The organism is Paucilactobacillus nenjiangensis, from assembly GCF_005405445.1.
GTDB lineage: Bacteria > Bacillota > Bacilli > Lactobacillales > Lactobacillaceae > Paucilactobacillus > Paucilactobacillus nenjiangensis.
The window spans coordinates 1-41,658 of sequence record NZ_BJEB01000012.1 but is presented as its reverse complement, the minus strand read 5'-3'; the positions used below and the strand labels follow the sequence as shown (position 1 = coordinate 41,658).

Genomic DNA, 41,658 nt, shown 5'->3' with positions numbered 1-41,658 from the left:
GCTCCCTTTCGATTTTTTATGTTAGCTTCGACACCTTCATTCTAAATCTGATGGGGGCATTTTTGTATAACCCATTTGCTCTCCACCCGCATAGCAGGTGGCTTTTTGTTTCGCACACTTGACGTGCTCAACCAGGTCTAAAGACGCAAAAAAAGGGTGAAATCAACGATTTCAGCCCTTATATCAGGTGGTGATTTAGTAATTTATTTTGCTTCTTCAGAAGTAGCATCACTTGCTGATTCAGCAGGTGTTTCTTCAACTGCTTCAGCTGAACTTGCAGGTTCTTCACTAGAATCAGCAGGTTCTTCGGTTTCAGCTGTTTCACTAACAACTGGTGCAGCAGGTGCTGGAGCGTCAGCTGGAACGACACTAGCAACAGCAGCTAAATCAAATGTTAAATAAATTCCTTCAACATCTAAAACAACTGTCTTGTTAGTGTTATCAACTGAATCAATCACACCATGAAGACGACCAATGGTAATCACTTTATCGCCTTTTTTAAGGGCACTAACCATATTTTGATGTTGCGCACGTTGCTTTTGTTGTGGACGGATCATTAAGAAGTACATTACTGCTACCATCACAACGATTAAGATAATTCCTGAGTAACTTTGCATTAATTTGAACATCCTTTCAGTTTTACTATCTCTACTGTATCAAAAAAACTTATAAAACACGAGTCAATTTACTAAAAGTTACGTGCATTTTCTTCATTAAACCCATATTGTTCAAAAACCATTTCACGAAATTCTAGTACTTGATCGTTTTTGATTGCTTCACGCATATCTTCCATCAAATGAATTAAGAAATACAAATTATGATAACTCGTTAATCTGATTCCAAAAGTTTCATTGACATGAATCAAGTGTCGAATATAAGCTCTGGTGTAATTACGACAAACATAACAATCACAATTGTCATCTAATGGATTAAAATCACGGGCATATTGAGAGTTTTTAACAACTAGCCGTCCATGTGATGTCATACAAGTCCCATTTCTAGCGATTCGCGTGGGTAGCACACAATCAAACATGTCAATTCCACGAATAACGCCATCGATTAAGGAATCAGCTGTCCCAACACCCATTAAATAACGTGGTTTATTTTCAGGTAACAATGGAGTTGTGAACTCCAAAACGCGATTCATTTCTTCTTTGGATTCCCCAACTGATAACCCACCAACAGAGTATCCTGGAAAGTCCATCGAAACCAAGTCACGAGCACTTTGTTGACGAAGCGCTTTAAACCCAGCTCCTTGCACAATTCCGAATAATCCTTGCGTGGATGGATTTTGATGGGCTTTTAATCCTCTTTCAGCCCATCTTGATGTCCGTTCCACAGACTTTTTAATGTAGTCGTAGGTCTCAAAATATGGGGGACATTCATCAAAACTCATCATAATATCTGGACCTAAAGCATTTTCAACTTGAATTGCTTTTTCAGGCGACAAAAACATTGTCCGACCACTAGAAGGATCTTTAAATGTAACTCCTTCTTCTTTAATATCGCGATGCTTGGCAAGTGAAAACACTTGAAAGCCACCAGAATCGGTCAAAATTCCTTTGTCCCAATTCATAAATTTATGCAGGCCACCAGCCTGTTCGACCAAATCTTCACCTGGTTGCAACCACAAATGATACGTATTTGCCAAGATAATGCCGGCACCCATTTCATTCAGTTCTTCGGGGGCAATACTTTTAACAGTTGCTTGTGTCCCGACTGGCATAAACATTGGGGTTGGGAATGTGCCATGCGGAGTGATGATTTCACCAGTTCGAGCTCCAGTATGCTTATCTTGGTGAATCAATCGGTACTTAATTGCGGGTTCCATAAAATCTCCATTTCATCATTTAACTGTAAATTCCAGTTAATAGTATAACAAATAATTCATTTAATTTGGAACAATGTGTTTTAGGCTGTCGGTTTATTTGACAAACATTGCATCCCCAAAACTGAAGAAACGATATTTTTCCTTAATTGCATGTTCATAAGCATTTAAAATCTTATCACGACCAGTGAACGCAGCCACTAGCATCACTAAAGTTGATTTAGGTAAATGGAAGTTGGTGATGAAGGCATCTACGACAGTCCATTTATAACCGGGCATAATAAAAATATCAGTCCATCCAGAATCAGCTTGTAATTTGCCATTAAACTTTGTGCCAATGGTTTCAAGAGTACGGATTGAAGTTGTTCCAGTCGCGATAATGCGACCTCCATTGGCACGAACATCATTCAACGTCTTTGCAGACTCTGCATCCAATCGATAAAATTCACTATGCATCACGTGATCTTCAATTCTCTCTTCATCGACTGGACGAAAAGTACCAAGACCCACATGCAAAGTTAAATAAACAAGTTTAACACCCTTATCTTCAACCTTTTGCAATAATTCTTTTGTCCAATGAAGTCCTGCCGTTGGTGCTGCCGCTGAACCATTTTCTTTAGCATAAACGGTTTGATAACGATCTGGATCATCCAATTTTTCTTTAATATAAGGTGGTAATGGCATTTCACCTAATTTTTCCAGAACCTCTAAAAAGATTCCTTCATAGTGAAATTCAATCATCCGACCACCGTGATCAAGTTCTTCAGTAACTGTGGCAGTTAATTCACCGTTTCCAAAAGTTAAGACTGTCCCGATTTTAATTTTCTTACCTGGTTTAACTAATGTTTCCCAAGTGTCACCCTCAGTATTGTTTAACAACAAAACCTCCACATGAGCACCAGTATCAGCTTTAATTCCATAAATTCGTGCTGGTAAGACACGCGAATTATTCATAACAACGGCATCCCCAGGATTTAATTGATCAATTACATCATAAAAATGTTGATCTTGCATCTCACCGGTTTTGCTATCCAAAACAAGTAAGCGAGAAGTATCTCTTTTTTCAATTGGGGTTTGTGCAATTAATTCGTGTGGTAAATCATAATCAAAATCATCAACAGTTAAATCTGACATTAGTGCTATTCTCCTTTAATTTCGGGTATTCCTAAGTGTTTATACGCCAGGGAAGTAGCAATTCTTCCTCGCGGTGTTCGTTTAATAAAGCCAATCTGTAGTAAATATGGTTCATACATTTCTGAAATTGTATTGGGTTCTTCACCAATGTTGGCTGCTAGTGTACCTAGCCCTACTGGGCCGCCTTGATAAAACTCAATCATCGTACGTAACAGTTTCAAATCAATTTCATCTAAACCGCGATTATCAACTCGCAGTAAGTCCAATGCATATGAAACAATCTCTTGATCCACATCATCACGATTTTCGACCTGAGCGAAATCTCTCACTCGCTTCAACAATCGATTGGCAATTCGTGGAGTCCCTCGTGAGCGTAAAGCTAACTCGTGCGCCCCACTGGCGACCATCGTGATTTGAAAAATTTCGGATGATCTAAAAATAATTTGCTGCAACTCTTCAATCGTGTAGTAATCCATATGTTCCACAATTCCAAAACGATCGCGTAATGGCGCCGATAATGAACCCGCCTGTGTGGTAGCACCAATTAAAGTAAATGGAGGTAATGGAAAATGAATTGGGTGCGCTGTTGGGCCTTGCCCTACGACAATATCAACAAAAAAATCTTCCATGGCTGAATAAAGCATTTCTTCAACAATTTTTGGTAACCGATGAATTTCATCAATAAACAAGACATCCCCCGGCTCTAATTCATTCAATAATGCCACCAAGTCACCTGGCTTTTCGATTGCTGGCCCACTCGTTGTCCGGATATTTACTTTCATTTCATTGGCAATCACCATTGCCAACGTTGTTTTCCCAAGCCCTGGAGGCCCATAGAGGAGTACATGATCTAACGCTTCTTCACGTCCACTAGCAGCTTGAATATAGACATCTAATTCATGTTTAATTTTCGTCTGGCCGATATATGCATCTAACGTTTGAGGCCGTAATGACTTCTCAAGCGAGTTTTCTAGTTCATCCTCACTTTGTCCAGATAAAATATTTTCATTGTCATCATCCATCAAAACGACCTCCCTTCATCTATTTGGTTAATAATGTTAAGCCTTGTCGTAAATAATCATCCGTGGTAGTTTCTGGAATCTCACGTAATTTTTTTGCGACTTTTTCGACATCTTTAGTCCGATATCCCAGTGATTCAAGTGCCGATAATGCATCTGATAATGCCAAGATATCATTTGACACTTTGACAATTTCACTGCTGTTTTGACTTCCAGTATCTAGCTGTAAAATTTTATCCTTCAAATCTAAAACAAGTTGACCAGCTGTTTTTTTACCAACACCTGGAAACTTAGTCAGATATGCCGCGTCATCATTCGCAATCGCATTGATTAATCCACTGTGGTCTGCATTGGCTAAAATAGCGAGTGCACTCTTGGGACCAATTCCTGACACGTTAATTAGTTGCTCAAATAGCTGCTTTTCCGCTTGGTCAACAAACCCAAATAAGGTTAGCTCTGTTTCGCGGACTGCTTGATAAATATAAACCCTTACCACTGAATCTTCAGTGTATCGGTATGGGTTAGCAGTTAATACTCGATAGCCGACCCCTTGTACGTCAACAACAATATAGCTTGGCGTGACAATTGTGATTTTACCTTCTAGATATTCGTACAATTGGTATTCCTACTCTTCCCTAAATTTACTTTAATAATTCTATCATAAAGTTATGTATGGCACAGAAGAGATTTATCATCTAATCTGTTAAATTAGTCCACAATCAACTTAAAACTCATGGTCATTAAATTCACCAGCATAGGCACTGTGTGAGTCTTGAATTCGTTTAAACATTTTTTCAAGTTCTGGTTCACTAAATTGAATGACGACTGGTCGACCATGAGGACAATTAAAAGGATTCTCGCATTTAGGTAGCGCGACCAACAGCGCTTTAGCTTGATCATCATTCAGATAATGGTTGGCTTTAATCGCTCGTTTACAGCTCATCATAATGGCCGTCTTCTCACGAAATTGAGCCACGGTTAAATGACCATCTGTAATAATCCAATCAACCATTTCTCGAATTGTTGACTCTTCTTGTCCTTGCTTAAACCACGTAGGATGTTGGTGAACCACAAAACTGTTTTGTCCAAAGGGTTCCAATTCCAGCCCTAAACTTTTCAAAACTTCCATATGTTCCATAATCATCATTGCATCAGCAGTTGGATAATCTAAGACAATCGGTACCAACATTGTTTGCGCATCTTCACTAACTTTGCCGATTTCTTCACGATAATACTCATAATTAATGCGTTCTTGGGCGGCATGTTGATCGACTAAGTATAAGCCATCCGCTGCGGAGGCCAACAAAAAAGTCCCACGAAACTGACCAATAAACTGTAATTCAGGAAACCGTTCTTTACTTCGATCAGTTTTATCGTTTAAATCTAATTCAAGATTCTCTTGTTGATGCTCAACTTCAGGCTCCGGTTGTCCATCACCAAAAACAGAAACTCCGGTTTCAGCATGATATTTTTCATCAAAATTTTTAACCAACGGATCAGTTAATTCATCTGATTTAACAATCGTAATGGGCGCAACCGGTTCAACGATGGTTGGATCAGCAGTTTCTTGCGTTGTAATTTTGGGCGCAGTATAGCTACTAGAAGCATCATTGAGGCTGGATTTTAAATCATCAAAATCAACTTTTTCTTCCGTATTTAACTCACCTAAGGCATCCGGTATCAAATTTTCTTGAGCAATCGATTCTTGTAAGGCGGTAGCAATCAATTGCCCCAGTTGGTCTTCTTTGCTAATTCGAACTTCTCTCTTAGCTGGATGGACGTTTACATCAACTAAAATTGGATCCAGTTCGATGTTAATCACACTAATTGGATAACGACCCACCATTAACTTAGAACCGTACCCTTGAATAATTGATCTGGTGAGCTGGTAATTCCGAATATAACGACGATTAATCAGAATCGTGATGTATTGACGCGATGCTCGGGTGACGGCTGGTAAGGACGTATATCCCGTTACCCGGAAATCAGCATCTTCATTTTCAAAGTCTACCATTTGTCGAGCATTTGAAATCCCGTAAATTGCAGCAATCACTTGTTGTAAATTACCATTACCAGCCGTTCTTAAAATTTCATGCTGATTATGAGTAAACGTAATCGCCACATCCGGGTTGCCTAGAGCTAATCGATCGACAATATCAGTGATTTGAGCTAATTCGGTTTGGGGTGATTTTAAATATTTCAATCTGGCCGGTGTATTGAAAAATAAATCTTTCATGAAAATATCCGTACCTTGGCGAACTGCGGCCACCGAGTGCTTAATAATTTCACCACCGCGAATATTAATTTCCGTCCCGGAATCAGTTCCGTTTGAGGTAATCATTGTGACATCTGAAACCGACGCAATGCTTGGTAAGGCTTCGCCTCGAAAACCTAAGGAAGCTACTTTAAATAAATCCTGTCGCGAACTAATTTTACTGGTTGCATGCCTCTTAAATGCAGTCAAGACGTCGTCTGATTCGATACCATCGCCATCATCAATAATTCTGATACTATCAAAGCCTGAATTTTCAACAATAATGTCAATTTGTCGACTGTGGGCATCAACTGAATTTTCGACCAATTCTTTCACAATCGACGCTGGACGTTCAATCACTTCTCCAGCCGCAATTTGATCAGCGAGGACCTCTGTCAGTTCATGAATTTTTGCCATTAATTGGTCCCCTTTCCAGCTTAATATTTGAGCTTATAAAATTTCCTTTTGCCATTCATAAATTACATTCATAACATCCATAGGCGTCATGGACATCAGATTTAATTTTTTAATTTGTTCAATCACTTGTTCATACTTTGGATCAAGCTCCACTGTTTGGAATAATTCCATTTGACCTTTTGTTTCGTCAGGTTCTTTGGTTGCAGCTTTGGGTTCCTCAACAGTTTCATGAACCGCATCTGGAATGGTCACTTCTTCGCCCTCTAATTGAGACAAAATTGAAGTGGCGCGAGCCAACAGTGACTGAGGCATCCCGGCCAATTTAGCAACATGGATCCCATATGATTGATCTGCCGGTCCATCTTCCACCTTGTGTAAAAAGACCAATTCTCCGTTCTTTTCAACGGCGCCCACATGAACATTTTTTAAGTTTTCAAGAGACTTATCTAAAACTGTCAATTCATGATAATGTGTTGAAAATAAAGTCTTAGCGTGAACTTTTTCATGCAAATATTCAATAATTGATTGCGCCAATGCCATCCCATCAAAAGTCGCGGTTCCTCGACCCAGTTCATCAAATAAAATCAAGCTATTTGAGCTGGCATGACTGAGTGCATTATTGGCTTCCTGCATTTCAACCATGAAGGTACTTTGTCCAGAAACCAAATCATCGGCTGCCCCAATTCGTGTAAATATTTGATCAAAGATTGGAAGTGTGGCCGCTTTAGCTGGTACAAAGCAACCCATTTGTGCCATCACAACTGTCAAGGCTAATTGACGCATATACGTACTCTTACCAGACATATTTGGACCAGTAATCAACAAGATGTTCGTTTCACTGTCCATTGATACGTCGTTCGGCACATACGACTGATGCCCCATAAATTTTTCTACGACCGGATGGCGTCCGTCGGTGATTGACAGGTTATGTTCCGCACTAAATTCTGGGCGAACAAAATGATACGTTTCACTGACCACCGCAAAGCTTTGAATGACGTCTAATTCAGAAACTACTTTGGCGAGCTTTTGCAATCTAGCTATTGATGATTTCACGTTTTCACGAATTTGAGTAAATAGCTCATATTCCAGCGCTGTAGATTTGTCTTGAGCTTCTAAAATTAAAGTCTCGCGTTCTTTCAACTCTGGAGTTGCAAACCGTTCGGCATTTGTTAGTGTCTGTTTACGCTCGTAACGTCCCTCAGCAAGTTTATCAACATTTCCCTTTGATACTTCAATATAGTAGCCAAAAACACGGTTAAAACCGATTTTAAGGTTGCTGATACCAGTTGCTGCTCTTTCTTGGGCCTCCAAGTTAGCAATCCATTGTTTACCATTTTTCATTGCATCACGGTATTTATCAAGTTTTTCATTATAGCCATCTTTGATTACTCCACCATCCGTAATTGAGACTGGTGGTTCTTCCGCGATAGATTCCTTAATCAAGTCAGCAATATCAGTCAATGGATCCATTCCTTTGAGTAAAGTGTTGAAAGTTTCAGAATCAAGACTTTCTAGCACATAACTAATCTTTGGAATTTGTTCAAGTGAGGTTAACAATTGAATCAAATCACGACCATTAACGCTCCCATAAGCGACTCGACCGGCCAACCTTTCTAAATCATAAACTTTGGTTAACTCTTCTTGTAAATTACTGCGTTCAAAATAATGGTTGAGTAACTCTTGAACCTTATCTTGTCGGCTTTCAATGGCTGACTGATCTAATAATGGACGGTCAAGCCATTGTTTTAGCAATCGGCTCCCCATCGCTGTTCTAGTTTCATCCAACAACCAACTTAAAGTACCTTGTTTTTTACCACTTCGTATATTTGTGGTTAGTTCCAAATTGTACTTAGAATAATGATCCATTTTGAGAAAATAGGAAGTCTCGTATGAAACGGCACGTTGTAAGTGATCTAAGGCTCTTTTTTGTGTTGTGATTAAATACGAAATAAGTAATCCTACCACGTGTTCTTCAGTTGATTGATCCAGATCTTGAATTAGAAAATTTAATTCTGAGCTTTCTGAAATTGAATTTTGATGTGAGATTAAGATTGATTGCTGAGTAATTTTATTGATTAATTCATCATTAATTGAGTCGTCAACAACAACTTCTTTAGTTCTTAGATTAATCATCTCGTTTAAAACTGCATTTTGGTCTGACAAAAATGTTGTCTTTAATTCACCAGTTGATAAGTCGGTATAAGCTAGGCCAAAACTTTTATCCTCTGACATAATCGCCGTTAAATAATTGTTGTCATGTGTTTGGTCACCTTTGACATCCATTTGTGTTCCAGGAGTGACTAATCGGGTAACTTCACGTTTTACCATCCCTTTAGCTTCTTTGGGATCTTCAACTTGTTCACAAACCGCGACCTTATAGCCCTTATCAACTAAAATATCAATATAATTTTCTGCAGCATGGTGAGGTACTCCACACATTGGAATTGGATCAACCGCACTTTTATTTCGTGTCGTTAACGTTAGCTCAAGAATTTGAGAACCTTTAATTGCATCATCATTAAATAACTCGTAAAAATCTCCGAGTCGATAAAATAAAAATGCATCTTGATATTGATCTTTAATCGCCTGATATTGTTGCATCATCGGCGTTTCTTTAGTTTTTTGTGGCACGCAAATTCACCTCATCTGTCATTTGGAAATACTCCTATAATTTTACCACGATTTACGATTTAAAGTATAAATTTACCCAGGCGACAAAAAAGGATTGCCCAGAAAATTCTGGGACAATCCTTACTTTGCGTAATCAATTGCGCGAACTTCACGAATAACAGTCACTTTAATATGGCCTGGATATTCAAGTTCATCTTCAATCTCATTCTTAATATCATGAGACAAGGCTGTTGCTTCCAAATCTGAAACGTTTTTTGGCTCTACCATTACACGAACTTCACGTCCGGCTTGGATTGCATAACTATGATCCACGCCAGCATGCTTGTTAGCAATAGTTTCCAATTGTTTCAATCTTTGAATATAATTCTCGAGCGATTCGCTTCTTGCTCCTGGACGGGCTCCAGAAATTGCATCCGCGGTTTGCACAAGTACAGCAATAATGGATTCTGGTTCGACATCTCCATGATGAGAAGCGATGGTATTAATTACCACAGAATTTTCCTTGTACTTCGTTGTTAATTCAACACCTAATTCTACGTGTGAACCTTCAACTTCATGATCAACTGCTTTACCTATATCGTGTAGTAACCCTGCGCGCTTAGCTAAAGTAACGTCTTCACCAAGTTCGCCAGCCATAATGCCAGCAATCTTAGCAACTTCAATTGAATGATTTAATACGTTTTGACCATAACTAGTTCGATACTTCATGCGTCCAATAATCTTGATTAAATCTGGATGGATAGAATGCACTCCCAAGTCAAAGACTGTTTGTTCCCCAGCTTCACGAAGCTGTTGATCCATGTCTTTTTGAGCTTTTTCTACCGCCTCTTCAATTCGTGCCGGATGAATTCTTCCGTCTTGAATCAGTTTCTCAAGGGCCATCTTAGCAATTTCACGTCTAATCGGATCAAATCCGCTTAAAACGACAGCTTCAGGAGTATCATCAATGATTAAATCGATTCCCGTTAATGTTTCTAAGGTACGAATATTACGACCTTCACGACCAATAATTCGGCCTTTCATGTCATCATTTGGCAAAGTAACAACTGAAACGGTTGTTTCAGATACCATGTCTGCCGCACTTCGTTGAATAGCAGAAACAATTAACTCTTTTGCTTTTTTATCGGCAACTGCTGCTGCTTCCTGTTCACTATCACGAATCATAACTTCTCGTTCGTGAGTAAGGTGCGATTTCACATCATCTAAAATCAATGTTCTCGCATCATCTTTAGACATTTCAGCAACAATTTGTAAGTCGGCCTGTCGTTGTTCAATTAATTCAGTTACATGTTGTTGATCTCTTTGAATTTGTTCTTTGCGTGTTGCATTTTCTTGTTCTCGCTCACTTAGAACATTTTCGCGTTTTTCAATGGCGTTATCTTTGTGATCCAAGGTTGTTTCACGTTGAAGGAGTCGATCCTCTTGTTTTTGCAATTCAGATCTACGTTCTTTTAATTCTTCTTCAATGCTAGCCCGATACTGATGACTCTCCTCTTTAGCCTCGATAATAGCTTCTTTCTTGGCAGTCTCAGCGTCCTTTTTTGCACTCGAGATAATTCCTTCGGCACTATTACGTGCTTGATCTACTTTTTGTTCGTAAGTTGACTTACGGACGAAGTAGCCAATTGCACCACCGACAACTATAGCGATCGCGGCGAGAACTATGCTTAAAGCACTCATTGTTTCACCTCCGCATCACTTATTAATTTGTTGTTTGGTTAATAATCTTAAAATTTTTGAATGTGTTAAATGATTATTCACACACACTTAATTTTAATCTTGAGTGGATGGCATGTCAATAAATTGTATGAACAACAAACAAAGCTGATTTAATATTTTCATATGCTTTTTAACATTAATTTTTGCTTAAAGCCTAATTAAGTAACGTTTTGATTACTTAATCCGAACTCCGATAGTCATAATAAATTTTTTTATATTTATCGATAAAAGACAACAAAAGAGGAGCCGCAGAATAAAACTAACGTTTTGTTCAACAACTCCATCTTTTGATATAAACTATTTACGAATCAGTTCGATAAGTCAAAACACTACACGATATCCATGATTTGTTCGACTGATGTCACACAACTCCAATTAATTATTCTTGTTCTGCTGGTTGTTCGCTTACTTCTGGTTCAGCAGCTGTATCACTGATACCATCCATTCCATAAGCTGCACGAACCTTGGCATTCAACTCTGCCATTGCTGCAGGGTTATCAGCAAAATATTGTTTTGCATTCTCACGGCCCTGACCAATTCGGTCATCACCGTATGAATACCAGGCACCACTCTTGTTAACCAAGTCTTTTTCAACTGCCATATCGAGCAATTCACCAGTCTTAGAGATTCCTTGTCCGTACATGATATCAACTTCGGCACGGCGGAAAGGAGGTGCGACCTTATTTTTAACAACTTTAATCTTGGTACGGTTACCGATAACTTCAGTGCCATCCTTGATTTGTTCCCCACGTCTGATTTCAAGTCGGACAGTAGAATAGAACTTCAGTGCACGACCACCAGGCGTTGTTTCAGGGTTACCAAACATAACCCCAACTTTTTCACGAATTTGATTAATGAAAATTGCAATCGTTTTGGTTTGATTAATAGATCCTGATAACTTACGTAGTGCTTGTGACATCAATCGTGCTTGAAGTCCGACATGGGCATCACCCATTTCTCCTTCAATTTCTGCACGAGGTACAAGTGCAGCAACGGAATCAACGACAACAATATCGATGGCTCCACTAGAAATTAAAGCATCAGCAATTTCCAAGCCTTCTTCACCAGTATCTGGTTGAGAAAGTAATAAATCGTCAATATTAACACCTAAAGCTTCAGCATATTTTGGATCCATGGCATTTTCAGCATCGATATAGGCAGCTGTTCCACCTTTTGCCTGAACTTCTGCAACTGCATGAAGCGCAACGGTTGTTTTACCAGAACTTTCAGGGCCATACATTTCAATAATCCGTCCCTTAGGGTATCCACCTACTCCAAGAGCTTCATCAAGTGCAAGTGATCCACTGGAAACGGTAGCGACATTCATGTCACTTTTTTCACCCATTCGCATAATAGATCCCTTACCGAAATTCTTTTCAATTCTTTTAAGAGCAGCATCTAAAGCTGCTTGACGTTGATCTGCCAACTTTTCGTTCCTCCTCAGATTGGGGTAAATCTCTCTTAACTATCATATCAGTTAGAAATAAAAATGCAAGAAAAATCGAACAAAGGTTCGTATTTTATTTTAATTGCAACCAAATCATTTGCAACGCAGACATAACACTTTTTTCTCTAATTGAGTTACGCGATTCTGTTGTAGCAAATTGAATTTTTTTTGTAATTGTCTCTCCAAAGCCTGCTAAACCTAACCAAACTGTCCCTGCCGGGTTACCTTCTAAACTATCTGGCCCAGCTACGCCCGTGAAGGAAACTCCAATATTTGAATGCATAATTTTACTGGAATTATCTGCCATATATATGGCAGTTTCTGCGCTAACCACGCCATTTTGATTAATAATTTCTGCCGGAATACCAAGTAGCTGTTCCTTAACTTGATTCGAATAAGTCACAAACCCACCTGTGAAAATTTGAGATGCACCAGGCACTGAAGCAATTGTGCTTTGAAACATTCCTGCTGTTAAACTCTCAGCGGCGGTAATTGTCTTGTGCTTTGATTTAAGCAACTGAACTACAATTGCAGCTAAACTTTCTTGAACGTTATCTGAAAAGTAATAACTCGGAAAACGCTGTGCAATGGTCTGTTGTACCTGATCAATTATTTGCTGAGCATCATCTTGTCCATCATCAAAAATAGTTAGCCGTAACCATATCTCATTACCTTTTCCATAAGATGCAATCGAAACTCGACTTGACTCACTTACTAAATCATCCAATTCAGACATTAATTGTGATTCAGAAATACCGTAAAATTTCATTACGGTCGAAATCAATTGATGTTTAAGGTGATAGCTATCAATCAAAATTGGTACGAGTTCATCCATCATTGGTTCCATCTCAGATGGCGGACCTGGTAATAACACCACATCAGTTCCGGCCTCATTTTGATAAAAGTCTCCAAGAGCCAAACCGTGATGATTTAACAGTTTCTGTCCACCGGCCAAGTACTGGGCTTGCCTAATATTGGTTTCGACAAATTGACGATTCTGCTCCACAAATTTTTGCTTAATTCGGTCTAATTGCTGATCATCAAGAATTAAATTTGTTTTGAGGAATTCAGCAACGGCAGGTTTCGTCATATCATCCAATGTGGGACCCAATCCACCACTCATAATAATCAAATCGTTGCGTTGACTCGCAATCTTCAAAGCTTCTTGAATATGAGCAGGATTATCGCCAATCGTTGTTTGATACCTAACCTCAATTCCGATATCAGCCAATTTTGCAGCAATGTATTTTGCGTTGGAGTTCACAATTCGTCCAAGTAACAACTCTGTCCCAATTGAAATTATCTCAGCTTGCATATTTTCCTCCTTACACTAGTTAAATACGAAAAAAATTGATTTTTTTGACAAAAAAACTGAGAAATATTTAATTTCTCAGTTGGTTTGTTTATTTTAAGCCATCTGAAAAAACAGAACGACCTTTGACAAAATAATCGATGCCAGAATATACCGTGAAGAATAAGCATACATAAAGCATAATTTCACCAAATGGAATATTGGCAAGAGCGAAAAACATATTGTCTAACAGTAAGAACAAAATTGCAATAAATTGACTAACTGTTTTTATTTTTCCAGGCATTTTAGCAGCTAACACTTCACCGTTGGTTTCAATAATCAATAAGCGAAGACCAGTAACGGCTAATTCACGCCAAATAATGACGACAGTAACCCAAGCTGGAACAACATTCATTGAAGTCAACATGATAAATGCAGTCATAACCAACAGTTTGTCAGCCAACGGATCTGTGAACTTACCGAAGTTTGTAATCAAGTGATACTTTCTGGCAATAATTCCATCCAAGTTATCAGTAATAACTGCTGCTAAGAAAATAATGGCAGCAACTAATTGAGTGACCGGAACCGTAGCCCCTGCAAACGAGATAGTTCCCCAATCGAGTGGTAAAACTAACAGTAACAAGAAAAAAGGAATTGCAATTAAACGTAATACAGTTAACTTATTTGGTAAATTCAAACCAAACCCTCCAGTAATAAAAACTTTTAATTAGATGAACTTGATGAGGTGCCATTCAATTGGATTGTCACAGTTCTAACATTAGGATATGTTCCAGAATCTGTGATATCTAGTGTTTTCCCATTCAATTTAACCTTGGTACCTGCACCATTACCCACTGATAGTGTAATTGAAGTAGCAGAACTATCAACTTTAACACTCTTTGAGCCGCCGCTTTCAAGAGTCCCACTATAAAGCGTTGAACCACCTGAAGTTACTTGTAACCATGATGATTCCGTCGCTGACAAGCCTAAAGTATAATCACTTGAAACTTTACCAGTCACATTAAATGTTGCTGCACTGCTAGTACGTGATGCGGCAGTGACTTTTAAAGCACTTGAACTAGAATCTTTTTTCGATTCTGATTTGCTTGAAGAACTGGCCTTCTTACTGCTTGAAGAAGTTTTCTTCGTAGAGCTACTTGATACAGACACAGAACTGCTATCAGCATTAGTGCTCTTATTATTTGAACGACTATGGATTGCAGTCAACCAAATCGCACCCAAAATGGCAATGACAATCACGACGACAATCACCGTTGGAATGTATTGACGCAAGTTATCCAGTCCACTAGAAGTTTTAGTTTTACTTGATCGAGTTGCCGGTTCATTTTCAGTAATTTTTTCTTCATATTCAACAGAATGAACATCAGGAAGTTGTTCATTAAATTCTTGCAATAATGCTTCACCATCTAATCCGACAGTTTCAGCATATTGTTTAATAAATGCCCGGACATAAAAATCACCTGGCAATTCATCAAAATTTTCGTCTTCAATGGCAATTAAAAATCTCTTTTGAATCTTCGTGGTTTGTTGTAAATCATCAAGTGTGAGTCCCTTGGCAACACGGGCATCACGTAATTTACGGCCGATTTGACCAACTTCATTGTTATCCATTTATCTCGATATCTCCAATACTGTATTATTCACCATTACGAACGAAAGTATATCACATTTGAGAGTGCAAATGATTGAAAAAACATTGAAATTTTCTTTAGTTATTCCGAGGAATAATATGGAATACTGATATACCAGCAGGTTGAATAAATTCCGGAATAACACTCAACACATCGTCAAACGTGACAGATTCTAAAATTTCAACTTCATCTAGTAAATTCGTATTGCCGAATAATTTGCCGGCATATCTATTGGAAATGGCTTCAGGAGAGTCCATCATCCCTATCATTCGTCCCAAGATTGAACGTTTTAAGTTTTCAAAGCGATCTTGGCCTTGCACTAAATAATCATTTGCATGTTCTAAAATATCCACAATTTCGTCAGAAAAGCGCTCTGTATCATCTGTATCAGCACTAAAATAAGCAAAATGGAAGCCACGTTGCATTTCAAAATTATAACTGAATGAATCATCAATCGTACCATTGTCATACAATTCTAAATACTTATCTGATGTGTCATCAAACAAAGTATCTAGTAGCAATTCAACTGCAATTCGATATTTTAGTCCTTCTCGGCCTGGTTCTATTTCTTTTAGCCCTCTAATGCCCACCATGACTTTTGGTCGTGAAACGTCCATTTCAAGTGTTCTAAACGGTATTACATCTGAACCATCAGGCGCGTTCAATTCAAAAGAGACTTCAACATCGGTTGGTTCGTCAAACTGTTTAGCTTGTTGGTTAGCCTCAACCCACTGGATTGTCGCTTCAGGTTCAACGTTACCAACAATGAACAAATTCATATTATTAGGCTGATAGAAGGTGTTGTAAGTGGTATATAAATCATCAGCACTGATTTTTGCGATTGTTTCTTTGGTTCCGGCAATGTCAATGTGCATTGGATCTTGTGGATATATATTTCCCAAAATGCCGAAATATAAGCGCCAATTTGGATCATCATCGTACATACTAATTTCTTGACCAATAATACCTTTTTCTTTTTCAACTGTTTTAGCAGAAAAATATGGGTCTTGAACAAAATCCAATAATACATCTAGATTTTCATGAATATGATCACTGCCAGAAAACAAATAGCTTGTTTGAGTAAAGCTAGTAAATGCATTTGAATCTGCGCCTAATTTGCCAAATAAATCAAAGGCATCGTGATCCTCTTTTTCAAACATTTTATGTTCCAAAAAATGTGCAATTCCATCTGGAATTGTAATCATGTCAGTTTGTCCCTTAGGAACAAAGGTGCGGTCAATTGAACCAAAATCGACGGTCAAAATCGCGTAAGCTTTATGAAAATCCTTTTTGGGTAAAACTTGAACTAACAATCCATTGTCCATTTTTTGAGAATAAATAGTTTCATTAAATCTTGAATACTGATGTTTTTCCATGTTATATACTTTCTCCATTTAAGAAATACACTGCTTGTAATTTGAGAAGTTTTGCGACTTCCACTACAGCATCTGCATCTACCGCGTTGATTGCACCAACAACTTCATCGATTGTTTTTTCATTATCAAACATATCATTCATCAAAGCTCGTTCCGCACCGTTACTTGAGGAATCTAAGCCTGAAAGGAAATGATGCACGAGACCATCTTTAACTTCTTGTAACAACTCGTCAGAAAAATCACCTAATTCAACCGCTGCCACTTGCTGCTTAATCAATTTGATGGCTTTGCCCTTGTTCTGTGATTCAATCCCAGTTTGAATGGTTAAGACCCCATTAAAAGCATTGAAATTGCTATTTGCATAATAGGCCAAACTTTCCTTTTCACGGACGTTGACAAATAGTTTCGATAACGGTGTTCCACCTAAAATCCCGTTCATTACAATTGCTGCGTAATATTTTGTGTCTTGAAAATAAACAGGCAGACGATACGCCAAATTTAATTTTGACTGTTTTAACTCTTGTTTTTCTTCTTTTTCGAATACTTCATGCAAGGCTTGTCGATATAAAACTGTCGTATCTTTGATTTCACGAGGACTAAATTTTAGTTGACTGAAGTCAGCCAGCGCTTGTTGTTCATCAACATCGCCTAATAAAACAATATTAATTTTGTCGTGAGTAATCATTTCTTGATAGACATCAACCAGCTTTGCGGCAGTTAACCCTTCCAAGTCAGAAACACGACCAAAACTAGGTATTTGCATTGCACTATCATTATCAAAAAATAATTTTCTTAATTCCATTGAAGCATAATATTGTTTGTCGTCATTAAGTGAAGTAATTGAACTGGCCAAATTGGTTTTTTGTGTATTAAATGTGGCTTCATCAAATTTACCGTCATTAACTAACGGACGAAAAATCAACTCGCCAAGCGTTTCAATGACTTGATTTAATAAACCTGATTGTGAATACTGATCATTTAAAAAACTGGCCCTAATTTTAATGTTATGTAAGTTTCCGATTCGGCTAGCATTGGTGCCTAAATACATACCATACAATTCCGCTTCACGACGAGCTAAAGCAGTTTGGGTGGGATATTTTTGAGTACTGGTTTCCATGACATCAGCTAGTAAACTTCTAGCAGTAATATATTTTTCAGTTTGAGTTGTCGCGAAATTTACGATAATTTGATTTGTTTTAAATTGACTTGTTTTGATAATGCTTAAGTCAACACCTTCAGTTAAGTTAAAATGCAAATGTTTGCCTCCGTCATATTTATATCAATCTTTTTTCACACACGCTCAACAATACTACGTTATTATGACAAAAATTACAAATATATTTCCACCTACATTAAAATTAAATGAGATTATTTTTTGAGATTAATTGTAAGTAGATATATGGTTTGATATTATTATACCTAACGTATAGACGAGGAGAGTGTGATTGTGAAAGTAATCAAATTTGGTGGGAGTTCGCTAGCAGACAGCGACCAAATAAAAAAAGTAATTAAAATAGTTAGTTCTGATCCACAACGTAAGTGTGTAGTGGTTTCTGCCCCTGGTAAACGTAACCCTGCTGATACCAAAGTGACTGATTTACTGATTCGTTACGCCAATCAAGCAATTGAGCATAACGATTTCACTAATACCCAAGCAGCAATTATTAAAAGATACCAAGAAATTGCCGAGGGCTTTAATTTAACAACTGAAAATTTTACACCAATTAAACAAGCAGTCATTGATTTACCAAAAAAAGAATATCCAAATGATAAATATTTAATGGCAGCTTTCAAAGCTCATGGAGAAAAATTAAATGCACAATTAATTGCCAAAGTATTTACCACTTTAGGTATTCCTGCTCGTTATTTAGATCCTGCAGATGCTGGAATGGTCGTGACTAACGTCCCTGATGATGCACAAATCTTACCCGAAAGTTACAATCGGATTGCCAAATGGAAATTAACAACTGAAATTTTAGTTGTGCCTGGCTTTTTTGCATATAACACTGAAGGAGACATTTGTACTTTTTCACGCGGTGGTTCTGATATTACTGGCGCAGTAATGGCTCATGGTTTAGACGCCGATTTATATGAAAACTTTACCGATGTTGATGCCATTTTTTCAGCAAACCCAAATGTCGTCGAAAGTCCTCATGCAATTGCCCACATGACGTTCCGAGAAATGCGTGAATTGTCATATGCTGGTTTCTCTGTTTTTCACGATGAAGCTCTAATTCCCGCCATTCAAGGTAACATTTCCGTTAACGTGCGTAATACCAATAACCCTGATGCTCCAGGAACAATGATCTCATCTAAAATCGAACCTGATAAAAATTATCCGGTGCGCGGAATCTCTGCATCTAAAAATTTCTGTGGCCTGTATATTAGTAAATATCTATTAAATAAAGAAGTTGGATTCACAAGAAAAATTCTGAATGTGTTGTATAAAAATGGCGTCAGTTATGAACATATGCCTTCTGGTATTGATGACATCACGATTATTATGGATGAAAGTAACCTGACTCCAGAAATTGAACGTTCTATTATGACTGAATTACAAGAAGCAATTCATCCTGATGAAATGCATATTATTCACAATTATGCGATTGTGATGGTGGTTGGTGAAGGCATGCGTAATACAGTTGGTCTAATGGCTCGTGCCACTCAATCACTTGCCAACGCTGGCGTAACTCTACAAATGATTAATCAGGGTGCTTCTGAACTTTCAATTATGTTTGGTGTGTCCCAAGATGATGCTGACAAAGCCGTGCAAGCATTACACAAAGAGTTCTTCAAACTAGGCTAATAATTTTAAAAATAGGAGTCTGTGACAAAACTAACGTTTTGTATCACAGGCTCCTATTTGTATTAATTTTTTTAATCAGTACCACTATTAATTATTACTTATAAAATTGGTGCTAACAGTCGCGATAAGCTCTGCCGAATTTTCTTCCATCGAGATTGGTTTTCAAAATATTCCAACGTTAAAAATTTTGAATTATCCTGATCATGAAGAAAAATCAATTCCGTTGCACTAGCGAATTCACGGTCATAAAGAAATGCATTTGCTTCAAAGCTTAATTTAAAAGATCTAAAATCAAAATTAGCCGATCCAATGGAAACAATCTTGCCATCAATCACTACCATTTTTGAATGCATAAATCCTTTTTGGTAAGTATAAATTTTACCCCCGGACAATAATAACTCCTTAGAATAATACTCGGTTGCTCGATAAACAAACGGATGGTCAGGTGCATTAGGAATTATTAAACGGACATCTACTCCCGCTGTAGCAGCTATTGACAACGCCTCAAGGACACTACTGTCCGGTACAAAATACGGTGATTCAATATAGACGGACTCTTTAGCAATTGAAATCATTTTAACGTAGCCTTGTTTAATTTTTTCACGATCATCATCAGGGCCACTTGAAACAATTTGCATACTTGTTTGCCCGACTGATTTTGTCGCCGGAAAATATTTTAAATCAAAATCTATTTTGTGTTTCGCTGTTGCATTCCAATCTAAGAAGAATCGACTTTGCATTGACAATACGGCATCCCCAACGACCCTTAAATGCGTATCACGCCAAAAACCAAACTTCTCTTTACGATTCAAATACTGATCACCAACATTGAATCCGCCGATATATCCTGTTTCTCCGTCAATGATGACTAGTTTGCGGTGCATTCGAAAATTCAGACGGAAGGTGACGGGAAAAATATTAGACGTTAGAAATGGCTCTACTTCCCCGCCAAGTTCAACTAAATGTTTAAATAATTTGTGCTTTGATCCGTGTGAACCAAATGTATCGTAAATCACCCGAACCTGAACGCCATGCCGTTGCTTTTTCTCTAATATTTTAACAAATTCATTTCCAATGCGATCATCATACCAAGTAAAAAATTCAATATTGATATGGTGTTTTGCCTGACGAATGTCGTCAAAAATACTATCGAATAATTTATTACCATCCGCATAGATTCTAACTGCATTCTTTTTAGTTAAAATGGCGTTATCAGTTTCCAAGAATAAGCGCACTAATTCGCGTGCACTGCTGGTAATCTTATTTGCAGGTAAGAGTTCCTTCTCATCAATTTGAAGCTTCTGATTAGCCACAATTTGCTCAATTCCAAGTGGCTCTTGTGCCTGCAGATTGAACACCTTACGATGCGATAAACTACGTCCGGCAAATAAGTACAATAAAAGCCCGACTGCTGGTAATAGTAACAATACCAGTAGCCAAGCCCAAGTTGTCGAGATGTCACGCTTTGAACGAAAGACAATGATAAAAGCCACGAGCGTGTTTACAATTGCAACACTGTCAACTATTATCCAAAAATCCGTCATTTAGCGGCCTCCCTGTCATTAATTTTTAATAAATTAATTTTACCATAAATTAGTGTCAATTATGGCTTACCGAGCCAATTACTATTCTCGCCAAACCATTTTTCATTAATCTGTTTCAATTGGCCATTTTTTTGCATTTTGCCAAGTGCGGAATCAATCTTATTCTTTAATGTTTTATCACCCAGTCGCATGCCGACCGCGAAGTTTTCAGAACTAATTTGACTGCTTTCATAGGTTTTATATGATGAGCTATCCTTTTGATGGCGGATATAATATTCGGCATAAACCTTATCCATCAAAATACCTTGAATCCGATTAGCATTTAAATCAATAAATGCTTCCGGGAAAGTGTCATACAATACTGGTTCCTGATTTTTAATTAGGTTTTTCAAAATTTTAGGATTTTCATCAAGCACAGCGGTCCCGGTTGAACCATTTTGAACACCTAACGTTTTACCCGCCATGTCGCTAAAATTGTTGACATTATACTTAGTTTTGGTCACTAAGATTTGTTGATTTTGTTGGTATGGACGACTAAATAATACTTTCCCTTCTCGGGCAGGTGTCATTGTATAGCCATTCCAAATCAAATCAATCGTTCCATTGCGTAATTCTGTTTCTTTCATGGACCAATCAATTGGCTGAAAGTCGACCTTAATACCATATTGTTTAAATACAGCTCTGGCTAAATTAATATCATAACCAACTAATTTTCCGTTTTTCTGACGGAATCCCATTGGTACAAAGCTATCATCAAGGCCAATAATTACTTTCCCACGTTTTTGAATATGGGTCCATGTATCTTCAGTATTTGCTCTTTTTGTTACGCTCTCACAACCACTCAAAAAAATTGTTGGCACTAGAAGAACTAACAAGAGAAACCAAATTTTAAATCGCTTCATCTTCTGCCTCCAATGTAGTTATTTTTGATTTGCTTGATCTAACGAATTAACTTCCAAAATATCATCTGCAATTACTTTGGCAAAATCCATATCATGAGTGACGACTAGTTGAGTCATCCCTTCTTCTTTTAATCCTAATATTAATTTCTCGACTTCACGTCTCAAATTGGGGTCCAAGGCAGATGTTGGTTCGTCGTAACATAAGATTTTAGGATGCATAGCTAAAGCTCGAGCTAAGGCGACCCGTTGTTTTTGTCCACCCGATAATTGATGTGGATATAAATCACCTTTGTCATTTAAGCCCAAATCATTCAGTAGTTGTTCTGCTTCTGACTTAGCTTCGTCCTTAGTCTTTTTCAATACCATCGTTGGAGCTAACATTATGTTGTCAAACACCGTTAAATGTGGAAACAGATTGAAATCTTGAAATACAACTCCAATTACACTTTCTGAAGTGTCACTGGCTGCTGGGTCAAACGGAACGCCGTCAATCAGGAATTCTCCAGAATCAGCTGTTTCAAGTCCTGCAATGCAACGTAGCAATGTTGTCTTCCCAGCACCAGAAGGCCCTACAATGCTCAAAATTTCATGGTCTTTAACTGTAACATTGACATCATCTAAAATGACCCGTGAACCAAAACTCTTTTTTAAATTTTTAACTTCTAACATAGGTTTACCTCCTGTTATTTATATGAATATCGTTGTTCGACTTTGCGTAAGATATACGTGAGCACTGCAATCATGAGTAGGTAAATCACTCCGACGAGTAGCAATGGTACTAGTGAAACATCTCTGGAAGTTGCAATATTACCAGCTCTTAATAAATCACCTAATCCGATAACGTAAACCAATGATGAATCTTTAACTAAGTTAATGACTTCATTACCGACTGATGGTAAAACAATTCTGAAAACCTGTGGGATAACAATTTTGCGAATTGTTTGCCAATAACTCAAACGTAGTACTTTAGCACCTTCATATTGACCTTGGTCGATTGATTGAAGACCACCACGGAAAATTTCCGCAAAGTAAGCGCCATAGTTTAAAATGAAAGCAAAAATTGCAGCGTCATAACGTTCAAACACAACTCCAATTAAAGGCAAACCATAAAAAACGAAAATCAATTGTAACAATAATGGCGTTCCACGCATCAACCATACATAAATGTCTAAGACCCATTTAATTGGTTTGATTTTGGAATTCAATCCTAAACTGACAATTAATCCAAGGGGTAATGAACCAATTAAAGTCCAAAAGAATAATTGCAAAGTTAACCCTGCACCTTGGAATAATGATGGTAAAATTTCTGAAACATAGTGTATTGACATGTGCCATCCTCCTAAATATTGGTAATTAAACAAAAAAGATCCTCTCAAGTTAGTTATTCAACTAACTCAAGAGGACGCTTCAACCGTGGTTCCACCCCTATTTGTAAATACCTTACGATACCTACCTCAGCAAGTTTAATCATTAAAATAAAAAATGCCCTCATAGTCAATTTGACTACGAGGGCGTATCCGCGGTTCCACCTCAGCATTACTAGACTTTCGCAAGTCTAGTCTCATTAAGTTTAATGATTAAACTTATGCTGTAACGGGCTACCCGGATTTTCTTACTTATTTCAGAAAATCAACTCACAGATGTGTTTCAACTAATTATTTGATCCCAATTCCATCAATTAGGGACTTTCTATGCAAAATAACTAATTTACTTTTCTGTTCAATGTCATTTAATTATTGTCTCTAATGTTAATATGCAACTCAATTTATGTCAATCATTAAATTAAGATTTTATGAACGTAATCTGGCATATTTCTCATAAACCGCTGAAATTGGCACATAGAATACGACAAAATAAATTAAATTTAACGCTAACGTGGGTGCTAAAGTATACAAAACAAAATCTGCAAAGCTGGCACTCGCAATGCCAATAATTGAATAGGCAATGTAATTAAGCAACTCTAATAATGCAATATCTATGAAAAAAATCATGATTGAATTGAAAAATGTAGGTGAAAAGTTTTTCGATAACATTCTGGTCACCCAGACAATTAGTGGAAATAAAAAGACGAATAGTCCTAAAATACCAGCATAATAAGTATCAAACAGAAATCCAATCACCGCTGCAAAGAAAGTAAAAGGAATCACTCTCGTGTTGCGGCCCTCTTGGATAACCCCTAAAACAATCCACAAGATGACCAAATGGCTAACCATCGAATATGGGTAGCTGAATAAAAAGCTACTAAACACGCTGCTTAACGAGCCATCTAAGAAGAAAGCTAAGAGTAGCACTATTGGAAAAATGAACCTCATTCTAGATAATCTATACATATCCGGCCCCTTTACTAATCAATTTCAGCAACGGAAACAACGCTAAGGTCGTTGTAGTCTGTAGCAGGAGTAATATATATTTTCTTGGCTAGTCCGTAATCATCTTTACCAACTTTGGCAACTTTACCTACGTATAGTCCCTTAGGAGTCACGCCACCCATTCCGCTAGTGGTAATTTTGTCATTTTTCTTAATATCAGCATCTGATGTCACTTGACCCATGATTAATTGACCAGTTGATTTTTTATAGCCTGTGATGATGCCATTTACAACATCCCCAGTACTAGTTTTAATCTGAATTGCAAATCGGTTTGATGATTCATTTGAGTCACTGAGCAGCTCGACTTTACTATTGGTCTTATTCACTTCAGAGACACGCCCAATCAAACCTGATTGAGATAAAACAGGCATATTCTTGCGAATCCCATCGGTTTGTCCTTTGCTGATGACAATTTGGCTTTGCCATGATGAAGGTGTTCTTGAGATGACCGCTGCAGTGACAGTGGAATAATCAGTCAATGATTTTTGCAATTTCAATTCTTTTTTCAATTGAGAATTTTCATCGGCTAAGGTTTGATCTCGTACCTTCACCTGTGCTAATTCACTCACTTGCTTTTTTAAGGTTTTATTTTCTGAGTACGAATTCATCAGTTCTGATACCGAATTAAGTCCGGATTTAACCCCACTGATTGGATAAGAGACAACATTATTAGTGAAGCCAACAATGTCATTACCAAACTGTTGAATTAACGTTGGCGTCGATTTCTTATTTCGTAAAGCAACCGAACCAGCCATTAAGCCAAAGCAAAGTATCAGCAAAACGAAGATAACAACTAATCTTCGATTTGAAAAAAATTTTTGCATTTTAATCCTCCACTTTTAAATAAAAATGACGGCATTGGACAAAACATTAGTTTTGTACCAACCCCGCCCAAATATCTCGTGATGCTTTACGCTTCAACGAATATTTATTTTTTCAAAACATCAATACTCTTTAATGATTCGCCTGTACCAATAGCAACACAATCAAGCGGTTCATTCGCAATAAATACGGGTACTTTCGTTTCTTCAGCTATGACTTCGGGAAGGCTCTTCAACAAAGCACCACCACCAGTTAACACAATTCCATGATCAATTACATCAGAAGAAATTTCTGGTGAAGTTTCTTCCAAAGTTTCTTTGATTGCAACGATGATTTCAGAAACAACATCCTGAAGTGCCGTTGCTACATCGACTGCTGAAACTTCAATAGTCTTTGGCAAACCTGTAACTAAGTCACGTCCTCTAACGTCAGTCACGCCCAAATCATTAGCAGCTTCGACTGAAGCAGAACCAATATCCCATTTAAGTTGTTCGGCTGTTCGTTCACCGATTAAAAGATTTTTATTTTGACGAATGTACGACATAATCGCATCATTCATTTTGTCTCCAGCCATTCTAATTGAACGACTTGAAACAATTCCACCAAGGGAAATTGTGGCAACGTCAGTAGTTCCACCACCAATATCCACCACCATACTACCAGTTGGATCCATAACAGGTAACCCGGCCCCAACAGCTGCTGCAAAGGGTTCTTCGATGACATAAGCATCTCTGGCACCTGCAACGCGTGTGGCATCGATTACTGCACGTTTTTCAACTTCAGTAACTCCACTGGGAACACAAACCATTACAAATGGCTTGCCACCATTTTTGCCAATCACCTTATCAATGTAATATTTCAACATCGAAATGGTTGTATCATAATCAGCGATTACGCCATCTTTCAATGGACGGATGGCCTGGATACTACCAGGAGTACGGCCAATCATTTCGCGGGCTTCTTGCCCAACGGCAACTACATCATCAGTTTTTGTATTTTTGGCTACGACTGAAGGTTCACGCAAAACAATACCCTTGCCTTCCATGTAGACAATGGTGTTTGCAGTACCTAAATCTATTCCAATATTTTTCGTTCCAATTCCAAGCACGCTGTTTCTTCCCTTCGTCATTTAAACATTTTAATTTCAAATTATCTAAAACATTATACCATAGTGTAAGACTTGAAACACTCGCATTCCAAAAGATAAAAAGTTAAGATTTCCAAAAGGATAGGATAAACCATTGCTGTTGAGCCAATCAAAGGTATCTAATCAAATAAATCAGCTTCACGTAAACTTAAATAATCACCATCGCCAATAATAAAACTATCCAGTAGTTCCACACCCATTAAATCACCGCACTGATCCAACCGTTTACTAAACAAAATATCATTCTGAGATGGCTCCACGCTCCCACTAGGGTGGTTGTGAGCCACTAAAATACTCTCAGCGCGATGCTCTAATGCTAAGGCAAAAATTTCTCGCGGATGCACCGGGCATGAACTTAAGGTCCCTTTAAAAACAACTTGTTGAGCAACGATTTGATGTTTGACGTCTAAACAAAACAACACTAAGCATTCTTGAACGTCATCACGCAATTGTTCCACCAACTCAAGACCAATTTGCTGACTAGAATATATTTTACCAATTACCGGTCTGGATTGATGAGCAATTCGCTGTCCAAGTTCAATCCCCACTAAAAGCTGCTGATACTGCGTGTCGGATTCAATTAAATCCGTTTTAGATTGACGTTTGGCAATCTTAAAGTCAGTTAGAGTCGGGAAGGTACGCCAAAAATTACTTGCCAGTTCCCCTACTCTATTTTGCTCACTATTTGAAAAAAATTTGATTAGTAATTCTTGGTCCGTTAATTCACTCATAATCATTTCATATTCACCTCACTTATTAAGTACGATGAAAAATGCCAAAATTAGTGAAAATAATTTCGAACTTCTGAAATAAAATATAATGATCCGGTAAAAATAAGAATATCATCGGATGACATTTCCTGTGTCACTTTGACTAATCCATCTTGCCACGAATCTACCGTGTCAAACTTCGTCGAATGTTCACTAATATCAGTTGTATCAATTGATGGACGTTGCTTATACGGTGCCGCAAAGGACGTTAAAATCACTTTGACATTTGGCAATCTTAATAATTTATCCACCATTTTTTTTGCCTGTTTATCCGCCAAAATTGCCACAATCAAATACACCTGCTGTTGAGAAAAATCGGTTTCAATGGTGGTAATCAATGCATCGATAGCTGGAACATTATGTGCACCATCAATAAAAATTGCCGGTTGCTCATTGATGAGTTCCATTCTACCCGGCCAACGGGTTTCCTTAATTGCTTTTTTCATACTCTTGATACTAGGCACCATTGTTAAAACTTGACTTAACTTTAAAAACGACTGAATTGCAATAGCAGAATTTTGAATTTGAAATTCTCCCACCATCGATAGCTCAAGCTGCATCTTTATCCGCCCTGAGCGAAAAGTATACTGTGGATAAATTGAAGTTCGTTTGTTAGTTACTACTTGGTAATCTTTTTGCCATTCACTTAGTTCTGACTGAGATTTATTTGCTACCGTCTCAATTACCAATCTCGCTTCATCAGGAACATTACCTAAAACCACTGGAATTTTTGGCTTGATGATACCTGCTTTCTGGTCAGCTATTTCACTCAATGTATCACCTAGGATTTGCATATGATCCATACCAACTGTGGTGATAATCGACAAGATTGGCAAAATGATATTGGTTGAATCATAGGTGCCACCAATGCCAACTTCAACAATCACTATATCCGGTTGAATTTGTCCAAAATACATAAACATTAAGGCAGTGACAATTTCAAATTCAGTTGGTCCACCATCAATATCCGCTTGATCCATGTCCAAAATTATTGGTTCAATCTCTTGTACAATTTTCAGTAATGCTTCGTTACTGATTGGATTTCGATTCAAACTAACCCGCTCATTAAAACGAGTAATAAATGGTGAAGTGAAAGTTCCCACTGATAATCCTTGTTCTAATAAAATCGACGTCAAATAGGCAACTGTTGACCCCTTACCATTAGTCCCAGTCACATGAACCATCTTTAAACTATCTTGTGGGTTCCCCAGTTGTGCCATCAAACGACTCATCCGATCAAGGATTGGTATTTTTTTAAATTTCTGTCTACCGTGAATAAACGACAATGCTTCTTCGTAGTTCTTTATCATATTTAACTTCCTAAAAATGGCCGCGGCCAAAATTAAATTTGTCTCACGGCCATTCTATTTTATTTCTGTAACATTAACAATCTAAATTGATTATTAAGCATTTTCAAGACTCAAAAGTCGATCTTTTGCGGCTTGTAGCTTTTGTTCCCATTCAGTCTGTTTAGCACGTTCTTCTGCAACAACAGCTTCTGGAGCGTTGGCTACAAATCGTTCATTTCCCAGCTTTTTCTCGGAACGTTGAACTTCTTTAGCTAAACTATCAATTTCTTTAGCAAGCTTAGCCTTTTCTTCGTCTAAATCAACCAATTCAGCCATTGGAATGTATACTTCAGCACCGGTAATAATTGCGCTTAACGCCAATTTAGGTGCTTCAATATCTGTCCCAATCTCTAAGGCTGATGGATGGCAAAAACGTTCGATATATTCTTTGTTATTTTCAAACACTGTACCTAAATCTTTGGAGTCGACTTTAATCAACAAATCAACTGGACTAGACATTGGTGCTCCGGCTTCATTACGAATGTTACGGACTGCTTTGATCAAATCAATCAGATGATTCATTTGTTCAGATGCCTGAGTATTCTCAAATTTAGCATTTACTTCAGGATAGGGAGCATTGACAAGGGATTCGCCAACGTGTGGCATACTCAACCATAGATTTTCAGTCACAAACGGCATAATTGGGTGCATTAATTTCAACGTTTGATCCAATACGTAAGCTAAAATATTACGCGTATTGGCTTTTTGTTGTTCATCCCCACCATTTAATTTTTCTTTGGACATTTCAATATACCAATCACAGAAATCGTTCCAAATAAAGTTATACAAAATTCGTCCAGCTTCACCGAATTCAAACTTATCAAAGAGGCGAGTCGTTTCAGCAATCGTGGTATTTAATTGATTTAAAATAAATTGATCCGCTAAGTCCCATTCAGATTCAGCTGGCAAGGTTGGCACATCCATCTCGCCCAAATTCATAATAACATAGCGACTTGCGTTCCAAATCTTGTTGATAAAGTTCCAAGCGGCATCCATTTTAGTATAGCTAAAACGTACGTCTTGGCCTGGTGTTGAACCGGTAGATAAGAACCAACGAAGCGCATCAGCACCATACTTTTCAATTACGTCCATTGGGTCGATTCCATTTCCAAGTGATTTACTCATCTTACGACCTTGTTCGTCACGAATTAAGCCATGGATTAAGACGTTTTTAAATGGTCGACGTCCAGTAAATTCTTTACTTTGGAACATCATACGAGCTACCCAGAAGAAAATAATATCATAGCCCGTAACTAGGGTGTCTGTGGGGAAATAGCGTTTGAAGTCTTCGCTATCTGTATCAGGCCAACCCATTGTTGAAAATGGCCAGAGTGCACTAGAGAACCAGGTATCCAAAACATCTGTTTCTTGTTCCCAGTTTTCAGGATCAGCAGGAGCTTCCATGCCAACGTAGACTTCACCAGTTTGTTTATGATACCAAGCGGGAATTTGATGTCCCCACCACAATTGACGTGAAATTACCCAGTCGTGAATATTTTCCATCCAACTTGAAAAAGTATTTTCGAAACGTGGTGGCACAAAGTCAACACGATCATCACCATCTTGGCCATCCAAAGAGGCTTTAGCCAAGGGTTCCATCTTAACAAACCATTGCGTTGACAAACGTGCTTCAACTTGAACCCCAGTCCGTTCAGAATGGCCAACCGAATGGACAATTGGATCAATACTCAACATAAATCCACCGTCTTCAAGATCTTTGACGATTGCTTTCCGAGCTTCAAAGCGATCCATGCCTTCATACTTACCGGCGTTGGCATTCATCGTGGCATCTTCGTTCATGGTATTGATACGTTCCAAATTGTGTCGATTACCCACTTTAAAATCATTAGGGTCATGAGCAGGCGTAATTTTAACCATCCCTGTTCCAAACTCTGGAGTAACATATTCGTCGGCTATAATTTCAGCTTCACGGTTAACAAGCGGAACAATCACTTTTTTACCAACTAAATCCTTATAGCGTTCATCACTTGGGTGGACAGCAATTGCCACATCCCCAAACATAGTTTCTGGACGCGTAGTCGCAATTTCAATGTAATCTTTGCCATTAAAAGTCGTTCCGTCAGTGAATGGGTACTTAACATGGTAAAATGCCCCTTCATCATCTTGATGAATAACTTCAATATCAGATAAAGCTGTCCGGGCTTGTGGGTCCCAGTTAATAATATATTCGCCACGATAAATTAAATCCTTGTTATATAAATCAACAAAGACCTTGCGAACGGCTTTGTTAAGTCCTTCATCTAACGTAAAGCGTTCACGGTCATAGTCTAATGACAAGCCAAGTTTGGCCCATTGTTGGTGAATAATTTCAGCATATTCATCTTTCCAGTCCCAAACTTGTTGAACAAACTTTTCACGACCTAAATCATAGCGAGAAATTCCTTGTTCACGAAGTCGTGCTTCAACTTTAGCTTGTGTGGCAATTCCAGCATGGTCCATTCCTGGCAACCAGAGAGTATCAAACCCTTGCATCCGCTTTTGACGAATAATCATATCTTGTAGAGTTGTATCCCATGCATGGCCTAAATGAAGCTTTCCAGTAACATTGGGAGGCGGAATAACGATTGAATATTTGTGTGCATTTTTATCTTCATTTGGTTTAAATAAGCCTTGGCTGATCCATTGTTCATAACGACCAGCTTCAACTGATTTGGGATCATATTTGGTCGACATTTCAGTTTCTTTTGTCATAAAGTTGGAGCTCCTCTCTTTTTTACATCTACAAAAAAAGAAACCCGTCCTTGGAATAGGACGAATTTCTCGCGGTACCACCTAAATTGGGGAAAAATCCCCCTCTTTATCATGTTAACGGAATGCTCCGGATATTCTTACTGACGTTCAGAATATCAGCTCACAAGTTACCTTCAGTAGTTGGGGTGAAAGACATCTCATCGTATTGCCTTTTTTCTGAACACGACCCGACCACTTACTTTCTTGTTCGATGCTTATTGATAAATATCATAGTCAAAAATAGTTGCGACGTCAATAGCTTAAAGCAATTTCTTCATTGCATTAATTGCTGCCAAATAATTAGGCTCATCGGTTTGTTCTTCGACAATTTGACGATAAACAATCACGCCCTCGGCATTAACTAAATAAATTGATCGAGCTAAGACGCCTGCTGTTGGTACTAATAGTTTCATTTCGTAGCCAAAAGATTGTTCTGAATCGGACATCATATCCATATTCTCAACACCTTCAGCCGCACACCAAGCAGCTTGTTCTTGTAATGTATTCATGGAAACTGTTATAAAATGCACATCTTGATATTGGTCCATGGTTTGATTAAATTTCTTCGTTTGTAAACTACATACTCTCGTATTAATATCTGGTACGACACTAATCAAAGTCGCTTTTCCCAGTAAATCACGAGTTTTAACCTTTTGTTTATCCGCATTATATAACTTGAAATGTGGTAATTCTTCACCGACTTCTGGTGGATTCCCTACAAGTTGTTCAGCAACACCATTTCGTTTGATTTCCACTATGTTCACTCCTCTAATATGTTACTAGTATCAATATCTTGAATTGCTATAAAATTACCGCAAATAATGCTTTTTTGCAAGTAAAATCCTGATAAAAAACTCTTAAATTTACTGATAAAATTTAAGAGTTTCTTTGATTAGAGTAATTCTGCGAATGCATCTGCTTCTTGGTTAAGGAATTCTTCTCCAGCTTTAACTTCTGAAATTTTGATTCCATCAAGAGAACGTTGCATTAGGCCATCAATATCTAAACGTTGTTCGTAAATTCTAGTCCGTTCAAGATTAGGACGAGTTTTTGGACTTGGTGGCGCAAAAATCGTACAACAATCCTCAAATGGCAGAATAGATAAGTCATAAGTGTCGATATCTTTAGCAATTTTGATGATTTCATTTTTATCTAATGAAACTACGGGACGTAAGATTGGTAAAGTGGTCACATCATTGATGGCCATCATACTTTCCATTGTTTGTGAGGCAACTTGACCCAAAGATTCACCGTTAAAAATTGCCATCCCATGTCTTTTCAACGTGAGTGCTTGCGTTAAACGAAGCATCATTCGCCGTTGCACTGTCATCAAATAACCTTCTGGAACAATTTCCTTAATGGTTTCTTGAATCTCAGTAAATGGAACTTCAATAAATTTAATCGAACCACTGTACCGAGCCATCTTACCCGTTAATTCTTTGGCCTTAGCGAGTGCTTGTGGGCTAGTATATGGTGGACTAAAGAAATGAACCATTTCCATCGAGACACCACGTTTCATCCCCAGGAAGCCAGCAACTGGTGAATCAATCCCACCAGAAAGCATTAGCATTCCCTTGCCACCAGTTCCAACTGGTAATCCACCAATACCTTGAATTGTTTCACTCGAAAGAAAAATTCCGTTATTTCGGATTTCAACTCTCAAAGTTAATTCAGGATGGTGAACATCAACTGATAGTTGGTCAAATTGTTCTAATAAGTACCCACCAAGGCGCATATTCATTTCATTCGTGTCAATTTCAAATTCATGATCTGAGCGTCGGGTATTAACCTTAAATGTCATAGGTTCATCACCCAGTTGTTCCTGAATCATTTTAACGGCCATTTCAGCGGTCGCTTCAAATGTTCGTTCGACTTGAATTGAAGGTGAAAAGTTTTGAATTCCAAATACTAGCTTTAAGCGATTCATCACTTCATCGCTATTGGCACCATTAAGATCAACATGCAACCGATCGCGATTAGCATGCACTTTCACTTCGGGAAATTCATGCAACACGTTACGCACGTTTGAACCTAACCGATCAATAAAAGTTTGTCGGTTTTTCCCCTTCGTCGATAATTCGCCATAACGAACCATAATTTCTGAATACTGCATTCACCGTTACCTCCTTTAAGCCATAATCTTTCCAAAGCCTGCATATAATTGATCAAATACTCGGTTAAACTCCTCAGCTTCTGCCAAGGTGTTTTGGTCACCTAAACTCACACGAACAGCACTAGTTGCCACATCATCAGCCACGTTCATTGCCTTCAGCGTACTTGAAGCCAGATGCTTTTTGGATGAACAAGCACTTGTTGTTGAAATATAAATTCCTTGTTCTTCAAACGCGTGCACAATCGTTTCGCCTCGCACACCTTCAATGGCAAAGCAGAGAATATGCGGAGCAAAATTAGCCGTGTCCTCTGAAAAAATTGTGATGTTTCGCAGTCCTTGAATATGATTCAATATCGTTTGTTTAATGGTTAATTCTCGTGCGACAGCCTCTTGTTCATGATCTAACAGTAATCTTAAAGCTTTGGCCATGGCAGCAATTGCAGGAACATTTTCAGTTCCGCTGCGCAAATTGCGCTCTTGACCACCACCAGTTAGTAATGGAGCGATTTTTCTGCCAGCACGCGCGTATATAAAGCCGGTTCCTCTTGGCGCATGGAATTTATGACCAGAGAAAGTCACAAAATCAACTCGATCATTCATAATTGCATCTTGCAGTCCCTTACCAATTCCTTGTACCGCATCAATATGAAAGTGAATTTTTGGATAGTCTTTGAGCACATCAGCAACTTCCACTAATGGTTGTTCGGAACCAATCTCATTATTGACCGCCATCACAGAAACTAATATTGTATCGGGGCGAATAGCTGCCTTTAAATCTTCAACTGAAATTCTGCCGTGCTCATCAACTGGTAAATAGGTCACATCAAACCCTAGTTCTTCCAATTGTTCCATCGAGTTTTGAATCGCTGGATGTTCAATTGTTGTGGTAATTAAATGTTTACCAAATTCTCGTTTTTCAAATGCCGTTCCTTTAACGACCAAATTGTCGCCTTCAGTTCCACCACTGGTAAACAATATTTCACCAGGGTTGGCCCCTAATAATTTGGCAATTTGCGCACGGGATTGTTCCAGCAAGTTCCAGGCTGATTCCCCAAACTTATGCAAACTAGATGGATTACCCCACACTTGTTCGCTTACCTTTGCATATGTTGACACAACTTCTGGGAGAGCTTGTGTCGTTGCACTATTATCAAAATAGATCATTATTTCTTCCTTCTTCGGTTAAACACTCTGTCATACAAATGAGTACCAGCCGTGCAGGATGTGCGCTTAACAGGGATAGACTATTAGGCGCTGATTCGACTCCATCCAAAACAGAAATAGTATATCAGAATTTTTAATCATTTAATAGATATTTATCTTAGAAATTATTTATTTTCATTTTAAATTGCGTTTCAAATAACCATCGAAACCGTTAATCTCAAAAAATGTGAACAAAAAAGCTATGACAACTAACTAATTTGTCATAGCTTAGATTGAGTTATTTACCGTAATAATTATCTTCTAAGCGCTTATAAGATCCAGGTTCAACCTTATCAAGCACCGTAGCGATTGTTTCAAGACTAGCTGAATAATCGTAATCTTCATCAAACAATTTCTGTGCCTTTTGCACGGCAGCTTCAACTTCGGCGTTATTTTCACGTAAGCGATTTGCATATTGAAGTAGTCTTTCTGCTAGCTGTGCACTATCTTTAATGTCATTGGTTTGTTCTTCCAACGTTTCTAAGTCAGATTGAACAATCAATAATTGCTTAGTAATATCTTCCATATTAATTTTAATTTTATTAATATCAGAGTCTAATTTCTTAATTTCATCACTGACAACAAAGAAATATTCCAAATATGCTTTTGGTAGACCGGGTAGATTAAGGCCTTCAATATGTCGTTTGATGCCATGAATATCAATAGCAAATTGTCGTAAAGTTTCCTTTGCACGGCGTTCATCGTTTTGTAGTCCAGAAACACTGTCGTTAATTTCAGTTTGTTGTTTTTCAATTTGCTCCAACTGAACCAAAGCTTCTTGTTGTCTAGCTAAAATGTCACTATCAACGGCTTGTTTAGCTTCAATTGCATTCAAATCATTTTGATAGTCCTTTTCCAGTTGGCGGATTTGTTCACCCAATCCTCTGGCAGTCTCTAACTCCCCATGATCTAACGTGTAGTTTTGACCCAATCGGTCTAGTTCCAACATCAATTCATGATTTTGATTTTGAGCATGAATAATAAACTTGGACACTTGTGGCATAATTTCAGTCACCTGTGGGCGTGCGTCAATTTCTGTTTGCATCAACTCATACAAATGATCAATTTGGCGTTCAATCGTTTCGTCAGCTTTCGTAACTGCATCGACATCGAGATCTGCCAACTTACCCAGTACTGCCACTCGTTGTGTTTCCACATTAGCAATTTGAGTTTCAATATTGCCATCATTAAAGTTGAAATCATCCCCAACAAGTTTAGTATAACCTGCTTTGAGTTCTGCTAGTTGGTCTGCATAATCAGACTGGAGCTTTTTGTACAGGCCAGGAATAACACTGATTAATGACTCCAAATGATTAGTGTTAACTTCCAAAGTTGCAAGAATTTCTTTAGCCGAGGCGTGATCGCCATTTGTCGTCAACGTACTAAATTTATCAAATTCATCCTCTAATTTTGAGAGTTCATCCTCCAAATTATCAATACTGTCACCAAACTTAAAGTTTTGTGACAATAATTGTTTTCTTAGTTCTTGATATTTCTTTTCCAATTTAGAAACAGCTTGTCGATGTTTTTGGTCAATTTTTTTGAAATCATTTAGAGTTTCACGTGTTTGAGTCACATCGTGTTGGGCCACATTAACTAGATTGTCCAACATTTTAACGTCACTTTGCGTCTTAATAACGTTAATACCCTTAATTTCACGGGCAATATTATCAGCCAGTTCGTCAATTGCTTTAAATTGCTCATTTCTAATTTGATCAAAACTAGTTTGTAATTGTTTAAATTCTTCTAATGACTCTCCAGTTAAGCTCATCTTTAAACCCGATTGCAATTCCTGCTCAACATGGAGTTCAACTAACCCGTATTTTTTTGCTTTGATATCGTTCACGCGATTAGTCGTTGTCTTCCGAAATATGTATAAGCCACCGACGATAATTGCTGCGATAATAATTAACCCAATTAAGACTTGCAGCATGTAATTTACCCCACCCTCAAAAATAGATACGTATAGTTTGCATTTTAATAGTAAATTTATTAAAATTCATTTTACTTAAAATTATAACATAGACGAATTTATGGTACACTACGTTTTTATTAAGAATTGATTAGGAGTTATAAATTATGACAGAATCACTACTGAATCAGCAATTAGATGCACTTTTATTTGAAGAAACTAATACCATTTCTAACATGTCAAACGCCTCTGCGTTACTATTTCAGACATTAGCAGACGTTAATTGGGCCGGATTTTACCTTTATGATGCCAATAACAATGAATTGCATTTGGGACCCTTCCAAGGAAAAGTTGCCTGTATGCATATCAAAAACGGTTCCGGTGTCTGTGGGACCGCACTAGCAACCCAATCGATTCAACGCGTGGCTAATGTACATGAATTTCCTGGTCACATCGCTTGTGACAGTGACTCAAATTCAGAAATTGTTATTCCATTATTTACCCAAGATGGATCACCAATTGGTGTTTTAGACATCGATTCAGCTAAACTCGATCGTTTTTCTGCAGCAGATGAACAAGAACTTGCTAATTTTGGCAAAGTTTTATTACAACATATTGACTAGCAACTACATTTTGAGGTATACTGGCGTTTGTGTAAAATAGTGCAGCAGTATGCGGGTAAGCTCGTCAACAGATTGATGCCATCATGGTTCAGCAAGTAACCTAAGCTGTAAAGGTGAACGCTGCAGAACAATCTGCACGAATATCGCGCTTACGTTCGGATTATTTTACTCCAAAAAATATTTGGAGGACTACAATATGTCTCGTTATACAGGTCCAAGCTGGCGTCTTTCTCGTCGTCTTGGTGTTTCACTTTCAGGTACTGGTAAAGAATTAGCTCGTCGTCCTTATGCTCCTGGTGATCACGGTCGTGATCGTCGTAGCAAATTGTCAGAATACGGCTTACAACTTCAAGAAAAGCAAAAGTTGCGTTTGACATACGGAATGACTGAACGTCAATTCTCTAACTTATTTGTACGCGCCGGTAAAATCAAAGAAGGTACTCATGGTACTAACTTTATGGCTTTACTCGAGCGTCGTCTAGACAACATGGTTTATCGTTTAGGTTTGGCAACTACTCGTCGTCAAGCTCGTCAACTTGTTAATCACGGTCATATCACCGTTGATGGCAAACGTGTTGATATTCCTTCATACGAAGTTACCGTAGGCCAAGTAATTGGTGTACGCGAAAAGTCAAAGAACTTGGTAATCATTGCAGCTGCTGTTGAAGCCGTTGTTGGTCGCCCTTCATATGTTGAATTCGATGCTGATAAGCTCGAAGGATCATTAGTTCGTATCCCAGAACGTCAAGATATGGACGCAGAAATTGATGAATCATTAATCGTTGAATATTACAACAAACTATAATTCATTAGATTTTAAAAAAGTTGATTACATTTTATGTAATCAGCTTTTTTTCTACCCTATTAGTCTCGTATCACCCAAATTTGATAAATATTAATCAAATCAGCGATTGTAGCCTGAATGATATCAAATTGATCCTCATTACTAAAGAAACCGTCATGACGAGGCCATTCAATTCCAACCATAAATTCAGCGGATTTAACTTTGGAATATCTGTCAATGTAGTTACTTGTATTCTCCAGCAGTTGCATGCCTTTTGTAGTATGGTCGCCACTGACTCCATATTTATCATTTAATTGCTGAATTGCGGCTTCTGAATCTTGCAAATATTTAGCATTAAAAGGATTTGCTTTGGATTCTGACAACAGGCAAAGTTTCAAAAACATTCGATCATCCCAAAAGCCCAGTTCAAAATGAGGATCTTTTTTGTAACCACGTTTGTTGGGGCCAAAAGCAATCCAAGTATCGACCGGTGGATTTACAGTTCTTCTCGCATGCTTGGCGACATGTTGATACACTTGGAGACCTTGCTTTGAAAAATAATCATGTAATTGTTCTCCAGTTTTTTCAAATTTTGGATCAATAAATTCTCTAATTTTACCTAGTCTACCTTGTAAGGTTAAATCTTCGAAAATAATAAAATCTGATTCATCATACATAATATCACTCGTTTCATTTAATCAATTTACATCATGGTATAATAGATATGATAAAAATGAAAGGAGCATAAGTTATGTTAAGCAATAATCCGATTCCTGAAGATGAACATCTGCAAAATGCAATTTATGGAACTCCCAAGGTCAACCCAGATGAGCAGAGAAAATATCTGGGTACTTTCCGTGAACGAGTGGGATTAACAATCTCCGTTAAAGAATTAAGTTCACGTGATTGGACCAATGAATTTAGCCAAGAACTGGCACAAGATTATGTTCAAATCATTTTTATTAATGGTAATTTACCACAAGAAAAAATTAATCCATATATCATGATTGCCTCTAAATCAGGGATTAATTTTACGATGAAAACTAACCCTGAATTTCGAACAGAGCCAGATAACTTTGCGATTGTAGTTGCGAACAAACAGGCAATTCACATCTCTCCTGTTGACATCACATCCAAATATCCAGTTGCCACTGAACCTGACGTGGATACACCCAAACAATCATTTTGGAAAAAATTATTTAAATAAAAGAGGTAAAATTCTGTGCAGCCATTAGCTTATCGTATGCGTCCCACCAATTTAAGTGAAGTTGTCGGTCAACAACACTTAGTTGGTGAAGGCAAAATAATTAATCGAATGGTAACAGCCAAAATGCTATCGTCAATGATCTTATATGGTCCTCCTGGTACTGGAAAAACCAGTATCGCTAGTGCCATTGCCGGCTCAACAAAGTATGCATTTCGAATGTTAAATGCTGCTACCGATTCAAAGAAAGATTTACAAATTGTAGCCGAAGAAGCCAAAATGAGTGGTACCGTAATTCTTCTCCTAGATGAAATCCATCGCTTAGACAAAACTAAACAGGATTTCTTATTACCACATCTAGAAAGCGGCAAAATAATTCTCATCGGGGCTACCACTGAAAATCCTTATATTTCCATCAGCCCTGCCATTCGCAGTCGAACTCAAATCTTCCAAGTATTTCCACTGTCCGAAGATGAAATGGAACTGGCCGTACAACGAGCTCTAACCGATAAAGAAAATGGCCTTGGCAACATGAACATAAAATTGGAAGATAACGCCTTACTTCAATTGGTTCGTGCCACAAATGGAGATTTACGTAGCTCTTTAAATGGCCTAGAACTTGCCGCGAAATCTACCACACCAGATAAAAACGGGTTAATCACCCTAACTTTACCAATTATTGAAGAAAGCGTTCAGCATAAGGCCCTATCCGCCGACAAAAATGGCGATGCCCATTACGATGTAATTTCAGCATTGCAAAAATCAATTCGTGGTAGCGACGTCAATGCGGCCCTCCACTATTTGGCAAGATTAATCGAGTCTGGAGACTTACCAATTATCACACGTCGCTTAATGGTGATTGCATACGAAGATATTGGCATGGCCAACCTGCCTGCCGCAGCGAGAACCATTGAAGCCGTGACGGCTGCCGAAAAGCTAGGGTTTCCAGAAGCTCGAATTCCACTAGCCGATGCTGTAATCGAATTATGTATATCACCAAAATCAAATTCTGGAATGATGGCCATTGATAAGGCCATTGCTCAGATCAGAAGTGGTAATTTTGGCGATGTCCCAGCACACCTCAAAGACGCACACTACAAAGGTGCTGATAAATTGGGGCATGGCGTTGATTATCAGTATCCTCATGACTTTCCCAATGATTGGGTTAAACAACAGTACCTACCAGATAAAATTAAAAACGCAACATACTATGAACCAAAAGCAAACGGAACCTTTGAACAATCGCTAGGCCAGCGATATCACCAACTATTAGATGCACAACGTAAAAACCAGTAATTATTTGCGCTGCTCTGGTCACCATGTTAGAATAAGTTAAGGAATTCTCAGGTGTACGCGTTGTTCATTTACAGTTTTGCCTTACAGTCTCACTACATTGGGACTAGTGCTAAATTATTTGGATAACATGCCTTATCTTTTGGTAGTTAGAGATTTAATTGCCATGTCCCACCTGTCATTAATACAGGGTCATCACTGACGAACAGTTAACGGCACCATTAGAGTTCCTTTTATTGAGAAATTAAACTGAGTCCGAGACGTTCTCGGACTTTTTATTTTGGAGGCTGAACATTGATTGCCATACTGACAATTATTTTCGCATTAATCTTACTTTTTCTAGGAAGTTATCTATTAAGTCATAGAAATAAGCAATTCATGTACTTTGATCCAACTCAACAACCAGGGCTCAAAACAATGATGACCTTTTGGGGGGCCGAATTTTTATTAGTTGCTATTGGCTGCGTTGCCGTGGCAATTACTGGTAACGAAGTCTGGACAATTATCATTCTCACTATTGGCAGTTTTTCTGGAACTTTCATGTTAATGACAATGACCAGATTTTTGTATAAAAAATAATAACGTTTTCTTTGCCTTTTCGCTATTGTTCAACTACAATGAATATATAGATAAATAAGGGGGAATGGCATATGTTACAACAATACGAACGTATTTTAGTCCCAGTTGATGGTTCAAAGGAAGCCGAATTGGCTTTCCAAAAGGCTGTTGCAGTCGCAATGAGAAACGGTGAAGGTACAGAGTTACGACTAGTACACGTCGTGGATACCAGAGCTTTCCAAAATATCTCAAGTTTTGATACTTCAATGGTTGAACAAGTAACTGAAACCGCTAAAAAGACATTGGATAAATATATTGAAGATGCCAAAGCTGCGGGTCTACAAAATGTCAGTTACACTATTGAATATGGTGCTCCAAAAACCATCATCGCGAAAGACATTCCAACCGAAATGAAAGCCGATTTAATCATGATTGGTGCAACTGGTTTGAATGCGGTTGAAAGACTATTGATTGGATCAGTTACTGAATTCGTTACTAGGAATGCCATCTGTGACGTCTTAGTTGTTAGAACAGATTTAGAGAACAAACCCTTTCCAAAGAAAAATAAAAAGTAATTAAAAAGTGGCTGGGAAAAAACTAACCAGCTATAGAAAAATCGACCAAGAATTCTATAATTAATAGAATTTTTGGTCGGTTTTTTGTTTTTTTTATATTTGATAATTGTTTATGTGAAAAATTAGCGGTTGCTTTGGTTAAAATTCCCGCTAATTTTGTTAGAT

At 38.0% G+C, this 41,658-nt stretch carries 36 protein-coding genes and 2 other annotated features; of the genes, 7 read left to right on the top strand and 29 right to left on the bottom strand.

Annotation, left to right across the window (positions count from 1 at the left end):
* Positions 1 to 203: 203 nt before the first annotated feature.
* The 14 genes from yajC to yfmF all read right to left on the bottom strand — a co-directional run bounded on the left by yajC (position 204) and on the right by yfmF (position 18,023).
* Positions 204 to 617 (bottom strand): preprotein translocase subunit YajC, encoded by a 414-nt coding sequence (gene yajC / locus FFM59_RS03085; RefSeq protein WP_137601597.1) that lies wholly within the window; start codon positions 615 to 617, stop codon positions 204 to 206.
* 71 nt (positions 618 to 688) lie between these two features.
* On the bottom strand, positions 689 to 1,831 hold the full coding sequence (gene tgt, locus FFM59_RS03080) for a tRNA guanosine(34) transglycosylase Tgt (RefSeq protein ID WP_137601596.1): 1,143 nt from the start codon (positions 1,829 to 1,831) through the stop codon (positions 689 to 691).
* Between the two features lie 93 nt (positions 1,832 to 1,924).
* Positions 1,925 to 2,962: a tRNA preQ1(34) S-adenosylmethionine ribosyltransferase-isomerase QueA gene (gene queA / locus FFM59_RS03075; protein WP_137601595.1), complete on the bottom strand. Its 1,038-nt coding sequence runs from the start codon at positions 2,960 to 2,962 to the stop codon at positions 1,925 to 1,927.
* 5 nt (positions 2,963 to 2,967) lie between these two features.
* The gene (gene ruvB / locus FFM59_RS03070; protein WP_137601594.1) at positions 2,968 to 3,984 is read right to left on the bottom strand and encodes a Holliday junction branch migration DNA helicase RuvB; all 1,017 of its coding nucleotides are present in this window, start codon (positions 3,982 to 3,984) and stop codon (positions 2,968 to 2,970) included.
* A gap of 19 nt (positions 3,985 to 4,003) precedes the next feature.
* Positions 4,004 to 4,597 (bottom strand): Holliday junction branch migration protein RuvA, encoded by a 594-nt coding sequence (ruvA, locus tag FFM59_RS03065; protein ID WP_137601593.1) that lies wholly within the window; start codon positions 4,595 to 4,597, stop codon positions 4,004 to 4,006.
* A 108-nt stretch (positions 4,598 to 4,705) separates the two neighbouring features.
* A complete protein-coding gene (mutL, locus tag FFM59_RS03060; RefSeq protein ID WP_137601592.1) occupies positions 4,706 to 6,652 on the bottom strand; it encodes a DNA mismatch repair endonuclease MutL in 1,947 nt (648 codons plus the stop codon).
* A 33-nt stretch (positions 6,653 to 6,685) separates the two neighbouring features.
* Positions 6,686 to 9,256 carry a DNA mismatch repair protein MutS gene (gene mutS, locus FFM59_RS03055; RefSeq protein ID WP_137601600.1) on the bottom strand — a complete coding sequence of 857 codons (2,571 nt, stop codon included), beginning with the start codon at positions 9,254 to 9,256 and terminating at the stop codon, positions 6,686 to 6,688.
* Positions 9,257 to 9,403: 147 nt separating this feature from the next.
* Positions 9,404 to 10,963, bottom strand: a complete 1,560-nt coding sequence (gene rny, locus FFM59_RS03050; protein ID WP_137601591.1) for a ribonuclease Y — start codon at positions 10,961 to 10,963, stop codon at positions 9,404 to 9,406.
* 418 nt (positions 10,964 to 11,381) lie between these two features.
* Positions 11,382 to 12,428 (bottom strand): recombinase RecA, encoded by a 1,047-nt coding sequence (gene recA, locus FFM59_RS03045; protein ID WP_137601590.1) that lies wholly within the window; start codon positions 12,426 to 12,428, stop codon positions 11,382 to 11,384.
* A 94-nt stretch (positions 12,429 to 12,522) separates the two neighbouring features.
* Positions 12,523 to 13,764, bottom strand: a complete 1,242-nt coding sequence (locus FFM59_RS03040) for a competence/damage-inducible protein A (RefSeq protein ID WP_137601589.1) — start codon at positions 13,762 to 13,764, stop codon at positions 12,523 to 12,525.
* A gap of 88 nt (positions 13,765 to 13,852) precedes the next feature.
* Entirely contained in the window at positions 13,853 to 14,437 is a 585-nt protein-coding gene (gene pgsA, locus FFM59_RS03035; RefSeq protein ID WP_137601588.1) for a CDP-diacylglycerol--glycerol-3-phosphate 3-phosphatidyltransferase, read from the bottom strand.
* Between the two features lie 26 nt (positions 14,438 to 14,463).
* Positions 14,464 to 15,372 carry a helix-turn-helix domain-containing protein gene (locus tag FFM59_RS03030; RefSeq protein WP_137601587.1) on the bottom strand — a complete coding sequence of 303 codons (909 nt, stop codon included), beginning with the start codon at positions 15,370 to 15,372 and terminating at the stop codon, positions 14,464 to 14,466.
* A 97-nt stretch (positions 15,373 to 15,469) separates the two neighbouring features.
* Complete coding sequence (gene yfmH, locus FFM59_RS03025; RefSeq protein WP_137601586.1) at positions 15,470 to 16,768, bottom strand: EF-P 5-aminopentanol modification-associated protein YfmH; 1,299 nt, start codon at positions 16,766 to 16,768, stop codon at positions 15,470 to 15,472.
* 1 nt (position 16,769) lies between these two features.
* The gene (gene yfmF / locus FFM59_RS03020) at positions 16,770 to 18,023 is read right to left on the bottom strand and encodes an EF-P 5-aminopentanol modification-associated protein YfmF (protein WP_137601585.1); all 1,254 of its coding nucleotides are present in this window, start codon (positions 18,021 to 18,023) and stop codon (positions 16,770 to 16,772) included.
* A gap of 192 nt (positions 18,024 to 18,215) precedes the next feature.
* Here yfmF and FFM59_RS03015 point away from each other — a divergent pair, with 192 nt between their 5' ends.
* On the top strand, positions 18,216 to 19,574 hold the full coding sequence (locus FFM59_RS03015; RefSeq protein WP_137601584.1) for an aspartate kinase: 1,359 nt from the start codon (positions 18,216 to 18,218) through the stop codon (positions 19,572 to 19,574).
* A 98-nt stretch (positions 19,575 to 19,672) separates the two neighbouring features.
* Here the strand turns inward: FFM59_RS03015 and cls are convergent, their stop codons facing one another.
* The 14 genes from cls to ezrA all read right to left on the bottom strand — a co-directional run bounded on the left by cls (position 19,673) and on the right by ezrA (position 36,477).
* Positions 19,673 to 21,118: a cardiolipin synthase gene (gene cls / locus FFM59_RS03010; RefSeq protein WP_137601583.1), complete on the bottom strand. Its 1,446-nt coding sequence runs from the start codon at positions 21,116 to 21,118 to the stop codon at positions 19,673 to 19,675.
* 59 nt (positions 21,119 to 21,177) lie between these two features.
* Positions 21,178 to 22,020: an amino acid ABC transporter substrate-binding protein gene (locus FFM59_RS03005; RefSeq protein WP_137601582.1), complete on the bottom strand. Its 843-nt coding sequence runs from the start codon at positions 22,018 to 22,020 to the stop codon at positions 21,178 to 21,180.
* A gap of 18 nt (positions 22,021 to 22,038) precedes the next feature.
* Positions 22,039 to 22,689, bottom strand: coding sequence for an amino acid ABC transporter ATP-binding protein (locus FFM59_RS03000; protein ID WP_137601581.1), 651 nt, complete (start codon positions 22,687 to 22,689; stop codon positions 22,039 to 22,041).
* 14 nt (positions 22,690 to 22,703) lie between these two features.
* Positions 22,704 to 23,348: an amino acid ABC transporter permease gene (locus tag FFM59_RS02995; RefSeq protein ID WP_137601580.1), complete on the bottom strand. Its 645-nt coding sequence runs from the start codon at positions 23,346 to 23,348 to the stop codon at positions 22,704 to 22,706.
* A gap of 176 nt (positions 23,349 to 23,524) precedes the next feature.
* Positions 23,525 to 23,752: a binding site (T-box leader), on the bottom strand.
* A gap of 58 nt (positions 23,753 to 23,810) precedes the next feature.
* Positions 23,811 to 24,350, bottom strand: a complete 540-nt coding sequence (mreD, locus tag FFM59_RS02990) for a rod shape-determining protein MreD (protein ID WP_137601579.1) — start codon at positions 24,348 to 24,350, stop codon at positions 23,811 to 23,813.
* A 14-nt stretch (positions 24,351 to 24,364) separates the two neighbouring features.
* A complete protein-coding gene (gene mreC / locus FFM59_RS02985) occupies positions 24,365 to 25,213 on the bottom strand; it encodes a rod shape-determining protein MreC (protein WP_137601578.1) in 849 nt (282 codons plus the stop codon).
* Between the two features lie 104 nt (positions 25,214 to 25,317).
* Positions 25,318 to 26,319 (bottom strand): rod shape-determining protein, encoded by a 1,002-nt coding sequence (locus FFM59_RS02980; RefSeq protein ID WP_137601599.1) that lies wholly within the window; start codon positions 26,317 to 26,319, stop codon positions 25,318 to 25,320.
* A 158-nt stretch (positions 26,320 to 26,477) separates the two neighbouring features.
* A complete protein-coding gene (gene radC / locus FFM59_RS02975) occupies positions 26,478 to 27,095 on the bottom strand; it encodes a RadC family protein (RefSeq protein ID WP_137601577.1) in 618 nt (205 codons plus the stop codon).
* Positions 27,096 to 27,139: 44 nt separating this feature from the next.
* Positions 27,140 to 28,438 (bottom strand): bifunctional folylpolyglutamate synthase/dihydrofolate synthase, encoded by a 1,299-nt coding sequence (locus FFM59_RS02970; RefSeq protein WP_137601576.1) that lies wholly within the window; start codon positions 28,436 to 28,438, stop codon positions 27,140 to 27,142.
* Between the two features lie 93 nt (positions 28,439 to 28,531).
* Entirely contained in the window at positions 28,532 to 31,189 is a 2,658-nt protein-coding gene (locus FFM59_RS02965; protein WP_137601575.1) for a valine--tRNA ligase, read from the bottom strand.
* Positions 31,190 to 31,242: 53 nt separating this feature from the next.
* Positions 31,243 to 31,449, bottom strand: a binding site (T-box leader).
* Between the two features lie 39 nt (positions 31,450 to 31,488).
* On the bottom strand, positions 31,489 to 31,983 hold the full coding sequence (locus FFM59_RS02960; protein WP_137601574.1) for a peroxiredoxin: 495 nt from the start codon (positions 31,981 to 31,983) through the stop codon (positions 31,489 to 31,491).
* A gap of 137 nt (positions 31,984 to 32,120) precedes the next feature.
* A complete protein-coding gene (gene thiI / locus FFM59_RS02955) occupies positions 32,121 to 33,341 on the bottom strand; it encodes a tRNA uracil 4-sulfurtransferase ThiI (RefSeq protein WP_137601573.1) in 1,221 nt (406 codons plus the stop codon).
* Between the two features lie 15 nt (positions 33,342 to 33,356).
* On the bottom strand, positions 33,357 to 34,505 hold the full coding sequence (locus FFM59_RS02950) for a cysteine desulfurase family protein (protein ID WP_137601572.1): 1,149 nt from the start codon (positions 34,503 to 34,505) through the stop codon (positions 33,357 to 33,359).
* Positions 34,506 to 34,782: 277 nt separating this feature from the next.
* On the bottom strand, positions 34,783 to 36,477 hold the full coding sequence (ezrA, locus tag FFM59_RS02945; RefSeq protein ID WP_137601571.1) for a septation ring formation regulator EzrA: 1,695 nt from the start codon (positions 36,475 to 36,477) through the stop codon (positions 34,783 to 34,785).
* 146 nt (positions 36,478 to 36,623) lie between these two features.
* Between ezrA and msrC the strand changes: the two genes are divergently transcribed.
* Both msrC and rpsD read left to right on the top strand, forming a co-directional pair.
* On the top strand, positions 36,624 to 37,079 hold the full coding sequence (gene msrC / locus FFM59_RS02940; protein WP_137601570.1) for a free L-methionine (R)-S-oxide reductase MsrC: 456 nt from the start codon (positions 36,624 to 36,626) through the stop codon (positions 37,077 to 37,079).
* 196 nt (positions 37,080 to 37,275) lie between these two features.
* Positions 37,276 to 37,884 carry a 30S ribosomal protein S4 gene (gene rpsD, locus FFM59_RS02935; protein WP_137601569.1) on the top strand — a complete coding sequence of 203 codons (609 nt, stop codon included), beginning with the start codon at positions 37,276 to 37,278 and terminating at the stop codon, positions 37,882 to 37,884.
* 59 nt (positions 37,885 to 37,943) lie between these two features.
* Here rpsD and FFM59_RS02930 read toward each other — a convergent pair whose 3' ends face one another.
* A complete protein-coding gene (locus FFM59_RS02930; RefSeq protein ID WP_137601568.1) occupies positions 37,944 to 38,540 on the bottom strand; it encodes a DUF1054 family protein in 597 nt (198 codons plus the stop codon).
* A 74-nt stretch (positions 38,541 to 38,614) separates the two neighbouring features.
* Between FFM59_RS02930 and FFM59_RS02925 the strand changes: the two genes are divergently transcribed.
* The 4 genes from FFM59_RS02925 (at position 38,615) to FFM59_RS02910 (ending at position 41,493) form a co-directional block, all read left to right on the top strand.
* Positions 38,615 to 39,070 (top strand): YueI family protein, encoded by a 456-nt coding sequence (locus tag FFM59_RS02925; RefSeq protein ID WP_137601567.1) that lies wholly within the window; start codon positions 38,615 to 38,617, stop codon positions 39,068 to 39,070.
* A gap of 36 nt (positions 39,071 to 39,106) precedes the next feature.
* Positions 39,107 to 40,363, top strand: a complete 1,257-nt coding sequence (locus tag FFM59_RS02920) for a replication-associated recombination protein A (RefSeq protein ID WP_137601598.1) — start codon at positions 39,107 to 39,109, stop codon at positions 40,361 to 40,363.
* A 291-nt stretch (positions 40,364 to 40,654) separates the two neighbouring features.
* Complete coding sequence (locus FFM59_RS02915) at positions 40,655 to 40,939, top strand: hypothetical protein (RefSeq protein ID WP_137601566.1); 285 nt, start codon at positions 40,655 to 40,657, stop codon at positions 40,937 to 40,939.
* A 71-nt stretch (positions 40,940 to 41,010) separates the two neighbouring features.
* The gene (locus tag FFM59_RS02910; protein WP_137601565.1) at positions 41,011 to 41,493 is read left to right on the top strand and encodes a universal stress protein; all 483 of its coding nucleotides are present in this window, start codon (positions 41,011 to 41,013) and stop codon (positions 41,491 to 41,493) included.
* The last annotated feature ends 165 nt before the right edge of the window (positions 41,494 to 41,658 follow it).

Coding starts and splice junctions, on each gene's coding strand:
- yajC (WP_137601597.1), bottom strand. CDS start 617: ATGCAAAGTTACTCAGGAATTATCTTAATCGTTGTGATGGTAGCAGTA.
- tgt (WP_137601596.1), bottom strand. CDS start 1,831: ATGGAACCCGCAATTAAGTACCGATTGATTCACCAAGATAAGCATACT.
- queA (WP_137601595.1), bottom strand. CDS start 2,962: ATGTCAGATTTAACTGTTGATGATTTTGATTATGATTTACCACACGAA.
- ruvB (WP_137601594.1), bottom strand. CDS start 3,984: ATGGATGATGACAATGAAAATATTTTATCTGGACAAAGTGAGGATGAA.
- mutL (WP_137601592.1), bottom strand. CDS start 6,652: ATGGCAAAAATTCATGAACTGACAGAGGTCCTCGCTGATCAAATTGCG.
- mutS (WP_137601600.1), bottom strand. CDS start 9,256: ATGATGCAACAATATCAGGCGATTAAAGATCAATATCAAGATGCATTT.
- rny (WP_137601591.1), bottom strand. CDS start 10,963: ATGAGTGCTTTAAGCATAGTTCTCGCCGCGATCGCTATAGTTGTCGGT.
- FFM59_RS03040 (WP_137601589.1), bottom strand. CDS start 13,764: ATGCAAGCTGAGATAATTTCAATTGGGACAGAGTTGTTACTTGGACGA.
- FFM59_RS03030 (WP_137601587.1), bottom strand. CDS start 15,372: ATGGATAACAATGAAGTTGGTCAAATCGGCCGTAAATTACGTGATGCC.
- yfmH (WP_137601586.1), bottom strand. CDS start 16,768: ATGGAAAAACATCAGTATTCAAGATTTAATGAAACTATTTATTCTCAA.
- cls (WP_137601583.1), bottom strand. CDS start 21,118: ATGACGGATTTTTGGATAATAGTTGACAGTGTTGCAATTGTAAACACG.
- FFM59_RS03005 (WP_137601582.1), bottom strand. CDS start 22,020: ATGAAGCGATTTAAAATTTGGTTTCTCTTGTTAGTTCTTCTAGTGCCA.
- FFM59_RS03000 (WP_137601581.1), bottom strand. CDS start 22,689: ATGTTAGAAGTTAAAAATTTAAAAAAGAGTTTTGGTTCACGGGTCATT.
- FFM59_RS02995 (WP_137601580.1), bottom strand. CDS start 23,348: ATGTCAATACACTATGTTTCAGAAATTTTACCATCATTATTCCAAGGT.
- mreD (WP_137601579.1), bottom strand. CDS start 24,350: ATGTATAGATTATCTAGAATGAGGTTCATTTTTCCAATAGTGCTACTC.
- mreC (WP_137601578.1), bottom strand. CDS start 25,213: ATGCAAAAATTTTTTTCAAATCGAAGATTAGTTGTTATCTTCGTTTTG.
- radC (WP_137601577.1), bottom strand. CDS start 27,095: ATGATTATGAGTGAATTAACGGACCAAGAATTACTAATCAAATTTTTT.
- FFM59_RS02970 (WP_137601576.1), bottom strand. CDS start 28,438: ATGATAAAGAACTACGAAGAAGCATTGTCGTTTATTCACGGTAGACAG.
- FFM59_RS02965 (WP_137601575.1), bottom strand. CDS start 31,189: ATGACAAAAGAAACTGAAATGTCGACCAAATATGATCCCAAATCAGTT.
- thiI (WP_137601573.1), bottom strand. CDS start 33,341: ATGCAGTATTCAGAAATTATGGTTCGTTATGGCGAATTATCGACGAAG.
- FFM59_RS02950 (WP_137601572.1), bottom strand. CDS start 34,505: ATGATCTATTTTGATAATAGTGCAACGACACAAGCTCTCCCAGAAGTT.
- ezrA (WP_137601571.1), bottom strand. CDS start 36,477: ATGCTGCAAGTCTTAATTGGGTTAATTATTATCGCAGCAATTATCGTC.
- msrC (WP_137601570.1), top strand. CDS start 36,624: ATGACAGAATCACTACTGAATCAGCAATTAGATGCACTTTTATTTGAA.
- rpsD (WP_137601569.1), top strand. CDS start 37,276: ATGTCTCGTTATACAGGTCCAAGCTGGCGTCTTTCTCGTCGTCTTGGT.
- FFM59_RS02930 (WP_137601568.1), bottom strand. CDS start 38,540: ATGTATGATGAATCAGATTTTATTATTTTCGAAGATTTAACCTTACAA.
- FFM59_RS02925 (WP_137601567.1), top strand. CDS start 38,615: ATGTTAAGCAATAATCCGATTCCTGAAGATGAACATCTGCAAAATGCA.
- FFM59_RS02920 (WP_137601598.1), top strand. CDS start 39,107: ATGCGTCCCACCAATTTAAGTGAAGTTGTCGGTCAACAACACTTAGTT.
- FFM59_RS02910 (WP_137601565.1), top strand. CDS start 41,011: ATGTTACAACAATACGAACGTATTTTAGTCCCAGTTGATGGTTCAAAG.